Origin of the sequence: Streptomyces violens (genome assembly GCF_000717745.1) — a bacterium.
Taxonomy (GTDB): domain Bacteria; phylum Actinomycetota; class Actinomycetes; order Streptomycetales; family Streptomycetaceae; genus Streptomyces; species Streptomyces violens.
This window is the reverse complement of the sequence record NZ_JOBH01000002.1, coordinates 1-57,671: the sequence shown is the minus strand read 5'-3', so window position 1 is coordinate 57,671 and position 57,671 is coordinate 1. Positions and strand designations below refer to the sequence as shown.

Annotated in this window: 45 protein-coding genes (1 of these 45 running past the window's edge); 26 read left to right on the top strand and 19 right to left on the bottom strand. The window is 73.1% G+C overall.

Going from position 1 to position 57,671, the window contains the following annotated elements:
* Positions 1-79: the 3' portion of a DNA-binding protein NsdB gene (locus tag IF04_RS0103540; RefSeq protein WP_030250664.1), read on the top strand. Its footprint begins 1,406 nt before the window's first position; 79 of the gene's 1,485 nt are visible here — the last part of the coding sequence; the start codon falls outside the window, past its left edge; the stop codon is at positions 77-79.
* A 123-nt stretch (positions 80-202) separates the two neighbouring features.
* Here the strand turns inward: IF04_RS0103540 and IF04_RS0103535 are convergent, their stop codons facing one another.
* The gene (locus IF04_RS0103535; protein WP_030250661.1) at positions 203-1,678 is read right to left on the bottom strand and encodes a PP2C family protein-serine/threonine phosphatase; all 1,476 of its coding nucleotides are present in this window, start codon (positions 1,676-1,678) and stop codon (positions 203-205) included.
* 342 nt (positions 1,679-2,020) lie between these two features.
* On the opposite strand from IF04_RS0103535, the gene IF04_RS0103530 reads away from it, so the two are divergent.
* The 8 genes from IF04_RS0103530 to IF04_RS0103495 all read left to right on the top strand — a co-directional run bounded on the left by IF04_RS0103530 (position 2,021) and on the right by IF04_RS0103495 (position 13,861).
* Positions 2,021-3,445, top strand: a complete 1,425-nt coding sequence (locus IF04_RS0103530; RefSeq protein WP_030250658.1) for a hypothetical protein — start codon at positions 2,021-2,023, stop codon at positions 3,443-3,445.
* A gap of 309 nt (positions 3,446-3,754) precedes the next feature.
* The gene (locus tag IF04_RS0103525) at positions 3,755-4,675 is read left to right on the top strand and encodes a pseudouridine-5'-phosphate glycosidase (RefSeq protein WP_030250656.1); all 921 of its coding nucleotides are present in this window, start codon (positions 3,755-3,757) and stop codon (positions 4,673-4,675) included.
* A 20-nt stretch (positions 4,676-4,695) separates the two neighbouring features.
* A complete protein-coding gene (locus IF04_RS0103520; RefSeq protein ID WP_030250653.1) occupies positions 4,696-5,583 on the top strand; it encodes a carbohydrate kinase family protein in 888 nt (295 codons plus the stop codon).
* 118 nt (positions 5,584-5,701) lie between these two features.
* Positions 5,702-6,826, top strand: a complete 1,125-nt coding sequence (locus IF04_RS0103515) for a glycosyltransferase family 4 protein (RefSeq protein ID WP_030250650.1) — start codon at positions 5,702-5,704, stop codon at positions 6,824-6,826.
* Positions 6,827-6,930: 104 nt separating this feature from the next.
* On the top strand, positions 6,931-8,073 hold the full coding sequence (locus IF04_RS0103510) for a glycosyltransferase (RefSeq protein ID WP_030250648.1): 1,143 nt from the start codon (positions 6,931-6,933) through the stop codon (positions 8,071-8,073).
* Between the two features lie 90 nt (positions 8,074-8,163).
* Positions 8,164-11,769, top strand: coding sequence for a hydantoinase B/oxoprolinase family protein (locus IF04_RS0103505; RefSeq protein ID WP_030250644.1), 3,606 nt, complete (start codon positions 8,164-8,166; stop codon positions 11,767-11,769).
* Positions 11,770-11,890: 121 nt separating this feature from the next.
* Complete coding sequence (locus IF04_RS0103500) at positions 11,891-12,475, top strand: XRE family transcriptional regulator (RefSeq protein ID WP_051830658.1); 585 nt, start codon at positions 11,891-11,893, stop codon at positions 12,473-12,475.
* Positions 12,476-12,490: 15 nt separating this feature from the next.
* A complete protein-coding gene (locus IF04_RS0103495) occupies positions 12,491-13,861 on the top strand; it encodes an NAD(P)/FAD-dependent oxidoreductase (protein WP_030250639.1) in 1,371 nt (456 codons plus the stop codon).
* 78 nt (positions 13,862-13,939) lie between these two features.
* Here the strand turns inward: IF04_RS0103495 and IF04_RS0103490 are convergent, their stop codons facing one another.
* From IF04_RS0103490 to IF04_RS0103480, 3 genes are read right to left on the bottom strand one after another with little or no spacing between them, the layout of a single operon-like run.
* On the bottom strand, positions 13,940-14,812 hold the full coding sequence (locus IF04_RS0103490) for a 5-oxoprolinase subunit C family protein (protein WP_030250635.1): 873 nt from the start codon (positions 14,810-14,812) through the stop codon (positions 13,940-13,942).
* Positions 14,809-15,450, bottom strand: a complete 642-nt coding sequence (locus IF04_RS0103485) for a 5-oxoprolinase subunit B family protein (RefSeq protein ID WP_030250632.1) — start codon at positions 15,448-15,450, stop codon at positions 14,809-14,811. Before IF04_RS0103485 ends, IF04_RS0103490 begins: the two co-directional genes overlap by 4 nt.
* A gap of 56 nt (positions 15,451-15,506) precedes the next feature.
* Entirely contained in the window at positions 15,507-16,271 is a 765-nt protein-coding gene (locus IF04_RS0103480; protein WP_030250630.1) for a LamB/YcsF family protein, read from the bottom strand.
* A 272-nt stretch (positions 16,272-16,543) separates the two neighbouring features.
* On the opposite strand from IF04_RS0103480, the gene IF04_RS0103475 reads away from it, so the two are divergent.
* The 7 genes from IF04_RS0103475 to IF04_RS0103445 all read left to right on the top strand — a co-directional run bounded on the left by IF04_RS0103475 (position 16,544) and on the right by IF04_RS0103445 (position 27,668).
* Entirely contained in the window at positions 16,544-17,257 is a 714-nt protein-coding gene (locus IF04_RS0103475) for a GntR family transcriptional regulator (protein WP_030250628.1), read from the top strand.
* Between the two features lie 99 nt (positions 17,258-17,356).
* A complete protein-coding gene (locus IF04_RS0103470; RefSeq protein ID WP_030250626.1) occupies positions 17,357-18,064 on the top strand; it encodes a DUF969 domain-containing protein in 708 nt (235 codons plus the stop codon).
* The gene (locus IF04_RS0103465) at positions 18,061-19,029 is read left to right on the top strand and encodes a DUF979 domain-containing protein (protein WP_030250621.1); all 969 of its coding nucleotides are present in this window, start codon (positions 18,061-18,063) and stop codon (positions 19,027-19,029) included. Before IF04_RS0103470 ends, IF04_RS0103465 begins: the two co-directional genes overlap by 4 nt.
* A gap of 52 nt (positions 19,030-19,081) precedes the next feature.
* Positions 19,082-19,726 (top strand): pyroglutamyl-peptidase I, encoded by a 645-nt coding sequence (gene pcp / locus IF04_RS0103460; RefSeq protein WP_030250618.1) that lies wholly within the window; start codon positions 19,082-19,084, stop codon positions 19,724-19,726.
* A 56-nt stretch (positions 19,727-19,782) separates the two neighbouring features.
* The gene (locus IF04_RS0103455) at positions 19,783-21,306 is read left to right on the top strand and encodes a hypothetical protein (RefSeq protein WP_030250615.1); all 1,524 of its coding nucleotides are present in this window, start codon (positions 19,783-19,785) and stop codon (positions 21,304-21,306) included.
* A 103-nt stretch (positions 21,307-21,409) separates the two neighbouring features.
* A complete protein-coding gene (locus IF04_RS0103450; RefSeq protein ID WP_030250613.1) occupies positions 21,410-22,345 on the top strand; it encodes a hypothetical protein in 936 nt (311 codons plus the stop codon).
* Between the two features lie 85 nt (positions 22,346-22,430).
* Positions 22,431-27,668 carry a coiled-coil domain-containing protein gene (locus IF04_RS0103445; RefSeq protein WP_030250610.1) on the top strand — a complete coding sequence of 1,746 codons (5,238 nt, stop codon included), beginning with the start codon at positions 22,431-22,433 and terminating at the stop codon, positions 27,666-27,668.
* Positions 27,669-27,695: 27 nt separating this feature from the next.
* On the opposite strand, the gene IF04_RS0103440 is transcribed toward IF04_RS0103445, so the two are convergent.
* The 3 genes from IF04_RS0103440 to IF04_RS0103430 form a co-directional block, all read right to left on the bottom strand.
* Complete coding sequence (locus tag IF04_RS0103440) at positions 27,696-28,781, bottom strand: S-(hydroxymethyl)mycothiol dehydrogenase (protein WP_030250607.1); 1,086 nt, start codon at positions 28,779-28,781, stop codon at positions 27,696-27,698.
* A 209-nt stretch (positions 28,782-28,990) separates the two neighbouring features.
* Positions 28,991-29,809 carry an IclR family transcriptional regulator gene (locus IF04_RS0103435; protein ID WP_030250603.1) on the bottom strand — a complete coding sequence of 273 codons (819 nt, stop codon included), beginning with the start codon at positions 29,807-29,809 and terminating at the stop codon, positions 28,991-28,993.
* Between the two features lie 260 nt (positions 29,810-30,069).
* Positions 30,070-30,426, bottom strand: coding sequence for a hypothetical protein (locus IF04_RS0103430; RefSeq protein WP_030250600.1), 357 nt, complete (start codon positions 30,424-30,426; stop codon positions 30,070-30,072).
* A gap of 370 nt (positions 30,427-30,796) precedes the next feature.
* On the opposite strand from IF04_RS0103430, the gene IF04_RS0103425 reads away from it, so the two are divergent.
* The 3 genes from IF04_RS0103425 to IF04_RS0103415 are packed head-to-tail and all read left to right on the top strand — an operon-like array spanning position 30,797 to position 34,309.
* On the top strand, positions 30,797-33,448 hold the full coding sequence (locus tag IF04_RS0103425; RefSeq protein ID WP_030250597.1) for a nitrate- and nitrite sensing domain-containing protein: 2,652 nt from the start codon (positions 30,797-30,799) through the stop codon (positions 33,446-33,448).
* Entirely contained in the window at positions 33,445-33,879 is a 435-nt protein-coding gene (locus IF04_RS0103420; RefSeq protein ID WP_030250594.1) for a roadblock/LC7 domain-containing protein, read from the top strand. The genes IF04_RS0103425 and IF04_RS0103420 overlap by 4 nt, the downstream gene beginning before the upstream one ends.
* Before the next feature lie 19 nt (positions 33,880-33,898).
* A complete protein-coding gene (locus tag IF04_RS0103415; protein WP_030250590.1) occupies positions 33,899-34,309 on the top strand; it encodes a DUF742 domain-containing protein in 411 nt (136 codons plus the stop codon).
* A gap of 85 nt (positions 34,310-34,394) precedes the next feature.
* Here the strand turns inward: IF04_RS0103415 and IF04_RS0103410 are convergent, their stop codons facing one another.
* Together IF04_RS0103410 and IF04_RS0103405 are read right to left on the bottom strand one after the other, a co-directional pair.
* Positions 34,395-35,168: a sulfite exporter TauE/SafE family protein gene (locus IF04_RS0103410; protein WP_030250587.1), complete on the bottom strand. Its 774-nt coding sequence runs from the start codon at positions 35,166-35,168 to the stop codon at positions 34,395-34,397.
* Positions 35,168-35,962, bottom strand: a complete 795-nt coding sequence (locus IF04_RS0103405; RefSeq protein ID WP_051830657.1) for a GntR family transcriptional regulator — start codon at positions 35,960-35,962, stop codon at positions 35,168-35,170. The genes IF04_RS0103410 and IF04_RS0103405 overlap by 1 nt, the downstream gene beginning before the upstream one ends.
* 371 nt (positions 35,963-36,333) lie before the next feature.
* On the opposite strand from IF04_RS0103405, the gene IF04_RS0103400 reads away from it, so the two are divergent.
* Entirely contained in the window at positions 36,334-36,942 is a 609-nt protein-coding gene (locus IF04_RS0103400) for a GTP-binding protein (protein ID WP_030250582.1), read from the top strand.
* Positions 36,943-37,137: 195 nt separating this feature from the next.
* On the opposite strand, the gene glpK is transcribed toward IF04_RS0103400, so the two are convergent.
* From glpK to IF04_RS35445, 3 genes are all read right to left on the bottom strand, one after another.
* Positions 37,138-38,667: a glycerol kinase GlpK gene (gene glpK / locus IF04_RS0103395; protein ID WP_030250580.1), complete on the bottom strand. Its 1,530-nt coding sequence runs from the start codon at positions 38,665-38,667 to the stop codon at positions 37,138-37,140.
* Positions 38,668-38,793: 126 nt separating this feature from the next.
* Positions 38,794-39,561 carry an MIP/aquaporin family protein gene (locus IF04_RS0103390; RefSeq protein ID WP_030250578.1) on the bottom strand — a complete coding sequence of 256 codons (768 nt, stop codon included), beginning with the start codon at positions 39,559-39,561 and terminating at the stop codon, positions 38,794-38,796.
* A 426-nt stretch (positions 39,562-39,987) separates the two neighbouring features.
* Positions 39,988-42,006, bottom strand: a complete 2,019-nt coding sequence (locus tag IF04_RS35445) for a bifunctional diguanylate cyclase/phosphodiesterase (RefSeq protein WP_169746106.1) — start codon at positions 42,004-42,006, stop codon at positions 39,988-39,990.
* A gap of 279 nt (positions 42,007-42,285) precedes the next feature.
* Here IF04_RS35445 and IF04_RS0103375 point away from each other — a divergent pair, with 279 nt between their 5' ends.
* The 4 genes from IF04_RS0103375 to IF04_RS0103360 all read left to right on the top strand — a co-directional run bounded on the left by IF04_RS0103375 (position 42,286) and on the right by IF04_RS0103360 (position 46,615).
* Complete coding sequence (locus IF04_RS0103375) at positions 42,286-43,362, top strand: ABC transporter ATP-binding protein (RefSeq protein WP_030250577.1); 1,077 nt, start codon at positions 42,286-42,288, stop codon at positions 43,360-43,362.
* 168 nt (positions 43,363-43,530) lie between these two features.
* Positions 43,531-44,736, top strand: a complete 1,206-nt coding sequence (locus tag IF04_RS0103370) for an ABC transporter substrate-binding protein (protein ID WP_030250574.1) — start codon at positions 43,531-43,533, stop codon at positions 44,734-44,736.
* A 109-nt stretch (positions 44,737-44,845) separates the two neighbouring features.
* Entirely contained in the window at positions 44,846-45,694 is an 849-nt protein-coding gene (locus IF04_RS0103365) for an ABC transporter permease (protein WP_030250572.1), read from the top strand.
* Between the two features lie 108 nt (positions 45,695-45,802).
* A complete protein-coding gene (locus tag IF04_RS0103360) occupies positions 45,803-46,615 on the top strand; it encodes an ABC transporter permease (RefSeq protein ID WP_030250569.1) in 813 nt (270 codons plus the stop codon).
* 27 nt (positions 46,616-46,642) lie between these two features.
* Here the strand turns inward: IF04_RS0103360 and IF04_RS0103355 are convergent, their stop codons facing one another.
* From IF04_RS0103355 to IF04_RS0103340, 4 genes are all read right to left on the bottom strand, one after another.
* On the bottom strand, positions 46,643-46,993 hold the full coding sequence (locus tag IF04_RS0103355) for an Mpo1-like protein (protein WP_030250566.1): 351 nt from the start codon (positions 46,991-46,993) through the stop codon (positions 46,643-46,645).
* A 69-nt stretch (positions 46,994-47,062) separates the two neighbouring features.
* The gene (locus IF04_RS0103350; RefSeq protein ID WP_030250563.1) at positions 47,063-47,923 is read right to left on the bottom strand and encodes a M15 family metallopeptidase; all 861 of its coding nucleotides are present in this window, start codon (positions 47,921-47,923) and stop codon (positions 47,063-47,065) included.
* A gap of 83 nt (positions 47,924-48,006) precedes the next feature.
* Positions 48,007-48,723 carry a methyltransferase gene (locus IF04_RS0103345; protein ID WP_078599795.1) on the bottom strand — a complete coding sequence of 239 codons (717 nt, stop codon included), beginning with the start codon at positions 48,721-48,723 and terminating at the stop codon, positions 48,007-48,009.
* A 131-nt stretch (positions 48,724-48,854) separates the two neighbouring features.
* Positions 48,855-51,305 carry a glycoside hydrolase family 31 protein gene (locus tag IF04_RS0103340; protein ID WP_030250556.1) on the bottom strand — a complete coding sequence of 817 codons (2,451 nt, stop codon included), beginning with the start codon at positions 51,303-51,305 and terminating at the stop codon, positions 48,855-48,857.
* Positions 51,306-51,643: 338 nt separating this feature from the next.
* Here IF04_RS0103340 and IF04_RS0103335 point away from each other — a divergent pair, with 338 nt between their 5' ends.
* Both IF04_RS0103335 and IF04_RS0103330 read left to right on the top strand, forming a co-directional pair.
* On the top strand, positions 51,644-53,653 hold the full coding sequence (locus IF04_RS0103335) for an acetoacetate--CoA ligase (RefSeq protein ID WP_030250553.1): 2,010 nt from the start codon (positions 51,644-51,646) through the stop codon (positions 53,651-53,653).
* 168 nt (positions 53,654-53,821) lie between these two features.
* Positions 53,822-54,820 carry a hypothetical protein gene (locus IF04_RS0103330; protein WP_245654260.1) on the top strand — a complete coding sequence of 333 codons (999 nt, stop codon included), beginning with the start codon at positions 53,822-53,824 and terminating at the stop codon, positions 54,818-54,820.
* Positions 54,821-54,937: 117 nt separating this feature from the next.
* On the opposite strand, the gene ptsP is transcribed toward IF04_RS0103330, so the two are convergent.
* The 3 genes from ptsP to IF04_RS39235 all read right to left on the bottom strand — a co-directional run.
* Positions 54,938-56,608 (bottom strand): phosphoenolpyruvate--protein phosphotransferase, encoded by a 1,671-nt coding sequence (ptsP, locus tag IF04_RS0103325; RefSeq protein ID WP_030250547.1) that lies wholly within the window; start codon positions 56,606-56,608, stop codon positions 54,938-54,940.
* A 136-nt stretch (positions 56,609-56,744) separates the two neighbouring features.
* On the bottom strand, positions 56,745-57,194 hold the full coding sequence (locus IF04_RS0103320) for a PTS sugar transporter subunit IIA (protein ID WP_030250544.1): 450 nt from the start codon (positions 57,192-57,194) through the stop codon (positions 56,745-56,747).
* 256 nt (positions 57,195-57,450) lie between these two features.
* Positions 57,451-57,671: hypothetical protein (locus tag IF04_RS39235; RefSeq protein ID WP_211259764.1), on the bottom strand; the 221-nt coding region annotated here is incomplete at its 5' end.

The following is a 57,671-nucleotide window of genomic DNA, read 5'->3' as shown; positions in this document are numbered from 1 at the left end:
GGTCCAGGACCTGCGCGAGGAGATCAGGCTCGCCCTGCCGAAGCAGAAGAAGCCGAAGGAACGCAACGGGCAGGCCTGAACGGCCGCTGGACCACCGCACAAGCACAACACGTCTGCGTGGGAGACGCTGCCCCCAAGACCTCGGGGCGGTTTCCCTTGTGCCTCCTGTGCTGTCAGTCTCCTGTGCTGTCCGTACCGCCGGTCAGTCACCGATCCTGGCGATCAACACGCACGCGTCGTCCTCCCGTTCGGCGGTGCCGAACTCCTCGACGACGATACGGACGCTGTCCTGCGCGCTCCGCGCTGCCGCGAACCGGGGGGCGAGGGCGAGCAGCCGCTCCGCGCCTTCGTGCGTGCTGTCCGCGTCGGGCGTACGGCGCCGGGGCACCAGCCCGTCGGTGTACAGCACGAGCAGGTCGCCGGGCTCCAACTGCACGCTGCGCTGCGTGTACACGGCTCCGGAGGTCGCGCCCAGCAGCACGCCCTCCGGCGGCTGCAGCGCCTGTCCCTGCCCGTCCCGGAACAGCAGCGGGGCGGGGTGCCCGGCCTGCGCCCAGTCGAGCCTGCGGGTGGCGGGGTCGAAGCGGCAGCACACGGCGCTGCCCAGGGCGGGCTGCGCGGAGGTGTCCAGGAGCTGGTTGAGGTAGCCCATCATCGGGCCCGGCTCCTGGCCCGAGACGGCCATGCCGCGCAGCGCGCCGAGCAGCATCGCCATGCCCGACGTGGCGGTCACGCCGTGCCCGGTGAGGTCGCCGGCGCTCAGCAGCGTGCGCCCGTCGGGCAGCTGCAGTGCGTCGTACCAGTCGCCGCCGACGAGGGCGCTGGACCCGGAAGGGAGGTAACGGGCGGCGAGGTCCAGGGCGACCGGGCCGCCGTGCGGGAACCGCAGGGAGCCGCGCCACGGCGGCAGCACGGCTTCCTGCAGCTCGACCGCAAGCCGGTGTTCGGTCTGCGCGATGTGCCGTTGGCGCTGCAGCGAGTCACGGGTCTCGCGCACCGCCCTCTGGCTGCGGCGCAGCTCGCTGACGTCGCGCAGCACGGCCCACATGCAGGCCGTGCTGCCGTCGGCGTCGAGCACCGGCTCGCCCACCATGTGCACCGTGCGCACGCTCGTGTCGGGGCGCACGATGCGGAATTCGCCGTCGATCGGCTTGCCGTCCACCAGGCAGTCCGTGACCATCGCGGTCACCAGGGGCTGGTCGTCGGCGAAGATCAGGGAGGGCAGCTCGTCCAGGGTGAGCGGCCCGTCGGCGGGCTCCCGGCCGAAGATCCCGAACAGCTCTTCGGACCAGCTCGCCTCGTCGGTGAGGAGGTTCCACTCCGCGCTGCCCACGCGGGTCAGCAGCGAGCCGCGGGCGTGCGCCTCGGGGTCGGGGCCGGGCGGCGCCGCGGGATGCGGCAGGGACTCGTCCATGCCCTCCGGGGGCCCCGCCGGCAGTCCCTCTCTGAGCTGGTCCAGATGGCCACCGAGGTCGTCGAGGTGGTGGACCGCGAGGTCGCACAGCGCCCGCTGCCAGCGCAGCCGGGCGTCCTCGTCCGGGTGGCCCTCGGCGGCGGCCTCGCGGCGCACCGCGTCCAGACTGCCTCGGAGCCGGCGTGCCTGTGAGATGAGTGCGTCGACCGCGCCGCGCTCGGGCGGCTGCGCGTGATGATGGTCCGCGAAGAGATGGGACGGCATGACGTACTCCGATATCAGGCGGCGCGCGGCCATGTCTGTGGCCTCGTCGGCCATGTCTGATGGAAGGGCCGGTAACGACTGTTGCACAGGCTGCGACCGCGCGTAAGGGATTTGGCATGACCCGATACGGTGGTGCGCATGGCATATGCCCCCGGCTGCGCCTCGGTAACCCGCCCGGACGCTGCGGAATCCGTCGCTCCGGGCTAGGCTTCGGCCGCCGTACGGCAGTCGTTCCGCCGATCCACTGTGGGGAACGACGCATACGGCCCGCGGACACCGGCAAGAATGCCGGTCAGCGGAAATCCCGTTGCCAGCCAGTCCCCCGCACCGGATGCTGACCTCATGTTCGATCCAGACATAGCGCCCAGTGGCACCCTGCTCGGCCTCCTCCAGCGAGGCCGCGGCGACGGGACCCTGCATGCCTTGGCGGCGCCCCGGGCCGAGGCCCTGGCCGCCCTCAACGACAGCGTGCTGCGCGACCCCCGGCGCGACTGGCAGCTGGAGAACCGCTCGCTGTACTACGCACGCCTCTACATGCAGCTCGACGGCGGCCTCGAAGAGATCGAACGGCACCTCTTCCACCCCGACGACCACACGGACACCCGTGAGGAGCGCACCGGCCTCGCGCTCTCCGTACTGGGCCACCTCGCCTCCTACGGGCGCGACGCCGCGCTGCTCCTGTTGCGCAGCTACGCCGCGGTCGGCGGCAACTGGCGCTGGGCCCTGGACGAGCTCGCCCTGCGCGACGAGGACGAGGGCCTGCTGTCCCTGGCGCCCGCCGTACTGGCCCGCTTCCCCGAGACCCCCGAGGGCGAGGCCGAGCTGGCCGCTGCCGTACGGGACGCGTTCGAGCCCCGCCCCTGGCGGCTGTGGGCCGAGGACGCCCGGTACGGCGCCCGGGTGCGTGCCGCGGGCGAGCAGGGCTCTTTTGACCGCTGGCAGCGCCAGCTCACGCCGAGCGGCCCGCGCCCCGGCTGGAGCGTCCGCGAGATCCTGCAGTGGGCCGAGGACGGCCGTGCCGAGCGGCCCGCCGAGTGGCGGACCGGCGCGGCGGCGCGCTGCCTGGCAGCGGTGGCCGGCCCCGAGGACCGCCCCGAGCTGCTGGCGGCCGCGCGCAGCGGTCCGGACGCCGCCCGCGCGGCTGCCCTGCGCCACCTCGCCGAACGGGGCGACGCCGAAGCGCTCGACCTGATCGAGGCCGCCGCCTCCGACCCGCTGGCCTGCCCGGAGCTCGTCGAGGCAGCGACCGGTGCCTTCTGCCGTATGCGGTCCGTGGCGGCCGTCGAACGCGCCCGCGTGTGGGCCCGCCGCCCGGACCGGCTGGGCGCGGTGGCCGCCGCGCTGCTGGCCCGCCGCGGCGGCATCCAGGACGCCGACACGGTGCTCGCCGTGCTCCGCAGGACCGTGCAGGCCGAGGGCCCGGACGCGGCCGGCCTGTGGGAGCTGGCCGACGGCGTCGGACGGCTCGGCGTCGAGTGCGCCGCGCCCGTACTGCGCCACATCTACCGCGAAACCTCCTCCTCCCACCTGCGCGGCCGGGCCGCCGCCGCGCTGGCCGCCACCGACCCCGGCTTCGCCGCCGGCTTCGCCGTCGAGTGCCTGTGGGACTGCGAGGAGACCACCCGGGAGCTCGCCGCCCGTACGGCCGCGACCGGCGACGCCCGCGTCGTCGAACAGCTCCGCCGGCTCGCCGCCGATCCGGCCGAGGAGACCGAGGTCCAGACCGCGGTACGGGGCCGGATCGGGCCGGACGCGGCGGAGGTCTGAGGGGCCCGCCGCGTTACGGGGGCGGGGCGCCGCCCTACGGGGGACCGGGACGCCGTCCCCGGGGCCCCTTGTGCCGCCCTCCTTCATGTGGCGCGTCGTCGCCCTCCGTACGACGCGCTGCCGACCCCCGTGCGGGCGTGGCCGACCGCCCCACGGAGTACGCGGCCGTGGACGCCCCTACGGGATAGGGCGTAGCCGATACGGGCAGAGAACAGCAGTGCGGGATCGCCGCACCGCCTTCGTGCCGAGCGCGGTACGCCCGTGGCCGCACGAGGTCCCGCGTCGTCGCGTCCCAGGAGGCAGCAGGAGATGACCCGGCAGGCAGCGCACCTCCCCGCAGTGTCCGACGAGGTGCGCCGGGCACTCGGCGCCGGGCGCCCCGTCGTCGCGCTGGAGTCGACGATCTTCACGCACGGGCTGCCCCGGCCGCGCAACCTCGCCATCGCACGCGAGGCCGAGGAGATCCTGCGCGCCGACGGCGTGGTGCCGGCGACGACGGGCGTGGTGGCGGGCGCCCCCACCGTGGGCCTTTCCGACGCCGAGATCGAGCGGCTCTGCACCGCGGACGGCGTGGCCAAGGCGAGCGTCCGCGACCTGCCGGGGGCGATCGCCACCGGCAGGGACGCCGGGACGACGGTGGCCGCCACCGCCCACCTCGCCCATCTCGCGGGCATCCAGGTGTTCGCCACTGGGGGCCTCGGCGGGGTGCACCACGGGGCGCGCACCAGCTTCGACGAGTCGGCGGACCTGGTGACCCTCGCCCGCACCCCGGTGACGGTGGTCAGCGCCGGGGTGAAGTCGGTGCTGGACATCGGGGCGACCCTGGAGCGGCTGGAGACCTTGAGCATCCCGGTCGTCGGCTACCGCACGCGCCGCTTCCCCGGCTTCTACGTCGCCGACTCGGGCCACGGGATCGACACGTCGGCGGAGTCACCCGAGGAGATCGCCGCGATGATCCGGGCCCGGGACGCGCTCGGCCTCCGCTCCGCGCTGCTCGTCGCCAATCCCGTACCACGTGATCGCCAGCTCGATCCGCAGCTGCACGAGCGGGTGCTGGCCGAGGCGTGGGACGTGGCGGCGCGAGAGGGCGTCTCAGGGGCCGCCACGACGCCGTTCCTGCTGGACCGCATCCGCCGCGCGACCGGCGGCCGCAGCCTGGACGTCAACGCCGAGGTCTACCGCAACAACGTCACCGTCGGCGCCGCGATCGCGCGGGCCGCCGCCGACTGAGCAACGGAGGGGGCGGGGCCGTGCTCGGGGTCCTCGGGGATCTGCTGGAAGACCATGTGGTGTGGCTGCGCGAGCCGTTGCGGGCGGCCTCGGACACCGAGGTGACGATGTACCGCGTGCGCGGCGGCAGCGCGGCCAACGTGGCCGCGTTCGCGGGGGAGCGGCATCCCACCCGGTTCATCGGCTGCGTGGGCGCCGACCCGGAGGGCGACCGGCTCGTTGCGGAGCTGGCGTCGCACGGCGTCGACGTCCGCGTCCAGCGCGCCGGGCGGACCGGCAGCGTCGTGGTACTGATCGACCCGTCCGGTGAGCGCACGATGCTGCCGTACCGGGGCGCGGCCACGCTCCTGGAGCCGGTCGCCCCGGAGTGGACCGACGGCCTTGCGCACCTGCACGTACCGGCGTACGCGTTCGCCGGTGAGCCGGCCGGGACGGCGGCGGCCGACGCGCTGCGCCGTACGGCCGCGCGCGGCGGAACGGTGTCCGTCGACGCGTCGTCCACCGGGATGCTGCGCGCCTACGGGGAGCGGCGGTTCCTGCGACTACTGGGCACGCTGGCGCCGCACGTCCTCTTCGCCAACCGCGCCGAAGCGGCGTCGCTGGCGCGCGGGGTCGGCGGGACGGGCCCGGACGGCGCCGACCTGCGTGCCCTGGCCGACCGGCTGCCCGGTACCACGGTGATCGTCAAGGACGGTGCCCGTCCGACCACGGTCCTCGCCCCCGGCCACCCGCCCTTGCGGATCGCCGTCCCGCCGGTCGACGGTGTCCGTGATCTGACCGGCGCGGGTGACGCGTTCGCCGCGGGCTACCTCACCGCCTCCCTGACGGGTGCCGGCATTCGTGCGGCGTGCGCGGCCGGGCACGCCACTGCCGCGCGGGTCCTGCGGACACCGGGGGCGTCGGCCTGACACCCGGGGCCTCAAGGGCGCCGATGCACCGCCCCGACGGGGGAACGCTCATGGGACGTTCCCCCGCTGGAAAGATCCCCGTGGCCCGGTCCACGCCCGGCCCGCCGACAACACGAGTATGCGTGTCGCCATCGTCACCGAATCCTTTCCGCCCGACGTCAACGGCGTCGCACACTGCACCCTGCAAACCGCCCGGCACCTGGTGCGGCGCGGCCACGAACCACTGGTCGTCGCCCCGGCGGCGGCTCAGGACCCGGAGGGCGGGCGGGCCCTGCCGTGCCCGGTCGTCCGGGTGCCCTCACTGCCGTTGCCCGGATACCCGCAGGTACGGGTAGCGCTGCCGGGCCGCCGGCTGGCCGCCGCGCTCGCCGCGCACCGGCCCGAACTGGTCCACCTGGCGAGCCCCTTCGTGCTCGGCGTGCGCGGCATGGCGGCCGCGACCCGGCTGGGCGTGCCGGCCGTCGCCGTGTACCAGACCGACCTGGGGCGCTACGCCCGCACGTACCTGGGCGCCGGTACCGGGGCGGCCTGGCGGCGGCTGCGCGCCGTGCACACCGCGGCGGACCGCACCCTCGCCCCCTCCACCGCCGCCGCCCGGGAGCTGGCCGAGCACGGCGTGCCCCGGGTGCGCCTGTGGCCGCGCGGGGTGGACTCCATGCGCTTCCACCCGGCCCGCCGCGACGAGGTGCTGCGCAGTTCGCTGGCCGCCGGGCGCGAGGTGCTGGTCGGCTACATCGGGCGGCTCGCCCCGGAGAAGGAGGTCGGGCTGCTTCGGGAGGCGGCGCGACTCCCGGGGGTGCGGACCGTCGTGATCGGTGACGGGCCGAGTGCCCCGGGGCTGCGCGCCGCGCTCCCCGAGACACGCTTTCTCGGCCGCCGCACCGGGGACGAACTGGCCCGGCTCTTCGCCACCCTCGATGTCTTCGTGCACACCGGGCCGTACGAGACCTTCGGGCAGACCGTGCAGGAGGCGATGGCCAGCGGGGTGCCGGTGGTGGCGCCCGCGGCGGGCGGCCCGCTGGACCTGGTGACCCACGGGCGCACCGGGCTGCTCGTACCGCCCGGTGACGCCACCGCGGTCCGCGACGCGGTGCAGGTACTCGCCGGCAATCCGAAGCTGCGCGCCGCCTACGGAGCGGCGGGCCGGGCGGCGGTCGCGGACCGCACCTGGGAGGCGGTCGGCGACCGGCTGCTGGCGCACTACGAGGACGTACTGGGACAACGGGAGGCGGTGGCGGCGTGAGCAGCACGAGGCGCAACGGTACGGAGTACAGCGGTACGGGGTACACGGGGACGGGGCACGCGGGGACGGCGCACCACGGGGGCACGGGCCGCGAGGGCCTCCGCATCGTCCGCCTCGCCAACTTCGTCACCCCGGCGTCGGGCGGGCTGCGCACAGCGCTGCGCGAACTGGGCGAGGGCTACCGGGCGGCCGGCCACGACCCGGTACTCGTCGTCCCGGGCCCGGCCGCGAGCGACGAACAGACCGTACAGGGACGGGTGATCACCCTCCCGGGCCCGACGCTGCCCGGTACCGGCGGCTACCGGGTCCTCACCGGCCGGGCGCGTCTGGAGCGCCTGCTGCACACCCTCGCGCCGGACCGCCTGGAGGTCTCCGACCGCACCACGCTCCGCTGGACCGGGGAGTGGGCCCGGCGTGCCCGGGTGCCGGCGGTGATGGTCTCCCACGAGAGCGTCGACGGGGTGCTGCACACCTGGGGCGTGCCCCGCCACGCCGCACGATCCGTCGCTGACCGGCTCAACTCCCGTACGGCGCACGCGTACAGCCGCGTCGTCTGTACGACCGAGTGGGCGGCCGCCGAGTTCACCCGGACCGGCGCGCGCAATGTCGTCACCGCGCCGCTCGGCGTGGATCTGGCCCGCGCCCACCCCGGTTGCCGCAGCCAGGAGCTGCGCCGGCGGATCGGCGGCGGCGCGTCCGCCGTGCTGCTGCTGTGCTCCCGGCTGTCGGTCGAGAAGCGCCCGGGAAGGGCCCTGGAGGCCCTCTCGCGGCTCCGTGCCGACGGGACGGATGCCGCGCTGGCCGTGGCCGGTGACGGTCCGCTGCGCGCCCGCCTGGAGACCCGGGCCCGCGCCGAGGGCCTGCCGGTGGCCTTCTTCGGCCACGTCGCCGACCCCGGCGCGCTCGCGGCCCTCCAGGCCAGCGCCGACGTCCTCCTGGCACCCGGCCCCGCCGAAACCTTCGGCCTCGCCGCCCTGGAGGCACTGGCCTGCGGTACTCCGGTCGTGGCCAACGCAGGCTCCGCCCTCGCCGGGCTGATCGGCCCCGCGGGCGAGACCGCACTCGACGACGGCGACAGCATCGCCGCCGCCATACGGCGCGTCCTGGCCCGCCCCGAAGGGCCGCGCCGCACCATGGCCCGCCGCCGCGCCGAGCACTTCGGCTGGCACACCGCGGTCAACGCCTTCCTCACGGCCCATGACGCGGCCCCGCTGACCGTTCCGCAGGCGCAGGGCGTCCGGGGCTGACGATCGGCGTTGCCGCGCGGCTGGCCTCCCGGAAGCCACGCGCACCGAGTGGTCCCGCCGTGCGCGGCGGTCCGTTGTCACAATGGCCGCATGACCGGACGCTGGGAGTTCTGGATCGACCGGGGCGGGACCTTCACCGATGTGGTGGCGCGGCGGCCGGACGGTGCGCTGGTCACCCGGAAGCTGCTCTCGCACCACCCCGAGCGGTACGACGACGCGGCCGTCGCCGGGGTCCGTGAGGTGCTGGGGCTGGGCCCCGGGGAGCCGGTGCCCGCCGAGCGGGTGGCCGTCGTCAAGATGGGCACCACCGTGGCCACCAACGCCCTCCTGGAGCGCAAGGGTGAGCCCACCGTGCTCGTCACCACGCGCGGCTTCAGGGACGCGCTGCGCATCGCCTACCAGAACCGGCCCCGGCTGTTCGACCGGCACATCGTGCTGCCGGACGCGCTGTACGACCGGGTGATCGAGGTACCGGAGCGCGTGGACGCGCACGGGGAGACGGTCACGCCCCTCGATACGGACGCGGCCCGGGAAGCGCTGGCCGCTGCGTACGAAGCGGGCTTCCGCAGCGCCGCCATCGTGCTGCTGCACGGCTACCGCCACCCTGCCCATGAGAAGCAGCTCGCCGAGCTGGCCACGGAAGCGGGGTTCACGCAGGTCAGCTGCTCGCACGAGGTGAGCCCGCTGATGAAGCTCGTACCGCGCGGCGACACGACCGTGGTGGACGCCTATCTGTCGCCGATCCTGCGGCGCTACGTGGAGGAGGTCGCCGCACAACTCCCCGGTATCCGGCTGATGTTCATGCAGTCCAACGGGGGGCTGCGGCAGGCGGAGCACTTCAGGGGGAAGGACGCGGTGCTCTCCGGGCCGGCCGGTGGTGTCGTGGGCATGGTCCGGTCCGCCGCCGAGGCCGGGCACGACAAGGTGATCGGCTTCGACATGGGCGGCACGTCCACCGATGTGTCGCACTACGCAGGCGAGTTCGAGCGCGTCTTCGGCAGCGAGGTCGCGGGCGTCCGGATGCGCGCACCCATGATGAACATCCACACGGTCGCGGCCGGCGGCGGCTCCGTCCTGCACTTCGACGGCCGCCGCTACCGGGTGGGGCCCGACTCGGCGGGCGCCGTCCCCGGGCCCGCCTGTTACCGCCGCGGTGGCCCGCTCACCGTCACCGACGCCAACGTCATGCTCGGCCGCATCCAGCCCGCGCACTTCCCCGCGGTGTTCGGGCCGCACGGCGACCAGCCGCTGGACGCGGACGTGGTGCGCGAGCGCTTCGAAGCGCTCGCGCGGGAGGCGGGGCGGGCGGTGGGCGACCGGCGCGGCCCGGAGGAGGTCGCCGCGGGCTTCCTGGACATCGCCGTGCTGAACATGGCCAACGCGGTCAAGAAGATCTCCGTGCAGCGCGGCCACGACGTCACTCGGTACGCGCTCACCAGCTTCGGCGGCGCGGGCGGCCAGCACGCCTGCGCGGTCGCCGACGCGCTCGGCGTCGGCACCGTGATCGTCCCGCCGCTGGCCGGCGTGCTCTCCGCGTACGGGATCGGCGTCGCCGACGCCACCGCGATGCGCGAGCAGTCCATCGAGACCGAGCTGACGGCCGGCACCATGGACCGCGTCCGCGCGACCTGTGACGACCTCGCGGCGCGTACCCGTGAGGAGCTCCGCGCCGACGGCGTGCCCGAGGAGAGCATCACCACCCGGGCCCGCGTCGTCCTCCGGTACGCGGGCACCGACGCGGGCATCCCCGTGCCGCTGGCCGACGCCGACGACATGGCGACCGAGTTCGCGCGCGTCCACCGCGCCCGGTACGCCTTCACGATGGACAAGCCGCTGATCGCCGAGGCGGCCTCTGTGGAGGCCGTCGGCGCGGCCGGTGGCACCTCGGGACACCGCAGCCTCGCCGCGGATCGAGAGGGCGAGCTGCGGCCGCTGGACACGGTGCGGATGTTCGTCGAGGGACGGCGCCAGGAGACCCGGCTGTACCGCCGGGAGGACCTGCGGCCCGGGGACGCCGTGACCGGGCCCGCGATCCTCGTCGAGGACGACGCGACGACCGTCGTCGACCCCGGCTGGCAGGCGGCCGCCGGCGACCACGGACATCTGCTGCTCACCCGGGTCGAGGCTCGTCCGGAGCGCACGGCCGTCGGCACCGCAGCCGACCCGGTCATGCTGGAGGTCTTCAACAGCCTCTTCATGGCCATTGCCGAGCAGATGGGCGTGCGCCTCGAACACACCGCGCACTCCGTGAACATCAAGGAGCGGCTCGACTTCTCCTGCGCGCTCTTCGACGCCGCCGGCAATCTGATCGCCAACGCGCCGCACATCCCCGTCCACCTGGGCTCGATGGGCGAGTCCATCAAGGAGGTACTGCACCGCCGCCGGGACGACATGCGCCCCGGCGACGTGTACGCGATCAACGATCCGTACCACGGAGGAACGCACCTCCCCGATGTCACGGTCGTCACCCCCGTGTTCGACGAGCGGGACGAAGAGTTGCTCTTCCTGGTGGCCTCCCGCGGTCACCACGCCGAGATCGGCGGCATCACGCCGGGCTCCATGCCCGCCTTCAGCCGCACGATCCAGGAGGAGGGCGTCCTCTTCGACAACTGGCTCCTCGTGCGGGACGGCAGGCTGCGCGAGGAGGAGACGCGGCGGCTGCTCACCGAGGGGCCGTACCCCTCGCGCTCCCCGGACGCCAACATCGCCGACCTCCGGGCGCAGATCGCCGCCAACGAGAAGGGCATCAGGGAACTGCACAAGATGATCGGGCAGTTCGGTCTCGACGTGGTGCGTGCCTACATGGGCCACGTGCAGGACAACGCCGAGGAGTCGGTGCGCCGGATCATCACCGGGCTCGCCGACGGCTCCTTCCGGTACGAGACCGACAGCGGCGCGGAGATCCGGGTCGCGCTGACCGTGGACCGGGAGGCGCGCAGCGCGGTGCTCGACTTCGCCGGTACCTCGCCCCAGCAGCCCGGTAACGCCAACGCGCCCAGCTCCGTGGTGATGGCCGCCGTCCTGTACGTCTTCCGCACCCTGGTGGCCGAGGGCATCCCGCTCAACAGCGGCTGTCTGAAGCCCATTGAAGTACGCATCCCGGAGGGTTCGATGCTCGCGCCGGTCTTCCCGGCCGCCACCGTCGCCGGGAACGTGGAGACCTCCCAGGCGGTCACCGGCGCGCTCTACGGGGCGCTGGGCGTCCAGGCCGAGGGCGCGGGCACGATGAACAACATCACCTTCGGAAACGACCGCGTGCAGTACTACGAGACGGTTGCCAGCGGTTCCGGCGCGGGTGACGGCTTCCATGGCGCCGACGCCGTGCAGACCCATATGACCAACTCCCGCCTCACCGACCCCGAAGTGCTGGAGTGGCGCTATCCGGTACGGGTGGAGGATTTCTCCGTACGGGAGGGCAGCGGCGGCCGCGGGCGGTGGCACGGCGGCTGCGGCGTCACCCGCCGCATCCGCTTCCTGGAGCCGATGACGGTGGCGCTGCTGACCGGGCACCGCAGGGTGCCGCCGTACGGCATGGCGGGCGGCGGACCGGGCGCACCGGGCGAGAACCGCGTGGAGCGCGCGGAGGGCGGCACGGAGCGGCTGGAGGGCTGTGACGTGGCCGAGGTGGGCGCGGGCGACGTGCTGGTGCTCCGCACGCCGGGAGGGGGCGGCTACGGGCCCCCGGGGCGCCCGTAAGTCCGCAGTCTCCGAACAGTCCGTAGTCCGCGAAAAGCCCGCGCCGCACAGCAGTTAAGTTTTCTGAGTAGCTGTGCAAGAAGTCTTGTCCCGGGGGCCGGTGGGTCTTAGGTTCCCGGGCATGGCACACGAGACCGCCGACGAGCGGTACGAGCCCGACGAGGTTCCCGTGGGCCACCGGCTGCGCGCCCTGAGGCGCGCCCGGCGGCGCACCCTGCGGACCGTCGCCGACGCCGCCGGGATCAGCGAGGGGTACCTCAGCCAGGTCGAACGCGGCATCGCCAACCCGAGCATCGCCACGCTCCAGCAGATCGCCGCCGCGCTCGGCCTGAAGATGGGCGACCTCTTCGCCGCTGACTACACGACCGGGCCGCGCGTCCTGAAGGCGGCCGCGGCGCCGAGCCTGACCTTCGGGGTGCTGGGGCGCAAGTTCCGGCTCACCCCGGGCCCGCAGCACCACCTGGAGGCGTTCCTCGGCGAGTTCGAGCCCGGCGGGTCGACCGGCGACCGGCCCTACACGCACGGCGACTCCGAGGAGTTCCTCTACGTGCTGGAGGGCGAGGTCGAACTCCACCTGGAAGGCGAGCGCTTCGCCCTCGGGCCCGGCGACAGCATCCGGCACAGCAGTGCCGTCCCCCACAAGCTCGTGGAGACCGGCGGCGACGGCGCCAGGGTCCTGTGGGTGATCAGCCCGCCCAGCTACTGAGCGACGGAGGTCGCGATGACGTTGAACGGCAACATCTCCTTCTGGTACCGCCAGACCGGCATCCCCAGCCGGCGCGACCCCCTGGACGGCCCGGTCGACGCCGACGTGTGCATCGTCGGCGCCGGCTTCACCGGACTGTGGACCGCGTACTACCTCAAGAAGGCCGACCCCGGCCTCCGCATCGTCGTACTCGAGCGGGAGTTCGCCGGCTTCGGGGCCTCGGGGCGCAACGCCGGCTGGCTCAGCGGCAAGATCGCCGGTTCCCCCGCGGTGTACGCACGGGAGCGCGGGCCACAGTCCGTACGGGAGCTGCAGCGGGCCATGAACGCCACGGTGGACGAGGTCATCGCGGTGGCCGGGGCCGAGGGCATCGACGCCGACATCGTCAAGAGCGGCTACCTGACCGTGGCCCACCGGCCCGCCCAGCTGCCGCGCCTGCGCGCCGCACACGAGAAGTCCGTGCACTGGGGCAACGCGGACGAAGTCCTTCTCTCGGGGCGCGAGGTGCGCGACCGTATCGATGTGGCCGGCGCACTGGGCGGCGTGCACAACCCGCACTGCGCCCGTGTCCACCCGGCCAAGCTCGTGCAGGGCCTCGCCCAGGCGGTCGCGGCTCTCGGGGTGACGATCCACGAGTCCACGCCCGTCACCCGCATCGCACCGGGGCGCGCCGAGACGCCCTTCGGGACGGTGCGGGCCCGCCGCGTCCTCCGGGCCACCGAGGGGTTCACCAGCGACCTGCACGGAGAGCGCCGCACCTGGCTGCCGATGAACTCCTCCATGGTGGTCACCGAACCGCTGCCCGAAGAGGCGTGGAAGACCATCGGCTGGGACGGGCACGAACTGCTCAGCGACCTCACGCACGCCTACACGTATGCACAGCGCACCGCCGACGGCCGCATCGCGATCGGCGGGCGCGGCGTCCCGTACCGCTTCGGGTCCCGCGTGGACCGGGACGGCCGGACCAGCCCGAAGACGGTACGGGCGCTGCGCGACACCCTGGCCCGGCTGCTGCCCGCGACTGCCGGCGCGCGGATCGACCATGCCTGGTCGGGAGTACTGGCTGTGCCGCGCGACTGGTGCGCCTCGGTCTCCTTCGACCGCCGCACGGGGCTGGGCTGGGCCGGTGGCTACGTCGGCCACGGCGTCGCGGCGACCAACCTGGCCGCCCGCACCCTGCGGGACCTCGTACTGGAACAGGACACCGACCTGACCCGGCTGCCGTGGACAGGCCACCGGACACGCGCCTGGGAGCCGGAGCCCGCCCGCTGGCTCGGCGTACACGGCATGTACGCCGCCTACCGTGCCGCGGACCGCAGCGAGGCCACGCGCCGCACCACCACCGCACCGATCGCGAAGATCGCCGACCGCATCTCGGGACGCTGACCTTGTTCTTCCCGGCGGCCTTCGTGGGCACCGGGATGCCGGCCCTCGTACTGCTCGGAACGCGGTCGCTGCCGGCCCTCAGGCGCCGCTGTGTGCCCGTACGAAGCGCACCGGGGTGCCCGGTGCGGCCTGGGCGGCGGCGGGGAGTGCGGACTCCCGTACGACGCCGATGACCGGGTAGCCGCCTGTCGTGGGGTGGTCGGCGAGGAAGAGGACCGGGAGGCCGTTCGGGGGGACCTGGACGGCGCCCAGGGGCATGCCCTCGCTGGGGAGTTCGCCGTCCCGGGCGCGCTCCAGGGACGGGCCCTCGGTACGCAGCCCGATGCGGTTGCTCGCGGACGACACCCGCCAGACGCCGGTGAGGAGGGTACGCAGCCCCGCCTCCGTGAACCAGTCGTCGCGCGGCCCGAGGCGGACGGGCAGGACCAGTTCGCGTGCCGGGCCGGCGTGCGGGACCGCGTCGGCCGCGGGCACCGGCGCGCCCGGTGTGCCGAGCGGCAGCACGGCGCCGTCGGTGAGCGGGGCGGGGCCGAGCCCCGAGAGGAGGTCGGTGGCGCGGCTGCCGAGCACCGGCTCGGCCTCGATGCCGCCCGCGAAGGCCAGGTAACTGCGCAGCCCGTAGGTGGCGGTGCCCACCTCCAGGAGGGCATCGGCCGGTACGTGTACCGGGGCGCCCCAGGCGGCGGGGCGGCCGTCGACGGTCACCGGGCAGGGCGCGCCCGTGACGGCCACGGTGACGGCGCTGCGCATACGTATCGCGCACCCGGTGACGGTGGTCTCCAGGGTGGCCGCCTCGGGGCCGTTGCCGACGAGGCGGTTGGCGAGGCGGTGGGCGTCCGCGTCGAGCGCGCCGGAGCGCGGGACGCCCAGGTGGGCGTGGCCGGCGCGGCCGAGGTCCTGGACGGTGGTCAGTGCTCCGGCGCGTACGACGGCGAATGCGCGGTCGGTCACTGGGTCGCCTCCGGGTGCGGGTCGAACGGTTGCGGGACGAAGCGGACGAGGGTGCCCGGTGTGAACAGCGCCGCCGGCTCCCGGGAGGCGTCCCACAGCACGGCGTCCGCGGTGCCCAGCAGCTGCCAGCCACCGGGGGAGGAGCGCGGGTACACCCCCGTGTACGGGCCCGCGAGCGCCACGGAGCCGACCGGGAGGCGGGTCCTCGGGGTGGCGCGGCGCGGCACGTGGTAGCGCTCGGGCAGGCCCGTGAGGTAGCCGAAGCCGGGCGCGAAACCGCAGAAGGCGACGCGGAATTCGGTACCGGAGTGGATCCGTACGACCTCCTCCGGGGTGACGCCCCACAGCTCGGCGACGTCGGCGAGGTCGGGACCGTCGTAGCGGACGGGCACTTCGAGGGTCCGTGCCCCGGAGCGGGCGGCCGGGGGGATGTCCCAGCCGGTCAGCTCGGCCGCGAACCGCTCCGGTTCGGCGAGCCCGTCGATCAGTACGGTGCGCGCGGCGGGAACGATCTCGCGGGTGGCGGGCAGCCGGCCGGCCGCGGCGCGGCGCAGCAGCTCCGCGTGGAGCGCTTCGACGGCCTCGCCGCTGTCCAGTTCGACGAGCAGGCCGTGGTCGCCCACGGGCAGGGTGCGCATACGGAGGCAGGGGGACTCGGCGGGCTGCGTACGAGTGCCGGCGGTCGTGGGTGCGGTCATGCGAACGCAGCCACGCGGACGCCGGCCGCCGTCAGTTCGTCGCGTACGCGCCGTGCCAGGGCCGCGGCGCCCGGGGTGTCACCGTGCAGGCACAGCGACTGCACGTCGACCTCCACGCGTTCGCCGTCGAGGGAGGTGACGGCGTGGTCGCGGGCGAGGCCGAGAGAGCGCTTGACGACGGCGTCCGGGTCGTGGACGACCGCGCCGGGCTCCCGGCGCGGGATCAGGGTGCCGGCGGCCGTGTAGGCGCGGTCGGCGAACGCCTCGGTGACGGCGGGCAGCCCGGCGGCGCGCGCCGCCGCGTGCAACTGCGAGCCGGGGAGCCCGAGTACGGGCAGCGGACCGGCCGCGCGCCGGATGCCGGCCACGATCGCACCGGCCTGCTCGGTGTCGTGGACGGCACGGTTGTACAGCGCGCCGTGCGGCTTCACATAGGCGACGCGGGAACCGGCGGCGCGCGCGAAGACCTCCAGCGCGCCGATCTGGTACGCGATCTCATCGGCGAGCTCGTCCGGGGGGACGTCCATGGCGCGGCGCCCGAAGCCCGCGAGGTCGCGGTAGGACACCTGGGCACCGATGCGGACGCCCCGCTCGGCGGCCGTCTCGCAGACCCTGCGCATCGTCGACGGGTCGCCCGCGTGGAAGCCGCAGGCGACGTTGGCGCTGGTGACGACGGAGAGCAGGCTGTCGTCGTCGGTGAGCTGCCACCGTCCGAACCCTTCGCCGAGGTCGGCGTTGAGATCGATCACCGGGTCCGTCATGGGCGTCCGTTCCAACAGTGCCGGCGGAGCCGGACAGGGGCAGGGAAAGGCAGAGCCGGCCGGCCCGTTTCCGTAGCGGCTGTCCTCCTGGGGCGCTCGGGCCGGCCGGTTACCGCATCAAGCTAGAGGATTGTTGAACGATAGGACAAGAGGGTTGTTGTCTTGTTCGCCGATCTGGGATTGACTGCGTGCCCTTGCGGGCGGCCGCGCGGCCGTCGTACGCGGTCCTGGTGACCAGGGGGACGAAAGTGAGGCGCGAGGTGGCGAAGGGGATGGGCCGGCGGATCGTGGAGCCGGACGGACTGGCGATGGACCGGGCGCTGCTGGGGCGGACGAGCACCGCCGAGCGGGTCGCGGACATACTGCGCGACCGTATCGCGGAGGGTTTCTTCCCGCCCGGGGCGCGGCTGTCGGAGGACTCCATCGGCGGGGCGCTGGGGGTGTCGCGGAACACGCTGCGGGAGGCGTTCCGGCTGCTCACGCACGAGCGGCTGCTGGTGCACGAGCTGAACCGGGGCGTCTTCGTGCGGATGGTCGCGGTGGACGACCTCGGCGACATCTACCGGGTGCGCGGGATGATCGAATGCGCCGTGATCCGGGGCCTGGGCGAGCCGCCGTACGCGCTGGACCAGGTCGAGGCGGCCGTGGTGGCGGGGGAGCGGGCCGCGCTGGAGAGGTCCTGGCAGGACCTCTCGACGGCCAATATCCGCTTCCATCAGGCACTGGTCGCGCTGGCCGGCAGCCCCCGCACGGACGAGCTGATGCGCGGCGTTCTGGCGGAGCTGCGGCTGGTGTTCCACGTCATGGACGACCCGCGCCGCTTCCACGAGCCGTACCTCACGCGGAACCGTCAGATCCTCGAAGCGCTGCAGGGCGGCGACGTGGTCCAGGCCGAGCGGCTGCTCGCGTCCTACCTGGAGGATTCCCGGGCTCAGCTGTCCAGCGCGTACGCCCAGCAGGTCGCCGAGCGGGTTTCCGGCGGGTAACAAGAGTCACCCACCTATTGTCGGATCGTAGAACGATCCTCTACCGTCCTGGCACATCCCCACGAGACCCGTGGGTTTCTGCGTGCGAAAGGCGGTCCCGTGATCGTTCTTCTGGGCGTTCTCGTGGTGATCATCGGCTTCGCCACGCGCCGCAACCCCCTGCTGGTGGTGGGGGTGGCGGGCATCGCCACCGGATTCCTCGGCGGCCTGTCGCCGCAGAAGGTCCTCGCGGCCTTCGGTGACGGCTTCGCCTCCAGCCGGGCAGTGACGATCTTCGTCATCACGCTGCCGGTCATCGGTCTCCTGGAGCGCCACGGCCTCCAGGAGCAGGCCCGCAACCTCATCGCACGCTTTGCGAAGCTGACCACCGGACGCTTCCTCACGCTCTACCTCGTGCTGCGCCAGTGCTTCGCCGCGCTCGGCCTGAAGGACCTCTTCGGGCCCGCGCAGACGGTGCGCCCGCTCGCCGCCCCGATGGCCGAGGGCGCGGCGGAACGCCGCTACGGAGCGCTGCCGGACAAGACCCGGGAGAAGATCCGGTCCTTCACCGCCAGCGCGGACAACGTCGGGCTCTTCTTCGGCGAGGACGTCTTCCTCGCCGTCGGCTCGATCCTCCTGATCACCGGCTTCGCCAACTCGACGTACCAGACCCACCTCGAACCGCTGCAGCTCGCCCTCTGGGCCATCCCGACCGGGATCTGCGCGCTGCTCATCCACGGCGGCCGGCTGCTGCGCATGGACCGCACGCTGGAACGCGAACTGCTCAGCGCCCGCGTCGAACTCGCCACCCAGGAGGCCACGAAGTGATCAAGGCAGAGTGGTTCTACTGGCTCGTCGGCGCGCTCTTCCTGGTGATGGCCGCACAGATGGCCGCCGACCGCAGCAACCCCAAGCGCTTCGGTACGGCAGCCTTCTGGGGCCTGCTCGGCGCCGGCTTCGTCTACAGCTCCTGGGTCGTCGACAAGTCGGCACCTGCCGAGCCCCTCGGTGTCGCGGTCCTCGTGATGATCTGCCTGGCCGCCTTCGGGTTCACCGGACGCGGCAAGCCCCGGACGACCACTACGGAGGAGCGGCAGGCGAGCGCCCGTAAGCACGGCAGCAAGCTGTTCATCCCGGCCCTGACCATCCCCGCCGTCGCCCTGGTGTGCGCCGTCCTCGTCCCCGAGCTCTCCTTCGGGGGCACGCCGCTCCTCCAGAAGGGCAGCGAGACCATCCTCGGGCTCGGCGTCGGCGCCATCGTGGCGCTCGTCCTCGCCATGGTCATGCTGCGCGAGAAGCAGGCCGCGGCGCCCCTGCACGCGGGCCGCTCGATGCTGGAGTCCATGGGCTGGGCGATGCTGCTGCCGCAGCTGCTCGCCACTCTTGGCACGATCTTCGCCGTCTCCGGTGTCGGCAAGCAGGTGGGCATCCTCACCAAGGCGGTGCTGCCGCACGGCTCGGTGGTCACCGCGGTCGTCGTCTACTGCGTCGGGATGTTCCTGTTCACGGTGATCATGGGCAACGGCTTCGCGGCCTTCCCCGTCATGACCGCCGCCGTCGGCTGGCCCGTCCTCGTCGATCAGGCGAACGGCAACGCCCCGGCGATCCTCGCGATCGGCATGCTCTGCGGCTTCTGCGGCACGCTCGTCACGCCGATGGCCGCCAACTTCAACGTGGTGCCCGCCGCGCTGCTGGAGCTGAAGGACCAGTACGGTCCCATCAAGGCCCAGCTGCCCACCGCGTTCGCGCTGCTGGGCTGCAACATCGTCATCATGTCTGTCTTCGCGTTCTGAACGTCCGTCCTCGCGTTCTGACGCGGACCCTGCCGAAACCGAGTAACACTCCATGACCCGGGTACTTCTGACCGGATTCGCCCCCTTCGACGGGGAGCGCGTCAACCCCTCCTGGCAGGCCGTCCAGGCCGTCGCGGCCGACCCGCCGCCCGGCTGCGAGATCGCGACCGCCGAACTGCCCTGCGTCTTCGGTGCGGCGAACGACGCGCTCCGTAGTGCCGTCGCGGACGCCGACCCCGAGGTCGTGCTCTGCGTCGGCCAGGCCGGCGGCCGTCCGGACGTCACGCTCGAGCGGGTGGCCATCAATATCGATGACGCGCGCATCCCCGACAATTCGGGCGTGCAGCCCATTGATGTACCGATCGTCGAGGACGGCCCCGCCGCGTACTTCGCCACGCTCCCGGTCAAGGCGTGCGTCGCCGCCGTACGGGAGGCCGGGCTGCCCGCCTCGGTCTCGCAGACCGCCGGCACCTTCGTCTGCAACCACGTCTTCTACGGGCTGATGCACCTCGTCGCCACCGAACGGCCTGCCGTGCGAGGCGGTTTCGTGCACGTTCCGTACGCTCCCGGGCAGGTCACCGACAAGGGGAAGCCGTCACTCCCGGTCACCTCCGTCGCCGAGGCGCTGCGCGTGATCATGATCACGGCGGCGGGGCGCAGCGAGGACATCAAGGCTGTGGGCGGCGCCACACACTGACCTGCGAGGCCGTGCCGTTTCGTCCGTTGTCAGTGCGACGGCCTAATCTGTTCACCGTGACTTCTCCATCCCCCCAGAGCGCTGCGTCCCAGTTCAGCGGGGTGACGCGGCCCGCGCCGGGCCCGGCGGCCGACGAGGGCCTGGCCCGGCGGCTGCGCGCGCTCGCGTGCACGGCCCCGCTGCACGACCTCGACGCGCGCAAGGCCAACCTCGCGGGGGAGTACGGCGTCTACGCCATGGCCGAGGTCGCCCTCGCCGCCATCGATCTCGTCACGCTCCACATGGACTTCGACACGGGCGCCGACCATGAACAGATAGTGGCCAGGCTGCAGCCCCGCATCGCGGCCCAGGCCCCGCGCCGCCCCGCGGCGGAGCACGAGCGCGTCGCCCGCTGGGTCCTGGAGAATCTGATCAACGTGGGCAGCGTGGACCGCGGCTTCCGCGCGGTCTACGGCACGTTCTCCGCCGAGGGTGACTACGTCCGCAGGGACTACGACTTCAAGCTCATCGAGGAGGTCCCGGGCCCCGGCGGAACGGTCTACCTCCGCACCACCGACGAAGCGGTCAACGTCCTGGTGGGCGCGCTGGACACGGACGTCACCAGCGCCCAGATCGCCGCCGAGGTCAAGCTCGAGGTGCTCATCAGCCGCGGCCGGCTCGCCGACGCCCAGCTCGCCGCCGAGCAGGCGCGGTACCGCACGGTGCAGTACGCCGAAACGCTCCGCAAGACCCTCGACGCGACCCGGCGCAACGTCCGCGCGGTCGACTGGCTGCGTGCCGTCCCCGACATGATCACCGAGGCGCTCGACCACGTAGCGGACCGGTACCGCCACGAGAACGCCATCCTGACCAACATCCGCCGCGCCCGCGACGAGGCCGAAGGAGCCGAGCACAAGAGGCGCGCCGCCGAGCTCGTCGACATCGTCAAGGACTGCATCCGCCGCCACACCCAGCTGCAGTCCCGCCTCCTGGAAGCGGGCCCGCTCTTCCGCGCCGAGCAGGACCGGCAGGCGTTCGCGCCGCCCGCCGCGCACGCCGGACTGGACCTGTACGGCCAGCTCGTCGCCCCCGTACTGCCGCTCCCCGTAGAGCAGTCCACCCGGGTCACCGACGCCTTCTTCGCCAAGGGCACCGGCCTGCGCACGCCCACCGCCGTCCGGGTCGGCGACCTGGTCGAGATGCTGCTCAGCCCGCCCCAGGAGCGCGCGCACCTGGGCGCCGAGATGCCCGAGCCCGACCTGATCGCCACGCCCGACGACAGCCGGTTCAGCGAGGAGCAGCTGGACGCCGCGACCGCGCTGCTCACGCTGCCCCCGGACGCGCCGCGCCGGCTCTCCGGACTGCTCGCCGAAGCGCGCCGCCAGGACCCCGAACTGCCGTACCTGGTCGCGCTGATGGCCGTGCACGCCGCCAGCCCGCCGGTCGGCACGGCCTACCGCCAGGGCGAGGAGCACCTGCTGTTCGCCGTGGACGACGGCACGGAGCTGGTCGACCCGGAGTTCGGCGGCGCCGACCTGATCGTGGGCACCGCCCTGCTGGACGCGGCCGGCATGGCGGCCGAGCGGTCGGAGGTGGCGTGATGCCGGCAGCCGTGGACGCCGCCCGCCCCGAAGGACCCGCCGCGGCGGGGCCCGTACAGGGGCGCACCAGAGTTGAGACCGTGAGCCGCAAGGAGCCTGATTCGTGACCGAGTACGACGCCGACGACGCCGCGCGGCCGGACCCGACGGCCGCCGCGGGCGACGGCTGGGGTGTGTCCGCACCCGAGGCGGAGCCGCCCGCCAAGGGCCCCGCGTCGGTCACCCCCGCCGACGCGGCGGACGCCGCCCGCCTGGTCTCCTTCGGCCTCCAGCCCAAGCTGCTGCCCGCCCGCGACGTCGAGTACGGCGAGCTGCTGCGGCGCTATCGGGACGAGCCCGCCTTCGCGCGGCTCACCGACGCTGTGGCCTCCGGGCTCGGCCTGGTCGTCCTGGAGGTCTCCACCCGCGCCGGAATGGCCGTCACCGCCGCCGAGGACTCCGTCTTCGCGGTCCGTATGGGCGACTACGCCCGCCGTGCCTCCACGGACGCGGGCGACCGCTTCCTGCACGGTCTCGCGCATCTGGCCGTCGCCGCGATGGCCTTCCCGCGCCCCGAGGACCTCGCCGACGACGGCTACATCGGCCGCATCACCGTCAACGGCGTGGACGCCTTCGTCCGCCAGGCATGCCGCCGCCTGGAGGAGCGCGCCGCCGAGGCCGGCGAGAACACCGACCCCACCAGCGGCGCGCCCGGCCTGGAGGCGTCCTGGCGGGTCTACGCCCGGCGCAGCTCGACGGGCGCCACGAAGGACGCGCGGCGGCTGGCGGGTTCGACCACCGGCATCATCGCCAAGGCCGTCTCCTTCCTCGTCGACTCCGGCTTCCTGCAGCGCACGGGGGACGACTCCGGAGGCGCGTACCGCACCACCGCCCGGTATCAGCTCCAGGTGCGCGACATGGCGGGTACGGCCGCCATGGCCGAGCTGCTGGAGCTGGGCGTGGTCCCGATAGCGGACGGCAGCGCCTCGCTGCTGCCCGCCGAGGACACCGACGACCTGGACCTGGTCGCCGACGCGGGACTGCCCTTCCACTCGGGCTGACCCCGTCCCCGTACATCTGAATCCCATGGCCGGCCCGCCGGCCGGTCACCACCGATCACCGTCACCACAACGAGAGTCCGCCGCTATGTACGAGCTGTCCCGGGTTCGCCTCTACTCCATCGGGCCCGCCGGTGCGCGCTACGCCGACACGGTCCTGGACCTGCGCGGAGTCGGTGAGCCGGTGCCCCGGCCGGCCCCGGCGCAGGCGGACTTCTTCGAGGAGGAGCCGGTCGGCCCGCCGCGTCGCCCGGCCCCCGCCGGCGTGCTCTTCCTGGAGAACGGCGGCGGCAAGTCCGTACTGCTCAAGCTGATCTTCTCGGTCATGCTGCCCGGCCACCGCAACACCCTCGGCGGCGCCAGCTCCGGTGTGCTGCGTAAGTTCCTGCTCGCCGACGACTGCGGCCACGTCGCGCTGGAGTGGCAGCACACGCTCACCGGCGAGACCGTCGTGGTCGGCAAGGTCAGCGAGTGGCGCGGCCGGCAGGTCTCCAACGACCCGCGGAAGTTCGCCGAGGCGTGGTACAGCTTCCGCCCCGGCCCGGGGATGAGCCTGGACTCGCTCCCCGTGGCCGAGTCCACCGCCGTCCGCCCGATCGTCGAGGGCGCCTCGGGGGCGCAGGGCCGCCGCCGCACGATGAAGGGCTTCCGCGACGCGCTCACAGAGGCCGGCAAGAACTACCCCAATCTCGACGTGGCCTGGGTCGAGATCCACGAGCGCTGGAACGAACACCTGGGTGAGCTGGGCCTGGACCCCGAACTCTTCCGGTACCAGCGCGAGATGAACGCCGACGAGGGCGAGGCGGCCGGCCTCTTCGCGGTCAAGAACGACTCCGACTTCACCGACCTGCTGCTGCGCGCCGTCACGGACACTCGCGACACCGACGGTCTCGCCGACCTCGTGCACGGCTTCGCGCACAAGCTCGGCCGCCGCGCCGAGCTGACCGCCGAGCGCGACTTCACGGCCGGTTCCCTCGACCTCCTCTCGAAGATCGCCGAGAACGCCGAACTCCGGGAGCGCGCACGGGAGGTGCACGCCGGGGCCGAGCGCCGCACGCGCCACCTCGCGGAGCGGCTGCACGCCCGCGCCACTGAAGAGCGCGGCCGCGCCGCCGAACTGGCCGAGCAGGTCGCCGCCGCCTCCCACGCCGTCACCGACGCCGAGTCCGCCCGCGAGCGCCGCTCCCTGATCTCCGCCGAGATCGCCTACCGGCACGCCTCCCTCGCGCTGGCCGCCGCCGAGAAGGGCGCCGCGGCCCAGCGCCGCGAGCTGAACGACGCCCGTACGCTGCACGCTGCCTGGCAGGCCGCCGAGACCGTACTGCGGCACCGCGCGGCGGCCGACCGTTCGGCGCGCGTCGCCGCCGCGATCCAGGAGGCCGAGCGGGACGCCGCGCCCGCGCTCGCCGCCCGTAGCAAGGCCGCCGCCGACCTCGTACGGGCGCTGCACGCCGCCGCTACGGAGGCGGAGACCTGGGCCAACCAGGAGGAGGAGCGGTCCGCAGTCCTTCAGGAGACGGGCGAGTCGGCGCACCGTGGCGCCACCGCCGCCGCGACCGCCGCCCAGCGCGCCCGCAGCGAGACCGAGCACCTCAAGCAGCGGCTGGCCGAGGTCGAGCAGGAGACGGCGGAGGCGGTACGGGCCGGCTGGCTGGACGACTCGGAGCCGGACGCCGACCCGGCGCGGGCGGCGCTCGCCGCTACGGACGCCGAGAAGGCCGCGGTCGAGTCCTGGGACACCGCCCGGGAGGCGGCCCGGCAGACCGCTGACCGCGCCAAGGAGGCCGCGGCGCGCCAGTCCCGCGCCGAACTGGCCGCGGCCCGCGCGGAGGACGCGGCGCTCGCCGCCGAGCGCGCGTACGACGCGGAGCGCCGCGCCGCCGAGTCCATCGGCGCGGAACCGCGGCTCGCGGAGCTGCTGGGCATGGAGTCGGCCCCTGGCGCGGTCGCGCCGGGCCTTCCGGGGCAGCGCGGCGGTCGGCCGATCGCTGCGGAGTCCCAGCCGCCGCTCAAGGTGACGGTCCGGCTGGACGACGGCGAGGCAGCGGCGCTCGCCGAGGGCGCGGACGACACCGAGCCGGAGGATGGGTATTTCTCGGGTCCTGTCACGGGAGGCGGCGTGCCCGTAGAGGCGCGCCCTGCGGCCCCTGAAGAGACCACCGCCGCCACCGGGGACGCGATGTCCGTACGAGGTGGGTCGTGGGCGTCGGGCGTCGTGGGGCTCGGCGCGTCCGAAGAGGCGGACGTCCCTGCGGCTGACTCCCGGCCCGCAGGCGGACGTGGCACGTACGCAGCCGAGTCCGGCTCCCGGGACGAGGTCTCGGCACGGATCGACTCCGGTGCGGCGGACGGTGCCGCCACGGCGGACGAGCCCGAGGACGAGCGGGCCGAGGCCGCCGACGAGACGCCGGATGCCGCCACCCCGGACGCAGCCGGTACCGACCGCGCCCCCGAGTCCGGCCCCGAAGACGAAGCCTGCCCCGACGACGAGGGCGACGGCGACAGCGACAGCGACAGCGAGGGCGAGGACGGCGCACCCGGCACAGCCCCCGCCCGCCCCCGGATCACCGGCGCCAAGGGCGCCAACGGCCCCCTCTCCGCCGAAGAGGTGGACCGGAACGCCGACGCGCTGCAGGAACTCCTCGACGACAGCGTCAGCTCCGCCGAGCGGCAGCTGTTCGAGATGCGGACCGCCGCCGCCGACGACTCGCGCATCCTCGGCGCGCTCGGTGACGGCGGCCTGCTGCCGCCCGGCCCCGATGTCCTGGCGGCCGTCGAGTACTTGGGCGAGCACGGCGTTCCGGCCCTGCCCGGCTGGCGCTACCTCGCCCAGGCCGTCGACCCCGTCGACCACGCCCGCGTGCTCGCCGCCCGGCCCGAGCTGGTCGACGGCGTGATCATCACCGATCCCGACACCCACGCGCGCGCCCGCGACGTGCTGGCGCAGGCAGCTCTGCTGCCGCGCTCCGCCGTCGCCGTCGGCACGGCGGCCGCCCTGCTCGCGCCCACCCCGTCGCCGGACGCCCAGGACACCGGAGTCTTCCTCGTCCCGCCGAACCCGGCGATGCACGACGAGTCGGCCGCCGACGAGGAGCGGCAGGCGCTGCGGGCTCGCGCCGCGGCCCGTGACGAGGAGATCCGGCAGCTCGCGGCCCGGCTCTCCGCCGACCGCGCGCTCGCCGCCCGGCTGTCCTCCTGGCGCACGGGCTGCCCGGCCGGCCGGCTCGCCGAGCTGGCGGCCGCGGCCGAGGAGACGCGTACGACGGCCGACGCCGCCGCCGAGGAGCTGACGGAGTCCCGTACGGCACGCGCCGAGGCGGACGAGGCTGCGGCCGAGGCCGCGCGCGTCCGGGACGAGCGCGGTGAGGCCGCGCAGCGCGCCCGCCGGGTCGCCGACGCGCTGGCCGGGCTCGCCTACCGGCTCCGCGAGCGTGCCGCCTGGCAGACCAAGCTGCGCGAACTGGCCGATGAGGGCGCGGAGTACGAGGCGCGCGCCGAGGAGTGCGTCGACCGGGCGCGCGCCGCCGACGAGGACCGCCGCGCCGCCCAGCGCGCCGCCGACGACGCCCGCCGCACCGCCCGCGCGCTGCGCGCCGAGCGCGCCGAGATCGCCGGCGTACCGGACGACCTGGGCGAGGAGGAGGCCCCGCCGGAGTCCTCGCTGCCCACCCTGCGCGAGGCGTACCGTGCGGCGTCCCAGCTGTACGAGAAGGTCGGCGTCGGCGCCGACCTGCGGGCCGAGCAGGCCCGTGCCGAGGGCGACGAGAGCAACGCGCGCAACGAACTGGACCGGCTCACCAACAAGGTCCGCACCCGCGCCGAGCAGTTGCTGCAGAGCCCGGACGCGGCCGACGGCCCGTCCCGGCAGGCCGCCGCAGCCCGCGCCGAGGAACTGGTCGCGATGCTGGAGTCGCGGGCCTCCGCGGCCAGTGAGCAGCTGGGCCGGCTGCGCGGTGAGACGGAGCGGCTGGCGCCGCCCGAGGGCGTCGAGGCCCACACCGAGCTGCCCGAGGAGTTGGTCCCGGCCGACGCCGAGCGCGCCAAGGAGCTGCTCCGCAGCGCGAATACCGAACTGGCCACGGCCACCGACGCGCTGGAGACCGCCCGCGCCACCCACGCCGAGCTGCTGCGCGGCCACCGCGCCGCCGAGGACGCGGCCGGCGGCTTCGACGAGACCGCCGCGATGCTGCGCGACATCCTCCGCGACAACGGCCCGGAGGAGGACCAGGAAGCGCCCGAGCCGTACCGCGGGCGCCTGGAGGAGGCCCGGCAGGCCGCCGCCGAGGCCCGCCGCTCACTGCGCGGCTGCGCAAGCGACCTGTCGGCGGCTGATTCGGCCGTCCGCGAGGCGAGCGACATCCTCGTACGGCACGCCAACTCCACCAAGTACGAAGCGGTGAAGACCCCGGCGCGGCAGCAGATCCGCGAGCTGCCCGCGTCCGCGCTGCCCGATCACGCGGCGAAGTGGGCGGAAGCCTTCGCGCCCCGGCTGCGGGTGCTCACCGACGAGCTGGCGCAGCTGGAGCGCAACCGCGACAGCATCGTCGACCGGCTGCGCGGCCTGGTCGAGTCCTCGCTGGCCACGCTGCGTTCGGCACAGCGGCTCTCCCGGCTGCCAGAGGGGCTGGGGGAGTGGTCGGGCCAGGAGTTCCTGCGCATCCGCTTCGACGACCCGGACCAGGCCACGCTCACCGAGCGGCTCGGCGAGGTCATCGACGAGGCGACCCGCGCGGCCGTCAAGCGCAACAGCGACCTGCGCCGGGACGGCATGTCCCTGCTGCTGCGCGGCGTCGCGGCGGGGCTCCAGCCGCGCGGCGTCGCCGTGGAGATCCTCAAGCCGGACGCGGTACTCCGCGCCGAGCGCGTCCCGGTCGGGCAGATGGGCGACGTCTTCTCCGGCGGCCAGCTCCTCACGGCGGCCATCGCGCTGTACTGCACGATGGCCGCGCTGCGCAGCAACGACCGCGGCCGCGACAAGCAGCGGCACGCCGGCACGCTGTTCCTGGACAACCCCATCGGCCGCGCCAATGCCACGTACCTCCTGGAGCTCCAGCGCGCCGTCGCCGACGCGCTGGGCGTCCAGCTCCTCTACACGACGGGCCTGTTCGACACCACGGCCCTCGCCGAGTTCCCGCTGGTCATCCGCCTGCGCAACGACGCGGACCTGCGCGCGGGCCTGAAGTACATCAGCGTCGAGGAACACCTCCGTCCCGGCCTCCCGCAACAGCGCCCGGAGTCGGAGACGATCCACGGCGAGATCACGGCGACGCGGATGTTCAAGCGGCCGGAGGACGGGGAGCCGGGGCAGGAGGGCAGCCAGGAGTAGCCCGGTGGCGGTGTCGGTGGCGGCGCCTCACAACACCGCCACCGACCGCAGCACATCCCCCCGTTGCAGCCGCCCGAAGGCGTGTTCCACGTCGTCCAGGGGGATCGTCTCCGAGACGAAGGCTTCCAGGTCGAGTTTGCCGCGGAGGTGGAGGTCGATCAGGACGGGGAAGTCGCGGGTGGGGAGGCAGTCGCCGTACCAGGATGTCTTGAGGGCGCCGCCGCGGGAGAAGAGGTCGTGCAGCGGGAGGTCGATGTGCTGGTCGCTGTCGGGGATGCCGGCCTGGACCAGGACGCCGGCCAGGTCGCGCATGTCGAGGGCCTGGCGGAAGGTCTCCGGGGTGCCGACCGCGTCGATCGTGACGTCCGTGCCGTGGCCGCCGGTCAGCGTGCGGACCGCCGTCACGGGGTCGGTCCAGCGGGAGTTGACGGTGTCGGTGGCGCCGAAGCGTTCGGCGGCGTCCAGCTTGCGGGCGTCCACGTCCACCGCGATCACCCGGCGGGCGCCGGCCAGTGAGGCGCCGGCGATCGCGGCGTTGCCCACGCCGCCACAGCCGATGACGGCCACGGTGTCCCCGTTGCTCACCCGGCCGGTGTAGACCGCCGCGCCGTACCCGGCCATCACCCCGCAGCCGATCAGCCCGGCGGCCTCGGGGCGGGCCGACGGGTCGACCTTCACCGCCTGGCGCGCGTGGACCAGCGCCTTTTCGGCGAAGGCGCCGATGCCGAGGGCGGGGGTGAGCGGGGTGCCGTCGAGCAGGGTCGGCGTGCCCTGCGCGGTACGGGAGTCGAAGCAGTACCAGGGGCGGCCGCGGCGGCAGGAGCGGCAGGTGCCGCAGGGGGCCCGCCAGGCGAGCACCACGTAGTCGCCGGGGGCGAGTTCGCCGCAGCCCGGGCCGGTCGCCTCGACGATGCCGGCCGCCTCGTGGCCGAGCAGGTAGGGGAAGTCCTCACCGGCGACGCCGTCCCGATGGCGCAGGTCGGTGGGGCACACGCCGCACGCCTGGATCTGTACGAGCACTTCCCCCGGGCCCGGGTCGGGCACCAGGACCGGCAGGACCTCGACCGGCGCCCCCTTCTTCACGGCGATGACGGCGCGGGCTTCGTGCGGCATGTCTTCACTCCTCGACAGCGCCTGCGGGCGGCGGAGGGTAGGTGCCGGTACTTGTTGCCTATCGTGCGGCCTGTTGCACCATAGGAGACATGCTGGGATTTGCGCGGCGATCCGTCAAGGGGGTTCGACGTCCGCGCGCAGCCCGATTTTCCGTCCGATTCTGCGACTGCTGTTCAGCCCGTTTCCCGGCCCGTTCGGCCGCCCGTTTCTCAGGCCGCGAAGCCCATGGCGCGGGAGAGATCGGCCGCCGCCTTCGCGGCCCGCTCGGCGAGCTCCGGGAGCAGCTCGCGCTCCATGCGGTACGCCGGGCCGGACACGCCGATCGCGCCGATCACCGCGCCGTCGTGCGCCCGTACCGGCGCGGCCACGGCGTTCAGGCCGATCTCCAACTCCTCGGCCGTGCAGGCGTAACCGAGCTCCAGCGCCTCGGCGAGCTGCGCGCGCAGGGGCGCGGCGGTGAGGGTGTGCTCGGTGAAGCGGGGCAGCGAGCGGGTCAGCAGGTTGTCGCGGCGCTCCCGCGGCAGATGTGCGAGCAGCACCTTGCCGCTCGCGGTGGCGTGCAAAGGGGTGCGCCGGCCCAGCCAGTTGTACGCGGTGACCGCGGCCCCGCCGCGCGCCTGCATGATGTTGACCGCCGCGTCGCCGTCCAGTACCGCGATGTTGGCGGTCTCGCCGGTGTCCTCGGCCAGCGCGCGGCATACGGGGGCGCCCTCCTGCGAGATGTCCAGCCGGATCGCGGCGGCGCCCGCCAGCCGGAGCACGCCGGCACCCAGGAAGTACTTGCCGCGCTCGCCCTCCTGTTCCACCAGCCCGCGGTTCTCCAGGACGCCGAGGATGCGGAAGGCGGTGGACTTGTGGACGCCCAACTCCTCGGCCAGCTCGGTCACTTTCGCCTCGCCCAGCCGGGCGAGGATCTCCAGCACGCTCACCGCCCGGTCCACGGACTGGACGGAGCCGGCACCGCCGCGTGTGCTGTCGCCGGTTTCCTCGATGGTCTCGTTGGCGCTCGTGTCGGTCGTCTTCGGCATGGGTCTGTGCGTCACCGCCCGTTGGCCCTGAGGCCAGTCGTCGTGGAGCCTGTCGTGATCCGCTCCCGATCTCGGTCTGCTGCGCGTCCTGTTGTTGCGCATCGCGCGGTGCGATGCGTGATAGGCAACGCCATCATACCGATCGGCGCCAAGGGGACCAGATGCTGGTCGCAGCTTTTCGGAGTCCGGTCCTCCGGAAGGGCGCTCGGGGCCGACCCGCGAGGTGCTCGATTACCGGTCGGACGGCGGCCGAATACCGGTCAGGCGGCGGCCGAGCGCCGTGCCCGCCGGCGCGCGCGCCGTCGCTCCCGGCGCCGCTCCCTGGCCGTGCTGCTCGGGCGCGACTCCACGCCGTGCCGCTGGATCCACACCTGCCGGGTCACCCAGACGTCCAGTACGCCCCAGGTCGCGACGATGGTCGAGGCGACCGTGCTGAGCACCGCGGGGAAGGCGAGCCAGGACCCCGCGAGCGTACTGAGGAAGGCCACCATGGCCTGGACGAGCGTCACCGCCACGATGATGACGGCCCGCACCGCGGCGGTACGCACCGGATCGGGCATACGGGGGCGGGCCGACGGCTCCTCCTGCCACAGCGTGCCGTCTCTGCCGAACTCCATGAAGCCGTCACTCTCCCCGTACTTTCCCCGCCTGCCCGGCTGTTCGGTGACTGCCCGGATTTCCTCCGGTACATGCCGCCGTGCGCCGTCCCCCGGGACTCATGGTCGCCCACCGCTGATGCCGTGTGGACAGCGGGGGCGGTTCTTTCCGGCCAACAGTCGTGGCCCGGAAGAGGGTGCGAGTGGGGTGGCGGAGACCACACGGACGGGCGTGTTGTCCGGGAATCGCCTGACAAGGGCGGCCATCCGGCCCTGACCTGCGGGCCAGTCCGTCGGACAGCTCTTCGAGTTGACCCCCCGACAGTAGTAGGCTCGCGCCGTTTGTTGACGGAACACCACCCCCGCGCGCCGGGGTTGACTAGGGGAGGCCATGCGCTTTCGCGGGAAGTCCATCCGCCGGAAGATCGTGGCGTTGCTGCTCGTACCTCTGGTGTCCCTGACCGCCATGTGGGCCTTCGCCACGTACGTCACCGGCACCGAGGCGCGCCAGTTGCTGAAGGTCGCGGTCGTCGTCGACAAGGTCGGCTACCCGACCGAGGAAGCGGTACAGGCCCTGCAGAAGGAACGTCGCGCCACTCTGGTCTACCTCGCCGACCCGCGGATCGCGGGCTCGTTGACCGACCTGCGCCGGCAGACGCTCGCCACCGACCGGGCCGTGGCCCGGCTGCGCGCCAACGCCCAGGGCTCCGACGTGCGCGAGGATCTCCTCGGCAGCGCGGGCCCGCGGCTGCAGACCGCCGTCGAGGGCTTCTCGCGCCTGGACGAGCTGCGCGACCAGGTGGAGAACAACACCCTTACCCGCCGCGAGGCGTTCGACCGGTACAACGCCCTGGTCGACCCCTGCTACGTCTTCCTGGGCAGCATGCACTTCCTGCCCGACGCGAACATCTCCAAGCAGGGCGCCGCGCTGGTGGCGCTCACCCGCGGGCGCGAGGCGCTCTCGCGCGAGGACGCGGTGCTCAGTGCCGCGCTGGTGTCCGGCTCGATGTCGCAGCGTGAACTGCGGGACTTCTCCGACCGGGTGGCCGAGCGCAAGGTCCTGTACGAGACGAGCCTCAGCGCGCTGCCCGCCTCCGAACGTGCCGTGTTCGAGGACTACTGGAACGGCGACAAGCCGCGCGAACTGGAGTCCTTCGAGGACGCGGTGATCGCGGCGGGGCCGTCCGGCGCCACCGGAGCCATCAACGCCGAACGCTGGCACGCCACCGCGCAAAAGGTCCTCGGCGACCTGGACCGGATGGACAGGGCCGCGGGCGACCGCCTCGGGGACCGGGTGCAGCCCGCCGCGATGACCGTACTCGTCAAGGCCGCGTTCGCCGGCGTCCTCGGCTTCGTCGCCCTGCTCGCCTCGATCATCGTCTCCTTCCGGCTCGGCCGCCGGCACGTGAAGGACCTCGGCCGGCTCCGCAAGGACGCGCACGAGGTGTCCGGCGTACGGCTGCCCAGCGTCATGCGCCGCCTCGCCGCGGGCGAACAGGTCGACGTGGAAACCGAGGCGCCGCGGCTGGAGTTCACCCAGGACGAGATGGGCCAGGTCGCCCAGGCGCTGCACACCCTCCAGCGGGCCGCGGTCGAGGCCGCCGTCAAGCAGGCCGACATGCGCCGCGGCGTCTCCGAGGTCTTTGTGAACCTCGCCCGTCGCAGCCAGGTCCTGCTGCACCGTCAGCTCACCCTCCTGGACGCCATGGAGCGCCGCACGGAGGACACTGACGAGCTGGCCGACCTCTTCCGCCTGGACCACCTCACCACCCGTATGCGGCGGCACGCCGAGGGCCTGGTCATCCTCTCCGGCGCCGCGCCGTCCCGGCAGTGGCGCAAGCCCATCCAGCTCATGGACGTCGTACGGGCCGCGGTCTCCGAGGTCGAGGACTACGAGCGCATCGAGGTGCGCCGGCTGCCGCGGCTCGCGGTGGAGGGCCCGGCCGTCTCCGATCTCACCCACCTCATCGCCGAACTCCTGGAGAACGCCACCGTGTTCTCGCCGCCGCACACGGCGGTGCAGGTGGTCGGCGAGCGGGTCGCCAACGGCTTCACCCTGGAGATCCACGACCGGGGCCTGGGCATGGCGCCCGACGCGCTCCTGGACGCCAACCTCCGGCTCGCCGAGACCCCCGAGTTCGAGCTGTCCGACACCGACCGGCTCGGCCTGTTCGTGGTCAGCCGGCTGGCCCAGCGGCAGGGCGTACGCGTCTCGCTGCAGCCCTCTCCGTTCGGCGGGACCACCGCGGTCGTCTTCATCCCCGGCACGCTGCTGACCGAGAGCCCCGGCGGGCGCACGGAGGGCGGCCGCGACGAGGACACCGGTACGACGCTGCGTCGTGCGGCGGCCGACGCGGCACGCGGCGGGGCGCTGGCGGCGCTCGCCCAGGTGCCGGTGCCGCTGCCGGAGCGCGGCGCACCGGACGCTGCGGAGCGGGCTTCCGAGGAGGACGAGAGCGTCTTCCGCGGCCCCCGTAGACAGCGCCGTACCGAGGAGGGCCGCCCCGCGCTGCCGACCGGCCCGGTGCCCGCCGAGCGCGTGGAGCACCAGCCGGCCGGCGAGCCGTCCCCGGGCGGCGGCCCCGCGCCGCTGCCGCGCCGCCGCCGCTCGCCGGTCCTGGTCAGGGACCACGGCCGGCCGGTGGAGGGCGAGGAACGGCCGGGCGCGCGTGGCGACGAGCGGCCCGTAGAGGCGGCCCCGTCCGCGGACAAGGCCCCGTCCACCGACAAGGCCCCGTCCGCCGCGGAGACATCGCCCGCCGCGGAGGCACCGTCCGGCCAAGAGGCGAAGCCCGCGCGGACCGTGCCCGGGCTGCCCCGGCGGGTGCGGCAGGCCAGCCTCGCCCCCCAGCTCAAGACGTCGTCCGGCCGGCCGTCCGGCGCGGCGACCGAGGCCGCGGACCCCGCGGCCGACCGCGACGCCGAGGACGTACGGTCCCGCATGGCCTCGCTCCAGCGCGGCTGGCAGCGCGGCCGGCGCGAATCCGGCGAAGACGGCAGCGCCACAGCACCGAGAAAGAACATGGGAGGGGACGGTCGATGACCGCACCGAAGGCAACAGCAGCCGGAACCGCAGGAAAGGGCTCGGGCGAACTGGGCTGGCTGCTCGACGAGCTGGTCGGCCGGGTGGGCTCCATCCGCGAGGCGCTCATCCTCTCCAGCGACGGCCTGGCCACCGGCGCCTCCGCCGACCTGCCCCGGGAGGACGCCGAGCACCTCGCCGCGGTCGCCTCCGGGTTCCACAGCCTGGCCAAGGGCGTCGGCCGGCATTTCGACGCGGGCCAGGTGCGGCAGACCATGGTCGAGCTGGACGAGGCGTTCCTCTTCGTGAGCGCCGCCGGCGACGGCAGCTGCCTGGCCGTGCTCGCCGATGCCGACTCCGACGTCGGTCTGATCGCGTATGAGATGACGCTGCTGGTCAAGCGGGTGGGCACGCACCTGGGTACGGCTCCCAGGACCGGTGGGCCCAGTTGAGGATGACGACGGTGACCGCATGAACCGAAAAGATCAGGCCGGGTCCGGAGCGGGCCCGGCCCGGTGGTTCGACGACGAGGCCGGCCCGGTCGTCCGTCCGTACGCCATGACCCGCGGCCGCACCGCCAGCGCGGCTGTCGCCAAGCTCGACCTGATCGCGCAGGTGATCGCGGAGAGCCGTGCCGACGAACCGGTCACCGACCAGTCCCTGTCACCGGAACACCTCGACATCGTCGACCTCACCCGGGAGGCCCCGCTCTCCGTGGCCGAACTGGCCGCCGAACTGGACCTTCCGGTGGGCGTGGTCCGGGTGTTCATCGGCGACCTGCTCGACGCGGAACTGGTCCGGGTCACCCGCCCCGTACCGCCCGCCGAACTCCCGGACGAGGACATCCTGCGCGAGGTCATCAACGGCCTGCGCGCTCTGTAAGAGCGCTTCGAGAGCCTGCGCCGCCATACGGGAGCAGTGTTCGCAGCTCCCGTAAAGGGGCGCCGCTCCTACAGAGCCCGCGTCCTCAGCCCCCGTACAGCGCCAAGTAAGGCGCCAGTGCGAACAGGGCCAGTACGAGGCCGGTCTTGAGGGTGCGTGAGGGGAGCGCGCGGGCGATGCGCCAGCCGATCAGCACGCCCGCGAGCTCCGGTACGCCGACGAGCGCCGCCAGCGGCCAGTCCACCGCGCCGTGCGCCACATAGCCGAGCGTCCCCACGGTGGCGATCACCACCGACTGGACCTGCGCGACGGCCAGCGCGGCCAGTACCGGCATCCGCAGCGCGACCAGCAGCGGCACGGTCAGCATCGGCCCGCCGACCCCGAACACCCCGCTCGCCACCGCCACCCCGAAGCCGAGCAGTGCCGTCACCCCGGGCGAGGGGAACGCGGCCCCCGTAGGCGCGGCGCGTCGCTCGCGGTACCACACCAGTACCCCGACGAGCGCCACGAAGGCGCCCAGCAGCAGCCCGAAGGCGCGCCCGGAGACGAGGGTGTTGGCCAGTACGCCGAGCGGGGTGCCGAGCACCGCGGCGCCCGCCAGCACCCCTGCCGTGCGCCGCGTGCGCGGCTCCCGCAGTTCACCGGAGCGCACATACGCGGCCGTGCCGAGCATCCCGGTGGCGATGTGCGTGACGATGGCGGTGCCCGCGACCTGGGCGGGGGAGAGGTCCGTGAGGACGAACAGGCCGACGGTCGCGAGTACTCCTCCGGGGCCCACGGCCGTGATGCCGACCCCGGCCGCCAGCCCGAAGAGCGCCAGCAGGACCAGCGTCGTGGTGTCGGGCGCCAGGCCGGTCATCACGCCTCCTTCGGGGCGGCCGGACCGCGGTGCAACGTGGCGTGCAGTGCCAGCCGGTCCGCCCTGATGTGCAGCGACTCGGCGTCCACGGGGCGGCCGTCGGCGAGATGCGTGAGCCGTTCGATGGCGAAGACCGCGGCGCCCGCCTCCACGCCCAGTAGCGCCGCGGTGTCCGGCCCCGCGTTGACCGCGTGCACCGACACCTCGGCCCGGCCCAGGCGCTGCCCGGAGGTCTCCTCGATGAGCGCGAACAGGTCGCGGTGCGCCAGGTCGCAGCGGAGCAGCGGCGTCCCGATGTCGGCGGTGAGGTAGGTGGTGTCCAGGGACAGCGGGAGGCCGCCCAGCCGGCGCAGCCGTTCGATGTGCACCGCGCCCTCCCCGGGAGCCAGCCCCAGCCGCTCCACGATGGCCGCCGGGGGAGCCGGCACGGGGCGGGCCGCGCGTACCTCGTTGGTGACCGCGCCGTGCCCGTTCAGCGTCTCCGCCAGGCCCGCCAGCCGGTCCAGCCCGTGGCCGTACTTGGGCATCACGACTGTCGTGCCCACGCCCTGCTTACGGGTGATCAGCCCCTCATTGCGCAGCAGCGCGAGCGCCTCCCGTACGGCGTTGCGCGACGCCCCGAGGTGCGCGCCCAACTCGCGCTCTCCGGGCAGCACGCCGTCCTCGTACGCGCCGCTGGTGATCCGCTGCCGGAGCACGTCGGCCAGCTGCCGGGCGCGCTCGGCCCGGGGCCGGGAGGACACCCAGGGCCCGTCGTCCCCGCCCTCCGTGCCCGGTGGTGCCGTCTCCCGCATGACCGACTCCCTTCCGCGCCGTCCCCGTTCCGTGCGCTGCAGCGCTCTCCGAAGCCGTCGACGGTACTCTCCGGGCGTTACGCCGGAGTTACGCCACCCAAGCTGACCTGCGTAAACGACTGACCAGCAGATTTGGTGGGCATGCCGGGCCGGTTCGCAGGGCAGAAGCGCCCGTACGCGGCTCCCCGTACGCTCAGTGATCATGAGCACATCAGCCAGGGGCGGTGCCGGACGCGGGGCTTGCCGTCGGTACAGTCGGTGCGGAACGATCCACTCCTACCCGGGAGTTGTCGTACCCCATCACTTGTCATCAGCCACGGTGCGCCGGTCCGTCGCTGACGCGGCAGCACCGAAAACGGAGGAAGCGGTCAATGGTCTTCGGGCGCGCTGAGCGACGCCGCAAGAAAGCCGTCGAGCCGGTCACGCTCAAGATCCTGGTCGCGGGCGGCTTCGGCGTCGGCAAGACGACGCTGGTCGGCGCGGTGAGCGAGATCAAGCCGCTGCGCACGGAAGAGCAGCTGAGCGAGGCGGGCCGGCCCGTCGACGACACCGCGGGCGTCGAGGCCAAGCACACCACCACCGTCGCCATGGACTTCGGGCGGATCACCCTCCGCGAGGACCTGGTGCTCTACCTCTTCGGCACACCGGGCCAGGACCGCTTCTGGTTCCTGTGGGACGAGCTGTCCACCGGCGCGCTGGGCGCGGTGGTACTCGCCGACACCCGCCGCCTGGAGGACTCCTTCGCCGCGATCGACTACTTCGAGCGCCGCGGCATCCCCTTCACCGTCGCGGTCAACTGCTTCGAGGGCGCCGAGCGCTACCCCGCCGAGACCGTCCGCGACGCGCTGGACCTGGACCCGGACGTCAGCGTCGTGTACTGCGACGCACGCGAGAAGGGCTCCGCGCGCGACGTCCTCGTCGAGGTCGTGCAGCACGCGCTGCGCATGAGCGAGGAACAGCGCGAGCCGGCGCTGTCCTGACCCGTGCGGCGGGCCCGGTGCGGCCCTGACCCGCCCGACGGCCCCGTGCGGCGCGCTGAGGCCCGCCGGAACACGCCGCGCGGCCCGTACCCCGCCGTCCGGAGTACGGGCCGCGACGACCCTGCACAAGGGCCTGTACAGCGTGTCCACGGCCCCCCGCAGGACGTCCTGTTCGCCGTCCTGCTCGCCGGCGCCCTATTCGCCGTTCTCGTCCAGCCAGCCGAAGCTGCGCTCCACCGCCTTCCGCCACTGCGCGTACTCCCGCTCCCGGACCTCGCCCGGCATCCGCGGCGACCACTCCGCGTCCCGCTTCCAGTGCGCCCTCAGCTCGTCCAGGTCCTGCCACACGCCGGTGGCCAGTCCCGCCGCGTACGCCGCGCCCAGGCAGGTGGTCTCCGCGACCACCGGGCGGATCACCGGCACGCCCAGCACGTCCGCCTGGTGCTGCATCAGCAGATTGTTGGCGGTCATCCCGCCGTCCACCTTCAGCGTCGTGATCTGCACGCCGGAGTCCTGGTACATCGCGTCCACCACCTCGCGCGTCTGCCAGCTGGTCGCCTCCAGCACGGCACGTGCCAGGTGCGCCTTGGTGACGTAGCGGGTCAGGCCGGTGACCACACCGCGCGCGTCGGAGCGCCAGTACGGCGCGTACAGTCCGGAGAACGCCGGGACGATGTACGCACCGCCGTTGTCGTCCACGCTCGCCGCCAGCGTCTCGATCTCGTCGGCGGAGCTGATGATCCCCAGCTGGTCGCGGAACCACTGCACCAGCGCGCCGGTGATGGCGATCGACCCCTCCAGGCAGTACACCGGGGCCTCGCCGCCCAGCTGGTACCCCATCGTGGTCAGCAGCCCGCTCTTGGAGGGCACGGGCCGGTTGCCGGTGTTCAGCAGCAGGAACGATCCGGTGCCGTACGTGTTCTTGGCCTCGCCGACGCCGTAGCAGGTCTGGCCGAACACCGCGGCCTGCTGGTCGCCCAGCGCCGACGCCACCGGCACGCCCGCCAGCTGGCCGACGGCCGTGCCGTACACCTCCGCCGACGACCGGATCTCCGGCAGCATCGCCTCGGGGATGCCCATCGCCGAGAGGATCGCGGGGTCCCACTGAAGGGTGGCCAGGTTCATCAGCATCGTCCGGCCGGCGTTGGTCACGTCCGTGACGTGCACCCCACCGTCCGTGCCGCCGGTGAGGTTCCAGATCAGCCAGGAGTCGATGGTGCCGAACGCGATCTCGCCGGCCTCCGCGCGCGACCGCAGCCCCGGCACGTTCTCCAGCAGCCAGGCCGCCTTCGGCCCGGAGAAGTAGCTGGCCAGCGGCAGGCCCGTGGCCTCACGGAACCGGTCCTGGCCGTCCGCGCCACCCAGTTCGTTGCAGAGCGCCGCCGTCCTGGTGTCCTGCCAGACGATCGCGTTGTGCACGGGCTTGCCCGTCCTGCGGTCCCACAGGACCGTGGTCTCCCGCTGGTTGGTGATGCCGAGCGCGCTGAGCTGGTCGGCGCGCAGCCCGGCGCCCGCGAGCGCGCCCGCCACGACGGCCTGCACCTTGGACCAGATCTCGGTCGCGTCGTGCTCCACCCAGCCGGGCTTGGGGAAGATCTGCCGGTGCTCACGCTGGTCGACGGCGACGATCGCGCCGTCCTGGTCGAAGATGATGCAGCGGCTGGAGGTGGTGCCCTGGTCGATCGCGGCGACGTACTTCTGCGTACTGTCCGTGCTGTCCGTCATGGCGTCTCCTCAGTCGGATGACCGCAGTCGGCGAGCGGTGGTGCCCGCAGCGCAAGGCTGCGGGCGGAACGGCGCGGTCGGAAGGCCGCGCACGGAGGGAGTCATGATCATGACCCCGCACGCGGGTCAGAAGGCCGCGTTGTACACCAGGGCGGCGAGCACCGCGCCGATCAGCGGGCCCGCGACCGGCACCCACGCGTAACTCCAGTCGGACGTGCCCTTGTTCGGGATGGGCAGCAGCGCGTGCGCGATGCGGGGGCCGAGGTCACGGGCCGGGTTGATCGCGTACCCGGTGGGGCCACCGAGCGACAGACCGATGCCGACGACCAGCAGGGCGACGAGCAGCACGTTGATGCCGGAGCCGTAGACCCCGCCGTCCGTGCCGGGAATCGGGCCGATGCCGATGCCCTTGTTCTCACCGAAGAACAGGATGGGCAGCACCAGGCCGACGGTCGCGATGATCTCGGTGACGAGGTTCGCCACCGGCTTGCGGATCTCCGGTCCGGTGGAGAAGATCCCCAGCGTCGGCTGGGCCTTGTCCGCCTGCGAGTTGGCCGCGAACTGCGCGTAGTACACGCCCCAGGTCAGCGCCGCGCCGATGAGCGCCCCGATGAGCTGCGCCACCATGTACAGCGGCACCTTCGACCACGGCGTGCCGCCCGCGACGGCGGAGCCGAGGGTGACGGCCGGGTTGAGGTGGCCGCCGGACAGCGGTGCCGAGGTGTAGGCCCCGGCGAGCACGCCGAGGCCCCAGCCGAACGCGATGGCCACCCAGCCGGCCGACTTCGCCTTGGAGTAGTGCAGTGTGACGGCGGCGCAGACGCCCGCGCCGAAGAGAATCAGGATCGCCGTGCCGATGACTTCACCGACGAATATGTCCCCATTGGAATACATCTGCGGCTCCTTGGGCCCTTGCCCGGGGAACGGACCCCGGTCCTCCGTGCAGGGTGCGTACTTCTCCCATGGCCCGGCCACAGATTTCCGGACGCGCCAAGGCAGCCGTACGGGGCGGAGCGGACGGCCGTGTTGTCCCGCATCCCGCCCGGCCTCCGCGACGAGCGTGTCAGTACGGCAGGGCGCCGGTGGGGCACAGGAACGCGCGGCATCACCACGCGGTCGGGGGAAGCCTGCGTACGGCACGCCGACTGACACCGGAAGTGTTCACCGGCCGTGATGGGCCGTCAAGGAGATGGACGGCAACGACTGCCACCACTCAGTGCGCGGTGCTTATCACGCGCCCCTGCTGGGCCCTTGTTCGCTTGTGGGGCACCGGCGGACAGGTGACTGTGCCGCTCACCGGAAGACAAGTGGTCGTGTCGCTCACCGGCAGACACCTGGGGCTCGATCGCGTGGGCCTCCGGATGTCTGAGGCTCGACGGGGTGAGGTTCGGGGGCGTGAGGCTCGGGGCTGGCGGCGTATGCGGCGGCCGCCGGGCCGGGCGATGGGCTGAGTGTCCGGTCGGGTGTTGGGCCGGGCGCCGGACTGGGCGCCGGACTGGGCGCCGGACCGGGCGTCGGGCTGGGGGCCTGGCCTGGTGCTGGGCTCGGCGTCGGGCGGGGCATCCGGCCTCGGCGCACTTCGTGGTGGGCGGTACCGTGCCTGCGCAGCACCCAGCTCGCGCCGGCCAGCCCCTTCGCCGCCTTCTTGAGCGGGGCCAGCGCGGCGGCCGCTTCCGCGTGCCCGGTGACCGCGCCGGCCGGGCACACCACCGTCGCCAGCGACAGCGTTACAGGACGCCCGCCCGCCGACCACGGCACGTCCAGTACCGCCGCGGCGATCGCCTCCAGCCCCTCCGGATCGGTCAGTATCAGGAAGTCGTCGCCCCCGATGTGACCCACCCGGCAGGCCGCGTCGCCGCGCGCCGCCCGGTCCAGCGCCGTGCCCACCGCACGGATCAGCTCGTCCCCCGCCGCGAACCCGGCGCCATCGTTGACCTGCTTGAATCCGTCCACGTCCAGCCAGCTGACGGCGAAGGCCCGGCCCTGCGCGATCCGCCGGTCCACCTCCCCGTTGACCGCGTCGGAACCGGGCAGCCGGGTCAGCGGATTGAGCCGCGCGGCCTCCTCCACCCGGCTCTCCGCCAGCGCCCGCAGAATGTCCGCCAGATGCACCACCCCGATGCACCGCCCCCGCTCGTCCACCACCGCCACGTCGTCCCCCGTACGGGCCCGATCGCCGTCCGCGATGACGTCCAGCACCTCCCACGCGGTCGCGCCCGCGCCGACCGTACGCGGCCGGTCGCCCAGCCGCAGCGCCGGCCGGTCCGCGTACAGCGCGTGCCCGTACCGCCCGGACAGCGACAGCAGGAACCGGTCCCGGTCCACCGCCCGTACGGGAACGCCGTCCGCGTCCACCAACAGCACCCCGGAGACATCCGGCAGCCCCGTGAGCCGCCGCCGCACCTCCTCCGCCGACGCACTCACCGGCAACAACGCGGCCGGCTGCAGAAACTGCGCAACGGGCGGGCCATCTTGGCCACCGACGGGCATGGCGGGCGATGGGGCTGGGGCCGGGGTCTGGTCCTGGGCTGGGCTTGGCTCCGGCGCGGACGGGGCTTGGGCCGCGCTCCGCGATTCGGCGGACGGCGCCCCGCTCGACAGGGGGGTGGACAGGGCCTGGGCCGGGCTCGGCACGGGCGCCGACGGTACCCGTGCCGGCACGAAGACCTCGGCTGTGGGGCGACGCGCAGGCGGTGCGAAGAGGTGCCCCTGGGCGAGCTGCGCGCCGGCCCGCAGCACCGCCGCGTAACTCCGCTCGGTCTCCACCCCCTCCACCGCCAGCAGCCCGCCCAACTCGTCGCAGAGCTGCCGCACCATCCGCACCACCGCCGCGCGCCCCGGCCGGGCGTCCAGGTCCGTGCAGAGCGAGGCATCCAGCTTGATCACATCCGGCGCCAGGTCGCCCAACAGCCGCAGCGGAATGTCCCCGTCGCCCACCCCGTCCACGCAGATACGGAAGCCGTCGGCGCGCAGGCCCGCCACCGCCTCCAGCAGCGCGCGAGCCGGTACATGCGTGTACGGCCCGGTCAGATCCAGGGTGATCTCGCACGGCCGCCGCCCCACCGCACGCACCGCCGCGCGCAGCGCAGTCAGCTGCGGCACCTCCGCCGCGGTGGTGGCGAAGAGGTTCACCTGCAGCGGCAGCAGCGTCTCGCGCTGCGTGGCGTGCCGCACCGCGAGCGCGGCCAGTTCGACGTCGACGCCGGGGGAGCGGCGGGCCTGGGTGAGCACGTCCCCGTGCTCGGGGCGGGCGAGTATCTCCAGCGCGGCGACGGAACCGGTCGTGAGGTTCACGACGGGCTGGTAGGCGAATCGGAGCTGGTCCGTCCAGGCAGGCACGCGGACAGCATGCCTCCCTCCCGCCCCTCGCGCAGCAGGGTTCACGCGCTGTTCACGCACGCTTCGACCCCATCGCGAGAATGCGGCGACCGCCGGGCCACTACCGACGGCGGGCTGCGCCCAAGGGGCGGCACACACCGAAGCTCCGCGGGCGGCGACCGACGGGCCGGCGCCGGGGGCAGGCAGCGCCCGAAGGGCGCCCCGCGCCCGTGACGCGGCCCCCGCCGCCCCGGTACAGTCACCCGGCGCGATCAAGCCGCCCACCGGGGAGGAGACCGCATGGCCGAGGACAAAACGCCGGGCACGAGGCCCGCGCCGCCCGCAACGGCGGTGCGTCTGACCGCCCTCACCAAGGACTTCGGCACCGTACGCGCCGTCGACCACGCCGAACTCGCCATCCAGGAAGGCGAGTTCTTCTCCCTCCTCGGCCCCTCGGGATCGGGCAAGTCCACCCTCCTGCGCCTCATCGCCGGCTTCGAACGTCCCACCTCCGGCCGCGTCGAACTGGCCGGCCGCGACGTCACCGCCCTGCCCCCGCACCGCCGCGACGTGCACACCGTCTTCCAGGACTACGCCCTCTTCCCGCACATGACGGTCGAGCAGAACGTCGGCTACGCGCTGCGCGTAGCCGGCGTCCGCAAGGACGAACGCCGGGCCCGGGCACGCGAGGCGCTCGCCACCGTACGGCTCGAGGACTACGGCGCCCGGCGCCCGGCACAGCTCTCCGGCGGCCAACGGCAGCGCGTCGCGCTCGCCCGCGCCCTCGTCGACCGCCCCGGGCTGCTCCTCCTGGACGAGCCGCTCGGCGCCCTGGACCTCAAGCTCCGCCAGGAGATGCAGACCGAGCTCAAACAGATCCAGCGCACCACCGGCATCACCTTCCTCCTGGTCACTCACGACCAGGAGGAGGCGCTGACGATGAGCGACCGGCTCGCCGTACTCGACGGCGGCCGCATCGCGCAGACCGGTCCGCCCCAGGAGATCTACGACCGCCCGGCCACCGCCTTCGTCGCCGGATTCGTGGGCGTGACGAACCTGGTGCGCGGCGCGGCAGCACAGCGACTGACGGGCCGCCCGGGCACGTACAGCATCCGCCCCGAACGCATACGGATCACGCCACTCGACGAGTGGGACCGCGCCGGGACGGGGAGCCCGGGGGAGCGGTCGGTGACCGGCCGGATCACCGACATCGCGCACGCCGGCCCGCACACCCGTTTCCGCGTCCGGCTCGACGAGGGTGGCGACCGGCTGACCGTGCTCCGTCTGAACACCTCCGGGTCCGCCCTGCCGGCCCGCGCCGACACCCCTGTACGCCTCGCCTGGGACGCCGACGACGCGTATCCCGTACCGAGCTGAGGGCCCCCGCTGCCTCGGCGGGCCGACGCGCGGACCTGAAGTCCGGGCTCCGCCCGCCGACTTGACCCGATCGTGTCCCGACGCGCACTGGTGGAGCGCCGCCTTGATCCGGATACTGGCTCCGCTCGGAGCCTGTGTCTGACGCCGTGTGCGACGGGAGAGAACCGGATGCGCAACACGAACGTATGGAAGGCCGCCGCGGCGGCCACGGTCCTGCTGCTGGCCGTGGGGTGCGGCTCCGGGGGGAGCGGCGGAGGCGGCGACGACCGGGGCGGCGGCTTCCGCGCACCGGACGTCCCCATGAAGAAGACGCTCGGCAAGGGGGAGGGCCAGGTCAACATCATCGCCTGGGCCGGCTACGCCGAGGACGGCTCCAACGACCCGAATACCGACTGGGTCCACCCCTTCGAGAAGCAGACCGGCTGCAAGGTCAACACCAAGGTCGCGGGGACCTCCGACGAGATGGTCTCGCTGATGAAGACCGGTCAGTACGACACGGTCTCCGCCTCCGGCGACGCGACTCTTCGCCTGATCGCCTCCGGCGACGCCGCTCCCGTCAACACCAAGCTCGTCCCGAACTACAAGGACATCTTCGCGGGCCTCAAGAAGCAGCCGTTCAACTCCGTCGACGGGCAGATGTACGGCATCCCGCACGGCCGCGGCGCCAACCTCCTGATGTACCGCACCGACAAGGTCAAGCCGGCCCCCGACTCCTGGCGGGCCGTCTTCGAGGACGCCCCGAAGCACGCCGGCAAGGTCACCGCCTACGACTCGCCCATCTACATCGCCGACGCCGCGCTGTACCTGATGAAGACCGAGCCGCAGCTGGGCATCAAGAACCCCTACGCGCTGGATCAGAAGCAACTGGACGCCGCCGTCGCGCTCCTGAAGAAGCAGCACGGCAACATCGGGGAGTACTGGAGCGACTACCAGAAGGAAGTCACCGCCTTCAAGGGCGGCGACAGCGTCATCGGCACCACCTGGCAGGTCATCGCCAACCTCACCAAGGCCGAGAAGGCCCCGGTCAAGGCCGTCCTGCCCAAGGAGGGCGCCACCGGATGGTCGGACACCTGGATGGTCGCCGCCAAGGCCGAGCACCCCAACTGCGCCTACAAGTGGCTCGACTGGATCGTCTCGCCGAAGGTGAACGCCCAGGTCGCCGAGTACTTCGGCGAGGCTCCGGCGAACGCCGAGGCGTGCAAGGAGACGGCCGACCCCAAGCACTGCGCCACCTACCACGCCGATGACGAGAGCTACTACAAGCGCGTGCATTTCTGGACCACCCCCGTGAAGCAGTGCCTGGACGGCAGGACGAACGTGCAGTGCACCGACTACGCCCAGTGGACACGTGCCTGGACGGAGATCAAGGGCTGAGAGCGACCCGGTGACCTCGGTGCCTTCGACTTCGGATACGTCGGCTTCGGAGACTTCCGCCTCGAAGCCTTCAGGGCCTTCAGGGCCTTCAGGGCCTTCGGCGACTTCGGTGCCTGCGGGGACCTCCCGCACGGGAGCGCGACTGAGGCTGGCGGCGCTGCTCACGCCACCACTGCTGTGGCTGGGCCTCGCCTACCTCGGCTCGCTCGCCGTCCTGCTCCTGTCCGCCTTCTGGACCACCGACAGCTTCACCTCCGACGTCGTCCATATCTGGAACACCGACAACTTCCGCACCCTCCTCACCGATCCCGTCTACCGCACCATCACCTTGCGCACCCTCGGCGTCGCCGTCGCCGTCACCCTGATCGACGCCCTCCTCGCCCTGCCCATGGCCTTCTTCATGGCGCGGGTGGCGTCGGGGCGGTGGCGGCGCGCCCTGTTCGTGGCCGTGCTCATGCCCCTGTGGGCCGGCTACCTCGTCAAGGCGTACGCCTGGCGCGTCATGCTCGGCGAACACGGCCTGGTCAACGCGGTGCTCGCCCCGCTCGGCCTGACCGGCCCCGGCTACGGCCTGCCCGCCGCCGTCCTCGTCCTCGCCTACCTCTGGCTCCCCTACATGATCCTCCCCGTCTTCGCCGCCCTGGAGCGGCTGCCCACCCCGCACCTGGAGGCATCCGCCGACCTCGGCGCCGGCGCCTGGCGCACCCTGCGCCTCGTCGTCCTGCCCGCCGTGCGCCCCGCCCTGCTCGCCGGCTCCGTCTTCACCTTCTCCCTCAGCCTCGGCGACTACCTCACCGTCCAGATCGTCGGCGGCCGTACCCAGTTGTTGGGCAATGTCATCGCGTCACAGGTGACTCTCGACCTCCCGCTGGCCGCCGCGCTCTCGGCCGTACCGGTCGTGCTGGTCGTCTGCTACCTGGCGGCCGTACGGCGCGCGGGTGCGCTGGATTCACTGTGACCCCCCGTTCTCAGTGCTGTGACCCCGTACTCAGCGTGGTGACCTTGTACTCACAGTGACAACGGACCGCCGGACGCCCCGGTTCCCGCCTCCGAGGAGGATTTTGAGGTGCATCTGACCCGCACCGTCCGCGTCGTGCTCGGCGTGCTCATGGCCGCCGGGCTGGCGGTCGTCCACGTGCCCCTGCTCCTGGTCCTCCTCAACTCCTTCAACGCCGACCGCTCCTTCGCCTGGCCGCCCAGCGGGCTGACCGGCGAATGGTGGGTCCGTGCCGCACACAGCCAGGGCGTACGGGATGCCCTGTGGACCTCCCTGCAGGCCGGTCTGGCTGCCACCGCCATCGCGCTCGTCCTCGGCGTACTGGCCGCCTTCGCCGTTCACCGGCACCGCTTCTTCGGCCGGCAGACGGTCTCGTTCCTGGTCGTGCTGCCCATCGCGCTGCCGGGCATCGTCACCGGCATCGCGCTCAACGCGGCCTTCCGCACCGTCCTGGACCCGTTCGGCATCGGCTTCGGCCTGTTCACCGTGATCGTCGGCCACACGACCTTCTGCGTCGTCATCGTCTTCAACAACGTCGCCGCCCGGCTGCGCCGCATCGCGCCCTCGCTCGCCGAGGCATCCGCCGACCTGGGCGCCCGCCCCGCCCAGACCTTCCGCCACGTCACGCTGCCCGCGCTGCGCTCGGCCCTCTTCGCGGGCGCTCTGCTCGCCTTCGCACTCTCCTTCGACGAGATCGTGGTCACCACGTTCACCGCGGGACCGGGCACGAAGACGCTGCCCATCTGGATCTACGAGAACCTGGCCCGCCCGAACCAGGCCCCCGTCATCAACGTCGTCGCCGCCCTGCTCATCGCCCTGTCGGTGATACCGGTGTACGTGGCCCAGCGACTGTCGTCGGACTCGGCCGGCGGGCGGCTCTGACCCCGGCAGGAAGGCGGCAGGGACGGCCTACTGGGCGTTCTCCGCGAGCCACTTGCGGGCGATCTCGTCCAGCTCGGCGTCCCGGCCCGCCAGCATCATGCGGATCATCTGCGCGTCACCGCGCAGCGACCAGGCCGGGTGCCCGAAGGTGGCCGGGTTGTTGCCCTCGATGAGGAAGTGCGCGGGCCAGGCCGTCCCGTAACCGATCAGCGGCAGTCCGAGCAGCAGCTTCCGGCGCCGTCGTATCAGCCCGTACGCCGAGACCGCGAGCCCGGTGAGCGTGCCCGTCAGGTGCACCCACCGGGTCGCGGCCTTGGAGTGCATCGCGACGTAGTACGGCCAGAAGTCCTCGTAGGTGGCGAATTCCCGTGTCGTCATGGGCGCACCGTAGCCCGGTGCGCGACGGCTGTCAGTGGCGTCCGCAGTTGTCAGTGGAGTCCGCGATGGTCAGTGGCGTCCGGCGAGCGACTTCCGCGCGACGGGGAAGTCGAAGTAGGTGTCGGGGAACGTCTCCGGCTGGAAGGTGAAGTGCCACCACTCGTTCTCGTAGTTCACAAAACCTGTCTTCTCCAGCCCCTCCTTCAGAAGCAGCCGGTTCTTCCGCTGCTCTCCCTTGATGCGCGGGTCGAGGGTGTGCGCCAAGGTGTCGAAGCAGTCGAAACCGGTGCCCATGTCGAGCGAGTTGTCGGGGAACCGCTCGTCCTGCGGGCCATAGCAGGGCTGCAGGGGTTCACCGGGCACGTACGGGCGGGTCGGCGGCGCCGGCAGCTTCGCCAGGGTCAGGTCCACCGTGCTGCCCCGGCTGTGCCCGGACTTCTCCGCGATGTACCCGTCCTCGAAGAGCGTCGACTTGTCGACCTGTGGATAGAACTCACCCTTCATGCGCTGGTCGTCCAGGTCCTTCGCCCATTCCACGAAGTGGTTCACCGCCCGCTGCGGCCGGTAGCAGTCGTACACCTTCAGCGTGTAGCCCTCCTTGAGGAAGGACATCTGCGCACGGTGCAGTGCCTCCGCCGCGTCCCGCGTCAGGAGACACATCGGCTTCTGGTAACCGGTGACCGGTACGCCCATGAAGTTGTGCGGCGTGTAGTACCGGATCTCCTGCCGGATCGTCGGATCCATATCCCGCAGTGCCACGAACTCCTTGGGCGCCTTCGGGTCCTTGGCCTCCTTCGCCGGCACGGCCGGTGCGGAGGACGGCGTTCCGTGCGGCTGCTGGGCCTCGGCCCCCGAGGGCAGGGCGGCGACGGAGACCAGGGTGGCGGCGGTGACGGCGAGGCCGCGCAGCGCGGCAGCAAGTCTTGGCATGCCCATCGTCTACCAGGCCCGGCCCGGCCGGCGGAAGACCACCACGCGCGGCCGACGGCGTTGGGTCCCGCCCGAACACCGCGTCAGCGCGCCACCAGCTCCACTACCGCCAGCCGCCCCGCCGGATGGACCCCGCTCACCTCCAGCCCCGCCCGCGCGGCCAGCGCCGTCAGGTCAGTGATGCCCCGCTCGCGGCCGCCGAAGTACACCAGCATCCGCAGGTCCATCCCCGTACTGACCGCTTCGCCACCCGCGCCGAACTTCTCCACCACCAGCACCTTGCCCGTACTGCCCGCCGCCCGCGCGCAGCTCCGCAGGATCGCCACCGCCGCCTCGTCGTCCCAGTCGTGGAGCACGGCGCACAGCAGATAGCCGCCCGCACCGGACGGCAGCCCTCCGAAGAAGTCGCCGCTCACCGCGTCCCCACGGTCCGCGACCCCGGCCGCCGCGAGGGTGGCCCGCGCGGCCCGCGCCGTCACCGGCTGGTCGAACACCGTGCCCCGCAACCCCGGATGGGCCCTCAGCAGGGCGGCGAGCATCGTGCCGTCGCCCCCACCGACGTCCACCAGCCGCCCGAGCCCGGCCCAGTCGTACACCGGCAGCACGGCCTCGGCCCACGACGTCACGTCGGCCGCCATCTGCGCGTCGTAGTCGGCGGTCCGCGCCGGGTCCGTCCGAAGGTCGGCCCAGAAGTCCCGCCCGTACCGCTCCGGGAATGCCGCCGCACCCGTCCGTACGGAGTGCGGCAGCTCGACGGCAGCGAGGTCGGCCCGCCCGATCGCGGTCCCGGTGTCCAGCATCCGGCGCAGCCCACCGGGATGCCCGTCCCGCAGCTCCTCACCAGTCGCGGTGAGCTCGTACTCGGTCTTGTCGCGTTCCCCGTCCGCACCGGACCCGGCTTCTCACCCCCCGGCCTCAGGCCCCCCCGGCCTCAGCTCCCCGCCTCGGACCCGCCTCCGCGGATCCGCACCCTGTACTCAACGGGCTCCCCGTCCGCCCGGCTCACCACCACGCGTCCCGCCTCCCACCGCGACTCCATCCGTTCAACGCGCGGGCGCTCCCAACCGTCCCCGGAATCCGGCACGACGATTCCGCCGCCCTTGCGCCCCGGAGCCGGTGCCCAGACCTCCAGCTCGATACCGCCGTCCGCGCCCGCCACCGGCAGCACCGCACCCGCCCGTGCCAGCACCGGAATCCGCGCGAGCGGCGCCTCGACCACCACCTGCCCCGGCCCGTCGTACGCCTCGCCGGTCGCCGTGTCGTGCCACCGCCCGCGCGGCAGCCGCACGGCCCGCCGCCGCGTCCCCGCCTCCAGCACCGGCGCCACCAGCAGCGCGTCACCCAGCAGGAACGCGTCCTCGCAGTCGCGCAGCGCCCGGTCGCGCGGTGCGCCCCACCACAGCGGGCGCACATACGGAGCGCCGGTCAGCCGGGCCAGGTGGCCCAGCGTGTACACGTAGGGGAGCAGCCGCTCGCGTTCGAGAGCCGCCGCACGCGCGTGCTCCAGTACCTCGTCCCCGAACTCCCACGGCTCCCGGCGCCCCGCGTCGTGCGCACAGTGCGTACGGAACAGCGGCAGGTAAGCGCCCAGCTGGAACCACCGCAGGTACAGCTCGCCCGACGGCACCTCCGAATAGCCCCCGATGTCCGGGCCGCTGTACGGAACGCCGCACAGCCCCAGGCCCAGCACCAGCGACAAGGAGGCCCGCAGTCCCGGCCATCCGGTTGCCACGTCCCCCGACCACGTGCCCCCGTAGCGCTGCAGTCCGGCCCACCCGGAGCGCGAGAAGAGGAACGGCCGCTCATCGGGGCGCAGTTCGCACAGCCCCTCGTAGCCGGCGCGTGCCATCGCCAGCCCGTACACGTTGTGCGCCTCCCGGTGGTCCCCGCCCCGGCCCTCCAGGGCGTGCCGCGCGGACCGGGGGAGCGTCGGGTCCCCGAACGCCACGAAGGAGGACGGCTCGTTCATGTCGTGCCACACGCCCGCGAACCCCTGCGCCAGCCGCTCCGTGTACAGCCCGCCCCACCACTTGCGCACCCGGGCGTCCGTGAAGTCGGGGAAGACCGCCTCGCCCGGCCACACCGCGCCCCGCGCCTCGCGCCCGCACGCCTCCCGTACGAACGCGTCGGCCGCCGCCCCGCTCTCGTACACCGCGTTCCCCGGCTCCACCTTCACCCCGGGATCAACGATCGACACCAGCCGCACCCCCTCCTGGCGCAGCTCCGAGGCGAGCCCCGGCAGGTCGGGGAAGCGGGTGCGGTCCACCGTGAACACCCGGTGGCCGTCGAAGTGGTCGATGTCCAGGTGGAGCGCCGTCAGCGGCACACCGCGCGCACGGTAGCCGGCAGCCACCCGCCGCACCTCCGCGGCATCACCGAACCCGAACCGGGCGTGCTGGTGCCCGAGTGCCCAGCGGGGCGGCAGCGCGGGCGCGCCCGTGAGCGACGCCCACCCGTGCAGTACCCGGGCCGGCGTCCCCGTCAGCACCCAGTAGCGCAGCGGACCACCGTCCATCCGGAGCTCGCAGGAACCGGCCCTGTCGTGCCCCGAACCCCGGCCCTCCTCACCCTCGTGCAGCGTGACCCGCCCGTCCCAGGAGTTGTCGTGGAAGACCAGATGCGTACCCGCGTCCGCGACCACCAGCTGCACCGGCATGGTCAGCGACAGCGGGTCATCACCCGGCCCGAACGCGCCCCCGGGGTCGGTGTTCCACAGCCGGTACGTGCCGTCTCGCAGCCGCGGCCCGTTGGCACGGCCGCCCAGCCCGAAGAACCGCGCGTCCGCCGCCACCTCGGAGCGCTGCACCCACCGCGACTCCCCGTACGTCCCGACCCGCGCGCCTTCTTCAGACGCAGCTCCCTCGTCCGGACCGCCCCCGGACGCAGCATCGCGCCCCGATGCGCCCTCCGGTACGCGGTCCCACCACCGTGGCGGCAGCTCCCGACGCAGCACCACCCCGCCCGGCGTACGGATCTCCACCGCGCCGTACCGCGACACCGCGACCGTCACGCGCTCCGACACCACACGCCAGCCGCCCTCGGTGTCCGGCTCCAGCTCCGCCCGGCCGTCCGCCTCAGGGCCCATCCCCACCAGCGCGTACGACGGCTCCGGCACTGCCCCGTCCCAGCCGCAGAACACCGCGCCGCCCGCCGTCACCCGAATGCGCAGCGAAGACCGCGCGAACTGCACCACTCCGCCACCGGGCTCCGGCTCCGCCCCCACCGCCGTACCCGGTACGCGTGCCCGCTCCGCACCCCGTGGTGAGAGCCCGGCCGCGTCCGCCCGCCTCCGGCGCAGCGCCGACCGCACCGACAACCACCCCTGTACGGCGCCCACCGCCCTGACCATCCGTGCCGACCGCACCAGATCCCGCCCGTCCATACCGTCAGCCTGCCACCGACACACGCCGATGAAGGCATCGTTCAGACTCCGTTTACCTGCGTTGACCTGCTGTGTCCGTAAAAGAGACACCGCACTACGGGAGCAGCGGCCCGCCTTCGGACACGCCCTTCACACCGTGGTCGCGCCACATACCCCTCCCCCCGAATGTGGGGTGCCCACCCTGGTGCGGAAGTCGATCACGTGGCATCGTCCTGACCAGTCGTGTCCTGCGCACCCTACGGACGCGTCGGACACCGCCGGCCCGGGACGGCCGACGGCACCGCCCACCGCAGCGCACGGACCGGCACACCAACCGTGTACAGCCCGGGAGCCGCATGATGACCACCGCACCGCAGCCCGCACCCCACCCGGAGCCCCTGTGGCAGCCCGGCGCGGACCGTATCGCCGGAGCACAGGTCACCCGCTTCCAGGAGTGGGCCGCCACCCACCACGGAGCGCCCGCCGCCACCCCCGGTGACCCCGCCGCGAGCTACGCCGCACTGCACCGCTGGTCCGTCGAAGAGCTGAGCACCTTCTGGCGCGCCACCGCCGAATGGTTCGACGTCCGCTTCAGCACCCCGTACGACACCGTGCTCGCCGACGCCACGATGCCCGGCGCCCGCTGGTTCCCCGGCGCCACCCTCAACTACGCCGAGCACGCCCTGCGCGCCGGCGAGGACCCCGCCAGGGCCGCCGACCCCGCCCTCCTGCACGTCGACGAGAGCCACGAACCCACCCCCGTCACCTGGGCCGAACTCCGCGCCCAGGTCGGCTCCCTGGCTGCCGAACTCCGCCGCCTCGGCGTCCGCCCCGGCGACCGCGTCAGCGGCTACGTACCCAACATCCCGCAGGCCGTCGTCGCCCTCCTGGCCTCCGCCGCCGTCGGCGCCGTCTGGACCTCCTGCGCCCCCGACTTCGGCGCCCGCAGCGTCCTGGACCGCTTCCAGCAGGTCGAGCCGGCCGTCCTGTTCACCGTCGACGGCTATCGCTACGGCGGCAAGGAACATGACCGCCGCGCCACAGTGGCCGAGCTGCGCGCCGAACTCCCCAGCCTCACCGCCGTCGTGCACATCCCGCTCCTCGGTACCGAAGCCCCCGAAGGCGCACTCCACTGGGACGACATCGCCTCCCGAGACGAAGAGCTGCTCTTCGAGCAGGTGCCGTTCGACCACCCCCTGTGGGTCCTGTACTCCTCCGGCACCACCGGCCTCCCCAAGGCCATCATCCAGTCCCAGGGCGGCATCCTCCTCGAACACCTCAAGCAGGCCGGCCTCCACTGCGACCTAGGCCCCGAGGACCGCTTCTTCTGGTACACCTCCACCGGCTGGATGATGTGGAACTTCCTCGCCGCCGGCCTCCTCGTGGGCGCCACGATCGTCCTGTACGACGGCAGCCCCGGCTTCCCCGACACCGGCGCCCAGTGGGGCATCGCCGAACGCACCGGCGCCACCCTCTTCGGCACCTCCGCCGCGTACGTCATGGCCTGCGCCAAGGCCGGCGTCCACCCCGGACGCGACTACGACCTCTCCCGCGTCAAGTGCGTGGCCACCACCGGCTCCCCACTGCCCCCCGACGGCTTCCGCTGGCTGCACGACGAAGTCGCCGAGGACCTCTGGATCGCCTCCGTCAGCGGCGGCACCGACGTCTGCAGCTGCTTCGCCGGCGCCGTACCCACCCTCCCGGTGTACATCGGCGAACTCCAGGCACCCTGCCTCGCCACCGACGTCCAGGCATGGGACCCCCAGGGCAAGCCCCTCACCGACGAGGTCGGCGAGCTCGTCGTCACCAACCCGCTGCCCTCCATGCCGATCCGCTTCTGGAACGACCCCGACGGCAGCCGCTATCGGGAGAGCTACTTCGAGATGTACCCCGGCGTCTGGCGGCACGGTGACTGGATCACCCGCACCGCACGCGGCACCGTCGTCATCCACGGCCGCTCCGACTCCACCCTCAACCGCCAGGGCGTCCGCATGGGCTCCGCCGACATCTACGAGGCCGTCGAACGCCTCCCCGAAATCCGCGAATCCCTCGTCATCGGCCTCGAACTCCCCGACGGCGGCTACTGGATGCCGCTCTTCGTCCACCTCGCCGAAGGCGCCGTCCTCGACGACGACCTGCGCGGCCGGATCAAGCAGACCATCCGCACCCAGCTCTCGCCGCGCCACGTCCCCGACGACATCATCGAAGCCCCCGGTGTACCGCACACCCTCACCGGCAAGCGCATCGAAGTCCCGGTCAAGCGCCTCCTCCAGGGCACCCCGCTGGAAAAGGCCGTCAACCCCGGCTCCGTCGACAACCTCGAACTTCTCCGGTTCTACGAGCGGATCGCCGCCGACCGCGCCAAGTGATCAAGAGCCGCCGGAAATGCCTGGTCACAGGCGATTCCGGCGGCTCACGCACGCCATTGTCAGACCCCTCGCTTACGCTCAGTGAGCAATGAGTCGCCAGCGATGACGACACACGAGCCCGGGCCGGCCGGCCCGCGCCCGCTCACCAGCAGCACCAAGGGGGAAATCATGACCAGCACCGCACGCCGCACCCGGCCCGGCACCGAGCCCGCCGCCGGACACCACCGCACCACCCGCCGCGCCCGCGGACCCGCAGGCCACGCCCGCCGCCGCACCGCTGCCGCCCGGCGCCGGCAGAGCCGCGAAATCCCCGGCACCCTCGCCGTCCTGCCGACACCGGACGACCTCGCGGCCATGAGCCGCTACCGCACCTTCCCCTTCACCGGCCAGGACCACCCCGGCTACCTCCGCCGGCTCGACGGCCTGCTCCGCACCCTCGCAGCCCAGGGCCGGCACACCACCCTCACCCTCTTCGACCCCGGCGAATACGCCACCTACTGCACCGACAACGGTCTGCACCCCGACCGACCCGAAAGCCGCGCCCGCTACACCACCGAAATGGCCGCGGCCGGCGCCACCGTCCCGTACACCGGACGACGCCTCACCGACACCCTGCCCGCACTCCTCGACGAAGCCGACCGCCAGGACACCTGGGACCGCGCCGGCGCCCTCCTCGCCACCGCAGGCCGCTGCCCCGCCTGCGACGGCGACACCGCCCACGACGCCTTCGAAAACGCCTCCCAGGCCATGCTCCGACTCCTCGACGCCCTGGGCCCCGGCAGACACCACCTCGTCTGCAGCGTCCCCGCCGGCGACGGCAGCCCGCTGCTCGCCGCGCTGCACGCCACGGCGCACCCCGACGGCCGACTCCACCTGGCCGAAGCGGAAGCACTGATCTTCTGCACGGTGCTCGCCGCCGGCATCGCCCTGCGCCGCCCGGGCGGCGTCGTCGCCCGCACCCTCGACGACGAGCACGGCGACGAGGTACGCGGCTGGTCCCTGCACGGCACCTGGCTGCGCGCCCTCACCGCCGCCGAGGTCTTCTCCGCGTACTGCACCGACGCCAGGACCGGCGACCCCGTCTCACCCGAGCCGGGCGTCGACTACCTCCCCGGCATCGCCGTGCCGCAGCCCGCATACCCCCACCAGCACTGCGGAGACACATAACAGTCGGGCGGGCAGCCCGCCCGAAACGCCGATGGCCGCCCCGCCACAAGGGCGGGACGGCCATCGGAACACGGCATCACCACACGGCACTGCGCCGTCAAGGAGAAGAACCTGCGGTCACTCCCCGGAGAGCACCGCCTGCGCCGCCAGACGGGCCTCCTCGGCAGTGTCCGCCGCACGCGCCGCCGACGCGGCACGCTCGCACTGCGCCAGCGTGTGCTTCGCCAGCGTCGCGCGCACGTAAGGAAGCGACGCCGCACCCATGGAAAGGCTGGTGACACCCAGGCCCGTCAACACACACGCGAGCAGCGGGTCGGAAGCCGCCTCGCCGCACACACCACAGCTCTTGCCCTCGGCCTTGGCGGCCTCGGCCGAGATCGCCACCAGGTCGAGCAGCGCGGGCTGCCACGGGTCCTGCAGCCGGGACACCGCACCGACCTGACGGTCGGCGGCGAAGGTGTACTGCGCCAGGTCATTGGTGCCCAGCGACAGGAACTCCACCTCCTGCAGGATCGAACGCGCCCGCAGTGCGGCGGACGGAATCTCCACCATCGCACCGAACTTCGCCTGCAGCCCCGCCTCACGGCACGCGTCGGCGAACGCCTTCGCGTCCGTACGGTCCGCCACCATCGGCGCCATGACCTCGAGGTAGACCGGCAGCCCCTCCGCAGCCTTGGCCAGCGCGGTGAGCTGGGTCCGCAGCACGTCGGGGTGGTCGAGCAGGGTACGCAGACCCCGCACGCCCAGCGCCGGGTTCGGCTCGTCCGACGGCGTCAGGAAGTCCAGCGGCTTGTCCGCGCCCGCGTCCAGCACGCGCACGACCACCCGGCCCTCGGGGAACGCCTCCAGCACCTGGCGGTACGTCTCGACCTGCTTCTCCTCCGACGGCGCGTTCTTGCTGTCGTCGAGGAACAGGAACTCCGTACGGAACAGCCCGACACCCTCGGCACCGGCCTCGACCGCCGCCGGAACGTCCGCCGGACCGCCGACGTTCGCCAGCAGCGGCACCTTGTGACCGTCGGACGTCGCGCCCGGCCCGGTAGCGGCGGCCAGCGCGGCCTTCCGCTCCGCGGCCGCCCGCTCCATCTCCGCGCGCTTCTCGTCGCTCGGGTTCACGAAGATCTCCCCGGTGGAGCCGTCCACGGCCACCACCGTGCCCTCGACCAGCTCGTGCGCACCCGGCAGCGCGACCACGGCCGGCACGCCCAGCGCCCGCGCCAGAATCGCGCTGTGGCTGGTCGGCCCGCCCTCCTCGGTCACGAAGCCGAGCACCAGCGACGGGTCCAGCAGCGCCGTGTCGGCCGGCGCGAGGTCCCGAGCGATCAGCACGTAGGGCTCGTCGCTGTCCGGCACACCCGGCATGGGCACGCCCAGCAGCCGCGCGACGATCCGGTTCCGCACGTCGTCCAGGTCCGCGACCCGGCCCGCCAGGTACTCCCCGGCACCGGCCAGCAGTGCCCGGTAGGCGGCGAACGCGTCGTACACACCGCGCTCGGCCGTGCTGCCCACCGCGATCCGGCGGTCGACGTCGGCCATCAGCTCGGGGTCCTGGGCCATCATGGCCTGGGCCTCCAGCACCGCCTGCGCCTCACCGCCCGCGAGGTTGCCGCGGGCGATCAGGTCAGCGGCCACGGCTTCCACGGCCTGGCGGGCGCGCCCCTGCTCGCGCTCCGCTTCCTCGGCGGGGATCTGCTTGGCCGGCGGTTCCAGCACCGCCGTCCCCATGTGCCGCACCTCGCCTATGGCGACACCGTGGCTCACGCCGACGCCTCGCAGCGTTGTCTCCATTGCACCCGTCTCCGTGTGATGCGACGGTCATTGCCGTCGCGTTGAACTGTCGTACGTGCGGCCCGGTGGGGCCGCTCGGTACACGCTGCCGTCCGCGCGCGCCACGCGCGCGTGCCCTACGGAACGGCGCCGCGCATCACTGCCAGCTGAAGAGCTGGTCTCCGGCCTTTACATCGCCGTCCTCGCGCACGTCACCGAGCGCGTCGGCGGTGGCCTCCAGGGCGACGACGGGGCAGACCGGCGACTTGCCGGCCTCCTCGACGGCGGCGGGGTTCCACCGGACGACGCCCTGACCGCGCGTCACGGTGTCCCCCTTGTTGACGAGCAGCTCGAAGCCCTCGCCGTTGAGCTGAACGGTGTCGATGCCGAGGTGCGTCAGCACTCCGTGCCCGGCGCTGTCGACGACGACGAACGCGTGCGGGTGCAGAGAAACGACGACGCCTTCCACGGGCGCGAGTGCCACGGAAGGCTCACGCTCCGGGTCGATCGCGGTACCGGGCCCCACCATCGCGCCGGAGAAGACGGGGTCAGGAACTGCACTGAGCCCGATGGCGCGTCCGGCGAGCGGGGACGTCACGGTGGTCATGGGAAGCCTCCCAGGGGTGGAGATCTATCAGGTCGCCGTCACTACCTGTCCCGGACGGCGCACCGGTCAGAGCGTAAGTCATAAGAAGTGGACACTCCGCATGAGAGACGCGAGGCGCGATCACGCGTGTGAAGGGGTACCGCTGGACGCTGCCCTTCCCCCGATTTGCCTCGCCCCAACCCCGCCTGTACTGTCTAACACCTGCCCCGGAAACGAGGCCGCAGTCACTGCGGTCCAGGACCGGGACAGCACCCCATCAGAGTCCTGATCCGAGAATCTCGGTCAATTCTGTATGCCTGCATTGCTTTGCAATGCGTGCAATGGCTACGGAAAAGAGCGCGGTTCGAAAGGCCAGAAAGACCTGATAGAGTGTGAAACACCGAAGGGAAGCGCCCGGAGGGCCCGGTGAAACGGGACCAAAGGAAGCGTCCGTTCCTTGAGAACTCAACAGCGTGCCAAAAGTCAACGCCAGATATG

Coding starts and splice junctions, on each gene's coding strand:
- glpK (WP_030250580.1), bottom strand. CDS start 38,667: ATGACGGACAGCACGGACAGTACGCAGAAGTACGTCGCCGCGATCGAC.
- IF04_RS0103320 (WP_030250544.1), bottom strand. CDS start 57,194: ATGACCACCGTGACGTCCCCGCTCGCCGGACGCGCCATCGGGCTCAGT.
- IF04_RS0103505 (WP_030250644.1), top strand. CDS start 8,164: ATGACCGGACGCTGGGAGTTCTGGATCGACCGGGGCGGGACCTTCACC.
- IF04_RS0103355 (WP_030250566.1), bottom strand. CDS start 46,993: ATGACGACACGGGAATTCGCCACCTACGAGGACTTCTGGCCGTACTAC.
- IF04_RS0103370 (WP_030250574.1), top strand. CDS start 43,531: ATGCGCAACACGAACGTATGGAAGGCCGCCGCGGCGGCCACGGTCCTG.
- IF04_RS0103530 (WP_030250658.1), top strand. CDS start 2,021: ATGTTCGATCCAGACATAGCGCCCAGTGGCACCCTGCTCGGCCTCCTC.
- IF04_RS0103440 (WP_030250607.1), bottom strand. CDS start 28,781: ATGCCGCACGAAGCCCGCGCCGTCATCGCCGTGAAGAAGGGGGCGCCG.
- IF04_RS0103405 (WP_051830657.1), bottom strand. CDS start 35,962: ATGCGGGAGACGGCACCACCGGGCACGGAGGGCGGGGACGACGGGCCC.
- IF04_RS0103475 (WP_030250628.1), top strand. CDS start 16,544: ATGGGCCGGCGGATCGTGGAGCCGGACGGACTGGCGATGGACCGGGCG.
- IF04_RS0103435 (WP_030250603.1), bottom strand. CDS start 29,809: ATGCCGAAGACGACCGACACGAGCGCCAACGAGACCATCGAGGAAACC.
- IF04_RS0103415 (WP_030250590.1), top strand. CDS start 33,899: ATGAACCGAAAAGATCAGGCCGGGTCCGGAGCGGGCCCGGCCCGGTGG.
- IF04_RS0103485 (WP_030250632.1), bottom strand. CDS start 15,450: ATGCGCACCCTGCCCGTGGGCGACCACGGCCTGCTCGTCGAACTGGAC.
- IF04_RS0103410 (WP_030250587.1), bottom strand. CDS start 35,168: ATGACCGGCCTGGCGCCCGACACCACGACGCTGGTCCTGCTGGCGCTC.
- IF04_RS0103425 (WP_030250597.1), top strand. CDS start 30,797: ATGCGCTTTCGCGGGAAGTCCATCCGCCGGAAGATCGTGGCGTTGCTG.
- IF04_RS0103500 (WP_051830658.1), top strand. CDS start 11,891: ATGGCACACGAGACCGCCGACGAGCGGTACGAGCCCGACGAGGTTCCC.
- pcp (WP_030250618.1), top strand. CDS start 19,082: ATGACCCGGGTACTTCTGACCGGATTCGCCCCCTTCGACGGGGAGCGC.
- IF04_RS0103525 (WP_030250656.1), top strand. CDS start 3,755: ATGACCCGGCAGGCAGCGCACCTCCCCGCAGTGTCCGACGAGGTGCGC.
- IF04_RS0103535 (WP_030250661.1), bottom strand. CDS start 1,678: ATGCCGTCCCATCTCTTCGCGGACCATCATCACGCGCAGCCGCCCGAG.
- IF04_RS0103330 (WP_245654260.1), top strand. CDS start 53,822: ATGACCAGCACCGCACGCCGCACCCGGCCCGGCACCGAGCCCGCCGCC.
- IF04_RS0103400 (WP_030250582.1), top strand. CDS start 36,334: ATGGTCTTCGGGCGCGCTGAGCGACGCCGCAAGAAAGCCGTCGAGCCG.
- IF04_RS0103390 (WP_030250578.1), bottom strand. CDS start 39,561: ATGTATTCCAATGGGGACATATTCGTCGGTGAAGTCATCGGCACGGCG.
- ptsP (WP_030250547.1), bottom strand. CDS start 56,608: ATGGAGACAACGCTGCGAGGCGTCGGCGTGAGCCACGGTGTCGCCATA.
- IF04_RS0103420 (WP_030250594.1), top strand. CDS start 33,445: ATGACCGCACCGAAGGCAACAGCAGCCGGAACCGCAGGAAAGGGCTCG.
- IF04_RS0103375 (WP_030250577.1), top strand. CDS start 42,286: ATGGCCGAGGACAAAACGCCGGGCACGAGGCCCGCGCCGCCCGCAACG.
- IF04_RS0103430 (WP_030250600.1), bottom strand. CDS start 30,426: ATGGAGTTCGGCAGAGACGGCACGCTGTGGCAGGAGGAGCCGTCGGCC.
- IF04_RS0103340 (WP_030250556.1), bottom strand. CDS start 51,305: ATGGACGGGCGGGATCTGGTGCGGTCGGCACGGATGGTCAGGGCGGTG.
- IF04_RS0103445 (WP_030250610.1), top strand. CDS start 22,431: ATGTACGAGCTGTCCCGGGTTCGCCTCTACTCCATCGGGCCCGCCGGT.
- IF04_RS0103350 (WP_030250563.1), bottom strand. CDS start 47,923: ATGCCAAGACTTGCTGCCGCGCTGCGCGGCCTCGCCGTCACCGCCGCC.
- IF04_RS0103495 (WP_030250639.1), top strand. CDS start 12,491: ATGACGTTGAACGGCAACATCTCCTTCTGGTACCGCCAGACCGGCATC.
- IF04_RS0103515 (WP_030250650.1), top strand. CDS start 5,702: ATGCGTGTCGCCATCGTCACCGAATCCTTTCCGCCCGACGTCAACGGC.
- IF04_RS0103335 (WP_030250553.1), top strand. CDS start 51,644: ATGACCACCGCACCGCAGCCCGCACCCCACCCGGAGCCCCTGTGGCAG.
- IF04_RS0103345 (WP_078599795.1), bottom strand. CDS start 48,723: ATGCTGGACACCGGGACCGCGATCGGGCGGGCCGACCTCGCTGCCGTC.
- IF04_RS0103480 (WP_030250630.1), bottom strand. CDS start 16,271: ATGACGGACCCGGTGATCGATCTCAACGCCGACCTCGGCGAAGGGTTC.